The following is a 57,671-nucleotide window of genomic DNA, read 5'->3' on the forward strand; positions in this document are numbered from 1 at the left end:
AAATTGAAAGGCCTGAGTCCGGTGCAGTACCGAACTCAGGCCTTCTTGATTTAACCCGTATCTTTAACTGTCCAACTTTATGGGGTCAGTTCACTCGCGGGGCTTTTGCTTTTCTGGATTCACCGTCAATCAGTGTGTGGCGCTCACCCCTTTGGCGACATCATCGAGCAGGGCCGACCAGCTGGAGGCGAGCTCACCGACCAGCGCGTTATAACCATCGGTCGGCAAGGGGCGCTCACTCTGGAACAACTTGTCGAGCAGCACCTTGCCATCTTCGCCAATCAGGCGCCAACGCACCGTCACCAGCGCCTTGCCATCATAGCGGCCGGCAAACTGCTGCACCCGCAATGAGAGGCGCGGCCCTTTGCCGCCCTCTTCACGAATCACCCAGCCTGGCAGGCGGGCAGACAAGCCCTCCAGCGTCAGCTGCTCGAGCTGATTATCCAGCGTACCGGCCCAGCGATTCTGCTCGGCCAGTTGCAACTCGTGACCGGGCAGCTCATAAACCAAATTGACACTATCTATCTGATCCGACAGGGTGAGCGGCGCTAGTTGCAGCTCATGCTGCGGTACCACCGAGTTGTTGGCGTGGCTGCTGCTCCCTTGGCTCAGAGAGTAGAAATGGATGGCCGGCGTCGTCGCACTGCAGGCGCCGAGCGCCAGAGCAATCAGGGGGACAAGAACACGACGCTTCATTGGTCACCTCGTTTGGGCTGGGGATCGGGACGCGCACTGCGATCAAAAATCAGGGCGCTGGGCTTTTCATTGAGCGAGCGCACCAGCGGCTGCAGCTCACGCATCATCTGGTTGAGGCTCTGAATCGATTTCTGCAACTCGCGGCTGGTCCGCGAGCCGGCATCGTAATCCTGCAACGTCTGCTGCAACTGCTGCAGACTCTGGTTGAGCGAAGCCGGGATCTGCTGGGTCGCGCTCTGGCCAGTCAGCTTGTCGAGATTGTTGCTCACCGAGCGCACACTGCCGAGCGTCTTGTCGAGGGTCGCCAGCGTCCGGTTGACCTGATCCAGCGTGGCCGCGATATCCATGTCGGCAAACTTGTCGAGGATCTTGTTTACCTTGCGCTCGATCTGGTCAAGACCGGCGCTCACACTCGGGAATACCGGCTTGTTCTTGATGGTCTGGGCCACATATCTGGGCGCATCCGGTACAAAGTTCAGATCGATAATCTTGCTACCGGTCAGCAGGTTAGAGCTGCGAAGACTGGCGCGCAGCCCCTGGCGGAACTGCTGCTCGAACAGGGCCAGCCACTTCTCGTGATCGGTGTCGGCATCACGTTGACTCAGGCGCTGCACTTCAATGCGCGCCAGCACCGGCAAGGTGCGCTTGTTAAAGCGCGCCGACAGCTCGTCATCCACGATATAGGGCGCCGAGATCACGGTCCCGACCCGCACCCCGCGATACTCCACTGCGGCACCGGGATTAAGACCCGACAGGCTGTCTTCAAACAGGAAGACGTAATAGAGGAACTGGTTGAGGTTACCCTCCAATACGCTGGCCTGATCCTGGAACAGGGTGAAGCTGCTGTTGTCCTTGACGGGATCGCCAGGGGCCCAACCGGCAGGCAGACCCATGGTGATACCGCCGTTGAGCAGCGTCTCCAGTGAATCCATCTTCACTTTCATGCCCTGGCTGGTCACCGAGACCTCGAAACCGGGCGTCATCCAGAACCGGCTGTTGCTGTTCACCAGCGTGTCGTAAGGCGCCTTGATAAAGACCTTGTACTCCATCTGCGACTTCTCGGGGACAAAGTTGACCTGCTCAACCTGACCCACGGTATAACCCTGCACCTGCACCGGTGAATTAACCCCGAGCGCACGGGTTTCGCGGCTGGTCAGCACCAGATGGATGCCTTTTTGTCCGGCAGAGGCAAGCGGCGGGCTGTCCTGAATCTTGTAACTATCGCGCGCCTTGCCCTGTTTACCCTGCGCCATTTCGATATAGGTACCGGAGAGCAGGGTGCCAAGACCGGTGATCCCTTCGCGTCCAACCCGTGGCTTGACGATCCAGAACAGGCTGTCATCGCGCAGCATGTCGCTAGCCTGCTTGTCGATACGCGCCTTGAGCACTGCATGGGAGAAATCGCGGCTTAGCTCCACACTCTCGATGCGGCCGATATCCACATCGTGGGAGCGGATCGCCGTCTTGCCAGCAACGATGCCCTCGGCCCGCTCCACCGTCAGGGTGACTTGCGGACCTTGTTCATACCAGTGCTGGAACAGCATCCAGCCACCGATGACCAGTGCCACCAGCGGCACCATCCAGACGGCGGCCGCCGAGCTCAGGAAATCCGAGCCGACCTTCCACCTCTTGTTGCGCTCATTCAAGTTCGCGTTCTCCTTGATGCAGATCCCAGATGATACGGGGATCAAAACTCATGGCGGCGATCATGGTGATGATCACCACGCCAGCAAACGATACGGCGGCGGGGCCGGGATAGATGGTCATCAGGTTATCCAGACGAATCAATCCGGCCAAAATAGCCACCACAAAGACGTCGATCATCGACCAGCGTCCAACAAATTCAGTCAGGCGATAGAGCTTGAGCTTGCTGTAGGGCGCCTCTAGCTCGGCACCGCGCACTTGCCAGCAGAGCCAGAACAGGGAGAGCAGCTTGGCCATCGGCACCATCACGCTGGCGATAAAGATCACTGCGGCAATCGGATAGGAGCCGTGCTCCCACAACAGGATCACGCCGCCCATGATGGTGGAAGGGCTGTCATCGCCCAGAAACACGGTGTCCATAATGGGATAGAGGTTGGCTGGCACATAGAGCACCACCGCCGTAATCAGCAGCGCCAAGGTTCGGTGCAAACTGGCAGGTTTGCGGCTGTGCAGATGACTAGCGCAGCGTCGGCAGCGATGCTGATGACTCGTATTAAGCGCACCACACACATGGCAGCCAACCAGCGCTTGTTCGCGGGCAGAGCGATCAGCAACCAGCGGCGCCTCTAACTCGACCGGGCCAAACAGCTGCTGCCACAACCAGTGAACATCCAGACTCGATATGGTCTTTATCAGCAGCACGGTATAGCCGACAAAGGCCCAAAAACCGAGCCCCAGTGTCACGTCTGCCATCGCCATCAGCTTGACCAGTGAAATAATGACGCCGATCAGGAACACGTCGACCATCAGCCAGGGGCGGATTCGGCAAAGAATGCGGCCAAGCGAGCGCATGGCGTTCGGGTGCAGTTGCCGGTCCAGACGCCAGATAACCAGCATCATCGAGCCGACATAAACCAGCGGAAAGCCAATCAGGGTAATACTCAGCACCACCGCCAGAAACAGATAGCCGGCATCCACCAGCGCCCCGATAGCCTGCAGAAAACTCATTTCGCGGCCGAGGCCGTAACTGGAAAAGCCCATAAAGGTGAAAGAGTTACACAGCACAAACATCACCAGCGTGGCCATGCCATAGGCGAGCGGCCGGATTCTGGGCAGGCGCTGATGACGAGCCTGCACATGACCACAGCGCGGGCAGCAGAGCACCTCGCCCACCGCGAGTTCGGTCGCCGGGATAAGCAGGTCACACTCCTCGCAGGCACAGGCATCGTGCCGATAAAGCGGCGGGGCCTTCGCAGACTCGAACAAGGGCTTCTCTCAGTGGGTAGTCAATAAGGGGCAATTATCGCAGTGATGGCCGGAGCAAACCAGCCTGGCAGTGATCATGATCACACTCGCGTCAACCAGCAAGACCCAGAATGGCTTTGACAAGGCAGAGCCCATTTAGCACAATCAGACGCCACTTCTCTGTTTCCGCGGGACAATAACTTATGACAACCGAATCCCCCAGCTATGCCACCATCGAGCAGGCCTTTTCTCTTGGTAACGGGCAGGACTCCGCCCTCAACTGGCTGCGCAAGAATCGCACCCAGGTCGCCATTTTCCTGGTCAGCGGCATCAAACTGGAAGGGACCATCAGCGGTTTCGATCAGTACAGCGTCCTGTTGACCGATGCACACGGCAACCAGCAACTGGTTTATAAGGCCAAGATTTCTACCATCGCCATGCTGACCGGTCGTCCGCAAGTCAGCATTCAGCGTGCTCGCAAACCGCGTGTCTCTATGGGCTCGCGCCCTTACGGCCCGCGCAGCAACGACGATTCGGGCGAACAGCAGTAATCCTTCTTTGAAAAACACCGTTGCCGACTGTCCCGCCGGCAACGGACGTTGTTATTTCTCAAGCGCTCCCAGCTGGGGAATCCCCTCACTGACCAGCACACACGCCATACCAGCCGAGTGCGCGGCCTGCTCACCGATCCCGGTATCCTCAAACACCAGACATTCGCCAGCCTTGACGCCAAGGCGCTGCGCAGCCAGCAGGAAGGTGTCCGGATTGGGTTTGTGCAGATCCACGTCATCGGCGGTGATCACCACCGGAAAATAACGATCCAGCCCGGCATTGCGTAGCACTGCCTCGGCATTGACCCGTGGTGAGCCGGTTCCGATGGCCATCGGGACTTTGCCAAAATGCGCTTCCACCAGCGCCTTCATGGCAGGAAATGCAGTCGCCTTGTGCATGTTGGCGACATAGTGTTTGGTCTTGCAGCGGGTGACCGCCTCCACATCGATCTCGATCCCCTGGGCTTTACCCAACATCACGGCAATCTTGCGACTCGGCACGCCACCAAGGGCGTAAAGCCACTCACCGTCATAGCGAAAACCGAATTCCAGAGCAGTCTGACGCCACGCATCCAGATGGAGGGGCATCGAGTCCACCAGGGTTCCATCGAGATCGAAAATCAGCCCACTGAAGCGGGTCAACAGCATGTCGCGGTCTCCTTCACCACAATTTGTCGAATGATTGTACTCGCAGCAGGCGATGGCGCCCAGCCTCACGCCGCGCAGTTGTGCGCTGCATCGAGCTGCATAAGGCAAGACAGACAGAGGTTGTCGTTACAGAAAGGGGTGGGTACAAGCACGCCCTTGCGCTTTGGCGCGATAGAGCGCCTGATCGGCCCGGCTTATCAGCTGCGACCAATCAGTCTCCGCCGAGGGAATCATGTAGCTAAGACCGATACTGACCGTGACACTCGATGCGACCCGGGAGCCGGGATGAGCGATGGCCAGATCATCGAGGGCGCGGTGGATACGCTCTGCCAGCATCTCGGCCTCGCCGTGCTGTGGCTCGAACAGCAAAATAGCAAACTCTTCACCGCCATAGCGCGCCACCAGATTGCTGCGCCGCCGCTCGCAATCCTGCAACGTTGCCGCGATCCGGCGCAGGCAGTCATCCCCTTGCGGATGGCCCAGCTTGTCGTTGTAAGACTTGAAGTCGTCCACATCCAGCATCAGCACCGCTAGCGGCGAGCTGGCACGACGCGCCCGCTCCCAGGCGGTGGCAACAAACAGATCCCAGTGACGACGATTGGCGATGCCGGTCAAAGGATCCTCAAGGCTCATGGCTGACAGCTGACGATTGGCCTGTTCCAGCAGGTCATTGGCTCGGGCCAGCTGCTCGGTACGTTCGGTCACGCGCAGCTCCAGCTCCTGATTAAGGCGGCGCAGCGCCTCTTCAGTGCGCTGGCGCAAAAGCAGATGTGAGAGTGTGGCGGCAAATTGCTTGAAGATCTCGGCATGATAGCGCTGCCAGGGGCGGCGCAGCAGCAGGTTATCGGTTTCAATCCAGCCAAGCGGCCGGTTATCGTGCCACAGCGAAATCATGGCCAACCAGCCACGCCCCACCTGTTGACCAGATTGATAAAGCGGCACCTGCTCTTGCACCACCACCCGATCCTTGCTCGACAACACTTGGCGAATCATCGGCTTGGCGGGAAGCTCACCCGCGACATCCGACTCATCAATCAGCTCACCGCTGGCCGCCGTTCCCCAGCTGCCGCGCATGGTCCGCTGATCTTCATCCACTAAGAAAATCGCCATGCGATCCACCTCGAGCTGGCTGCGCGCCAGCGTGACCGCCTGGCGCAGTAACTCGCACTCACTTTGGCAGGTAGAGAGTAGTAACCCCACCTGATGCAAGGAGCGCAGCAGGGTAAGCAGAGAGTCCTGTACCTGAAGGCTCTGATCGAGATCGCGGCGCACCAATTGCAGCTCATCGCGCTCCACATCAATGCGGCCGGACAAGATGCGGGTCTCGAGCTCGGCAGCCAGATAGTGGGTCAGCAGTTGCAGAGGATGACGCTGGCTGGCAGCCAGCCGATCCACCCGACGGCAGGTCTCGAGATAGACCACGCCAGCCAGATGTTGACTGCGTTTAAGCGGAATGGCGGCCCGCACCTGACTAAGCGGTGGCTCGGCCTGATCCCAAGTACTCACAGGTAAGGTAAAAGGTTCACACTGGATTTGGCCACTGAGCAGGGCACTGTCGAGGAAAGCAGTAGGGAGGCGTGATTCAGCGCTCGGTGGATGGCAAGTCAGCTTGTCGGTTGCCGAGAGCCAGAGAATCTTGGAGTCGGGTTCATGAAGGACCAGACAGACAAAATGCGCATCCATCTTCTCCTTGATAGCGCCGAGCACCACTTCGCAGAGGTGCTCGACACTGTCGTAGCGCTCGGGGGCCCAGTCCTGCATACCTTCTCCTTGAAGAAACGCTGGAATTTTAGCCCCTTATGAAACCCTTCGTATGAACTGCCGGTTAAAAAAGCGATCCAATCCGCATTATTTTTCCAACAGACCCAACTCGGTCATAACAGAACGAATGCGGGTCTTGGTGGCATCAGAGAGCGGCATCACCGGCAGGCGGCACTCTTCGGTGCAAAAACCGAGCAGTGACGCGGCATACTTGGCTCCGGCCGGGCTCGGCTCGGCGAACATGGCCTGGTGCAGCGGGATCAGGCGATCCTGCAGCGCGCGTGCCTCTTCCCAGCGGCCAGCCAGCGTCAGATTCTGCACTTCAGCAACCAGTTTTGGCGCCACGTTGGCGGTGACCGAGATGCAGCCGCTGCCGCCACTGATGTTGTAAGCCACGGCTGTGCCGTCTTCACCAGAGAGCCAGGTGAAGGACTTTTTAATCAGCTGACGCTCACTCCAGGGGCGGGAGAGATCACCGGTCGCATCCTTAACCCCCACAATACGCGGCAACTCGGCCAGCCGGGCCATGGTCTGCGGCTGGATATCCACGATGGCGCGCGGCGGGATGTTGTAGAGAATGATCGGCAGCTCGGTGGCATCATGCACCGCCTTGAAGTGGTGATAGAGCCCTTCCTGATTGGGACGGTTGTAGTAACCGGCAACATGCAGGGTGGCATTCGCACCGGCGCGCTGGGCATGACGGGTGTATTCAATGGCTTCAATCGGGTTGTTAGAGCCGGCACCGGCAATCACCGGCACACGGCCAGCGGCCTGTTTGACCACCAGCTCAATCACGCGGCAGTGCTCATCATGGGTCAGGGTCGGGCTTTCACCTGTGGTGCCCACCGGAACAATTCCGTGCGTACCTTGCTCTACATGCCACTCGACCAGGCGGCAGAGAGCCTCTTCATCCAGCTGTCCGTTGCGAAAGGGGGTAATCAGGGCAACGATCGATCCTTGAAACATGAGCACTCCTCGTTCTGTCTGCATCTTTATTCAGTTGAAAGATAAACAAAAACCCCGGTTCACCATTGGCGCAACCGGGGTCGATATTGTCACAAGACTCGGGGTTTACGCGCAGACGAATACCGGCCCGGATTTTTTCAGAGCCTTGGTGGATTTTCGTTTCAGCGCGATGAGGTGCATCACCCGTTCCTGCATAAAAATTGTCTTCCTGCATCTTTTGGGAAGCGCCCGCAAATGTCAATAGTCCGACAGCATGTATAATGTGCCCCCACACCTTCGGAGATGCTTCATGAATCCACTTGGCAATGTCAGCGAGATGCTGCAACGCAACCTGAGTCTGTTTGATGGCAAGCGCCTGCTTGTTTGCGGCCTGCTGGAGGATGACCTGCCGTTGCTGCTGCGTCAGCACGTTGCATCGCTGGAGGTGTTTACCACGGATTATTGCTACTACCGCCAATATCAGGAGCGGCTGCCAGGACAACTGCAGTTTGGCCACCAGCTCAGCCCAACGACTCGCTATGATGCCGTGCTGCTGCTGCTGCCCAAGGCCAAACAAGAGGCGCAATTCCTGCTGGCCATGGTGGCGCCCACTCTCGAGACTGGCGCCGATCTGCTGGTTGCCGGTGACAACCGTGGTGGTATCAACGGCGCCGACAAACTGCTGGCCAGCTATGGCGACAAGCCCATCAAGCGCGACTCGGCACGCCGCGCATCGCTCTATCACGGACAATTGACCAAGCCGGTTGCGCCGTTTGATCTGGAACAGTGGGTGCAGCGCTACCAGTGCCAGCTTGCAGAGCTGCCGCTTGAGATCCACGCCCTGCCCGGCGTATTCAGCTCGGCCGAGCTCGACAACGGTTCACGCCTGCTGCTGGAACATCTACCCGCGCTCGGTGGCAGGGTGCTGGATTTTGGCTGCGGTGCCGGTGTGCTGGGCTGCGCCATGGGCAAGCGTTATCCGTCACTGAGTCTGGAATTGGTCGATATCAGTGCTCTGGCGCTGGAGTCGAGCCGCCGCACGCTGGCAGCAAATGGTGTCACGGGTAACGTGCATGCTTCCGATGTTTACTCCGATATCGTAGGAAAATTCCAACATATTGTCTCGAATCCACCGTTCCACGCCGGTCTGAAAACCTTCTATGCGGCCACCGAGACCTTCCTTCGCAATGCCCCTGATCACTTGTTGCAAGATGGTGAAATAACCATTGTCGCCAACGCATTTTTGCGCTATCAACCTGTATTGGAGCAAGGCTTCAATCGTATCGCGACGGTGGCAGACGACAAGCGGTTCAGGGTCTACAGCTGCGGCAAAAAGAAAAATTAATCGAAGCTGCCGATCCGTAAAAAAGTTCTGGTAGAGTCCATTAGGCGTTGATTAATTACCTCATCCACGGTAATTTTCAAACACGTCGAACAGTTACCCCCTAGGGGGTAATTTTATGGCTTCACCTGAAAACCTTTTCAATGGATTATAAGGACACGGAGATAGATATGGCCGGATTACTTGCTATGGTTCTGGCGGGGGGCGAAGGGACCCGCTTACAACCATTAACCACGACTCGTAGCAAACCCTCAGTACCGTTTGGCGGCACTTACCGTCTGATTGACTTTGTCCTGAACAACTTCGTCAACGCCGACTTCCTGCGTATCTATGTTCTCACCCAATTCAAGTCCCAGTCCCTCTATCTGCACATGAAGAAGGGCTGGAACGTTGCCGGTATCACCGACCGCTTCATTGACCCCATCCCGGCCCAGATGCGTATGGGCAAACGCTGGTATGACGGCACCGCTGACGCTATTTACCAAAACCTGCGTTTTATCGAACTCTCCGATCCTGACCACGTAGCCATCTTCGGCTCTGACCACATCTACAAGATGGATGTCAGCCAGATGGTCAGCTTCCATAAGCAAAAGCAGGCAGCCATGACCGTTGCGGCCATCCGGATGCCGCTCAGCGAAGCCAGTTCGTTTGGGGTGATTGAAGTCGATACCGAAGGGCGCATGGTCGGCTTTGAGGAAAAACCCAAGCAGCCCAAGAGCATCCCCGGCGAGCCGGAATGGGCGCTGGTCTCAATGGGTAACTATATCTTCGAAACCCAGGCGCTCTATCGTGAGCTCAAGCGTGATGCGGCCAAAGAGAACTCCAGCCACGACTTTGGTAAAGACATCATCCCGGATCTGTTCCCCCGTGCGCCAGTTTATGTCTACGACTACAGCACCAACATCATCCCGGGCGAGCCCTCCACCGTCTACTGGCGTGATGTGGGTACCCTTGATGCATACTGGCAGGCGCACATGGATCTGGTGGCAGACCAACCGCCCTTCTCCCTGTATAACCGCAAATGGTCGCTGCACACCTACTATCCGCCCTTGCCGCCAGCCACCTTCGTGGATACCGAAAACTGCAAGGTGAAGATTTCCAATGCCCTTATCTCCGTGGGCAGCCTGATCCAGGGCAGTACCATTCAGCGCAGCGTGCTGGGTTTCCGCTGCAATGTCGGCCCTTGCACCCATATCAGCGAGTCGGTGTTGCTGGGTGATGTGAAGATTGGGGAAGGCTGCTCAATCCGGCGCGCGATCATCGATAAGAATGTCGAAATTGCACCCGGCACCGTGATCGGTGAAAATCTGGACCATGACAGAGAACGGTTCACCGTCTCGGAAGGCGGTATCGTCGTGGTTCCCAAAGGAGCAAGAGTTGGCTATTGAACCCCTGAAGATCCTGTTTGTTGCTTCGGAAGTAGAAGGTTTTGCCAAGACCGGAGGGCTCGCGGACGTAGCCCGCGCCCTCCCTCTGAGTCTCGTCGAACGCGGGCATGACGTGATGATCGTCATGCCCTTTTACAAGACGCTCAAACATCGGGAAAAAGCGACGCTGCTGGCCTCAGCCGAGTTGCCGATCGCTCCGGGCATGGAGTCTGTGCCCTATCAACTGTTCAAGTTACAGCAAGATAACCTGACGCTACTGCTGGTTGACTGCCCGCGCTACTTCGAGCGCGAGCAGCTCTACGCCGAGAACAACCACGCCTACGACGACAACGGCGCCCGCTTTGCATTCTTCTGCTCGGCGGCGCTGCACAGTTGTGAGGTGCTGGGGTTCCAGCCAAACATCATTCACTGCAATGACTGGCATACCGCGCTGGTGCCGATGCTGCTGCGCACCCGCTACGGCGGCTCGCCCCTCTTTGCGGCCACCCGTAGCGTCATTAGCATTCACAATGCGGCGTTTCAGGGGATTTTTGATCGCCAGCAACTGTGGGTCGTCCCGGAAGTAGTCGGGAACTACTCGCAGTTGGGACAGCCCTACAGCGCGCCCATCAATTTCCTCAAGTGCGGTGTTTTCTACGCCGACAAGATCAATGCCGTGAGTCCCAACTATGCCGACGAGCTGCTGACCCACTTAGGTGCCCATGGCATGGCCTCTTCGTTTCAGGAACGGGCAAACGATCTGTGCGGCATCATCAATGGCTGTGACTATCGCGACTGGGATCCACAAACCGACCACTATCTGCCGGCCACCTACAGTGCCGACAACATGGCAGGTAAAGCCATCTGCAAGCAAACCCTGCAAGAAGAGCTGGGATTGCCGGTCGAGCCGGTGGCCATTTACGGCATGGTCTGTCGCCTGACAGAGCAAAAAGGGGTGCCGCTGCTGCTGCCGGCGCTGGAAAAATTCCTGCACCATCGGGTTCAGGTGGTGATTGTCGGAACCGGCGATCCGCTGCTGGCCCAACAGCTGACCCAGATGGCCAGCCAATATCCGGACAAGCTGGCGTTTCTCAATACCTATGACAATCGCTTGGCGCATCTGGTCGAGGCCGGTGCCGATCTGTTCCTGATGCCATCCCTGTTTGAACCCTGCGGTCTCAATCAGATGTACAGCCTGGCCTATGGCACCCTGCCGCTGGTCCGTGCCGTGGGCGGCCTCAAGGATACGGTGACTGATATCGAACGGGATCCGCACCACGCAACCGGCTTTAGCTTTGTTGAGCCCAATGCGGTGATGCTGCTCGATACTCTGCGCCGCAGCTTGCTGTTTTATCTGCAAGAGCCCGAGCAATTCCATCAGGTTCAGCTGCGCGCCATGCGTACCCGCTTTAACTGGAGCGACTCGGTCATCCAGTATGAAGAGATGTATCGCAACGCACTGGCCAAGCCGCATTAAGCAGCAAGACGCACAACTTTTAAGCCATTGGATGGCAAACCTGGGCGCAACACGGAGAAAGTCACTTTTTACTGTTGACGCCCTATGAAAACTCTATAGAATGCCCCTCCGCAGCGATGCGAAGGTGGCGGAATTGGTAGACGCGCTAGCTTCAGGTGTTAGTGTCCCCCGGACGTGAGGGTTCAAGTCCCTCTCTTCGCACCATGACTGCCATGCCTGGCCGAGGCATGTAAAGCTTCAACGGCAACACAATGTGCGAAGGTGGCGGAATTGGTAGACGCGCTAGCTTCAGGTGTTAGTGCCCCCCGGGCGTGAGGGTTCAAGTCCCTCTCTTCGCACCATGCTTCTCCAGAGCATGTCAATCAAACTGGAACACAATGTGCGAAGGTGGCGGAATTGGTAGACGCGCTAGCTTCAGGTGTTAGTGTCCCCCGGACGTGAGGGTTCAAGTCCCTCTCTTCGCACCATGCTTCTCCAGAGCATGTCAATCAAACTGGAACACAATGTGCGAAGGTGGCGGAATTGGTAGACGCGCTAGCTTCAGGTGTTAGTGTCCCCCGGACGTGAGGGTTCAAGTCCCTCTCTTCGCACCATGCTTCTCCAGAGCATGTCAATCAAACTGGAACACAATGTGCGAAGGTGGCGGAATTGGTAGACGCGCTAGCTTCAGGTGTTAGTGTCCCCCGGACGTGAGGGTTCAAGTCCCTCTCTTCGCACCATGCTTCTCCAGAGCATGTCAATCAAACTGGAAACACAATGTGCGAAGGTGGCGGAATTGGTAGACGCGCTAGCTTCAGGTGTTAGTGCCCCCCGGGCGTGAGGGTTCAAGTCCCTCTCTTCGCACCATAGATTTGTAAAAAAGCCCGTGACGTCATGTTACGGGCTTTTTGCTTTGGTTATGCTTCTCCTCGACACGCGACAAGGAGACTGGTCATGAAGCTGGACAGCGACATTCACAACTTTTACGAATATCTGGTACTACAAGCCTTGCGCGAAGAGGCGTTGGCACAGCGCCTGACCCCCGACCAACTCGCCGACCTCTGTTGCCTCACCCTCAACCAGCTACCCGCCCACTATATCCGCCACAACGTGGACATGATCTATTTCCTCGGCCCGGACAAGCGGCAAGAGATGGAAGAGAAGGTTCGCAAGGCGCTCAAACTGGCCATGGAAAAGCTGAGCGCCGAGCTGGCATGAGCCTGATACTAGCGATGTTGCAGCAGTAGCGTCACCGCACCGGCCAAGCCACCAATGGGTAAAATGATCAGCCCCGCCCGGCAGCGGGGCTCCAGCAGCATCCAGGCCGCCAACAAAAAGCCGGCCGAGCCTAACCAGTAAGGATGGTGCCTGCCCAGTAACAGCAACATGAGCAGGACAACCAGTAGCAGCAGCGTCCACACCGATTTCATGATTCGATCCACCAACATGATAATAGTTATCATTTGAGTGTATCTGTTTGTACGCCATACGCCACCCCTTTTATCCAGATGGGGGATGTCGGGGTGGCAGGCAATCATGAACGGCGCTGGACTGCTGCGAACTTAAAGCGCTTCCAGTGCGTCGGCCAGTTTTTTGACCGGCACCACCTCCATTCCCTCAATCGGCGATTTGGGCGCATTGGCCCAGGGCACGATGGCGCGGCGAAAACCATGCTTGGCAGCCTCTTGCAACCGCTCCTGCCCCGATGGCACCGGGCGGATCTCGCCGGATAGCCCCACTTCGCCAAATACCACCAGATCGCGCGCCAGAGGTTGATCGCGAAAGCTCGAGACCATCGCCAGCAGCAGACCGAGATCGGCACTGGTCTCTTCCACTTTGACGCCACCGACCACGTTGATAAACACATCCTGATCGGCCATCTGCAAGCCGCCGTGACGGTGCAACACCGCCAGCAGCATAGCCAGCCGGTTATGGTCCATCCCGACCGCCACCCGGCGTGGGTTGGAGAGCTGGGAGTAATCCACCAGCGCCTGCAACTCCACCAGCAGCGGCCGCGTTCCTTCCCAGATCACCATCACAATCGAGCCCGGAGCCTGCTCCTCACCACGGCTTAAGAAAATGGCGGAAGGGTTGCTCACTTCACGCATCCCCTGCCCGGTCATGGCAAACACCCCCAGCTCATTGACAGCGCCAAAGCGATTTTTGTGGGAGCGCAGGGTCCGAAAGCGAGAGTCATGGCCACCGTCGAGCAGAATTGAGCAGTCGATACAGTGCTCCAGCACCTTGGGACCGGCCAGCGTACCGTCCTTGGTGACATGGCCGACCATGAAAATAGCCACATGGTTCTGCTTGGCAAAGCGAGTGAGCAGGGCGGCGGCCTCGCGTACCTGAGAGACCGACCCCGGCGCTGACTGCACATCGGCCACATGCATCACCTGAATCGAGTCGATGACCATGATCTGCGGCTGCTCCTGCTGGGCAATCAGGCAGATCTGCTCGACGCTGGTCTCGGAGAGCATACGCAGCTTGTCGGTAGGCAATCCCAGCCGGCTGGCGCGCATGGCCACCTGCTGTAGCGACTCTTCCCCGGTGACATAGAGGGTTTTCATCCGCTCGGCCAGACCACACATGGTCTGCAATAACAGGGTCGATTTACCTGCACCGGGATTACCGCCAATCAGGATCGCCGAGCCCGGCACCACCCCACCGCCCAACACCCGGTCGAGCTCTTTGAAGCCGGAGGTAAAGCGCGGGATCTCGGTCGTGGCGATTTCGGCCAGAGTCTGCACCTTGCTGCCGGCCGTGCCGGCATAACCACTGAAGCGGGCTGCGCCACTACCACGCGGCGTCACACTGCCAAGGCGCACCTCGGTAATGGTGTTCCACTCCTTACACTCGGTGCACTGGCCCTGCCAGCGGTTGAAATCAGCCCCGCACTCGGAGCATACGTATGCAGTTTTGTTTTTAGCCATCCTGACATCTCATAAGACAGATTTTTCCGATACTTGATATACTTGTATCCACTTGTCGGAGCTCTCTCGCCGACCCTCATCGATCGACAACAGCGCGCAGGAATGCATGGAACGCGACATCGACCACTCATTGCTCGAACAGCTTATCCCGCTTTTGCGGGAGCCCGACTTTGATGAGCTGTTTGAACGTATCACCCATAACGAAAGCACCAATCAGCGCTTTCTGTTGAAAATGGAAATTAAGCGGCTCTGTACGCCGTGTCAGCGGGTTATTGACCTGCGCGATCACTTTGCCGATGACTGCGAGGTGGTGATCTATCAGGGCATTACCCACATGATGCCTGCCGATGCCAACGCCCTGTTCCGCTCCCACTGCTATCTCTATCGCGACCAGTATACCCTGGGGGTCTACGAGGCGCTGATGGCGTGGCAGAGCAAGCAACTGCGCATTCGCAATGAGGAGCGCCCCCTCACCCAGCCCGACAGTCCGCTGCGTCAGTATGACGTGCGCCGGGTACCCTTTGCCAGCTACTACGGCCGGCGCGAAGAGCGGATGCACTTCAGCTCGCCAGTGCTGCTTAAACTGGCCAGCGGCGAGCGCATCTTTGCCCGCACTTCAGATTTGTCAGTCGGTGGCATCCGGGTTCTGGTTCCTCATCTGCCCGCCTATCAGACGGGTGACGAGGTGGAGGTCCATTTTACCGGTCTCGAGCATGATTTCCCGGATCCTGTGCTCTATCGCTCCCACAGCTATCAAATTCTGGGGGAAGAGAGCCGCGATGACCGCATCTGGCTGCGTCTGGTCAAAATGGGGGAAAACACCGAGCTGGAGAGCTATCTGCACCAGTTCATCGAGAACAACAAGAGCCGCTATCGCATCAGTGTCGATTACCTGCTCTCGGCGGCGGTGGTCAAAGGTTACGAGCAGTTCTATCTGCCGCGCATGAGCGGCCTGCCGCTGTTCTTCGCCACCGGCGATGCCCCCAATCTCGAGATTGTGCTCAAAACAGAAAACAACCAGCCCATTTTGGAATACTGGCGCGACGAAAAAAACCGCGACATGTTGGCCGGGCTATTTCCGGCTCTGCGCATGCAGGCGTTGTTGCGCCAAAGTAGCCCGCTCAAAGAGACCCTGCTCTACTGCTTCACCCATACGGTGCGCAGCCACATCTACTTCTTCTCGGCCAGCCGTGAAGAGCTGCAGCAGACGGGTCTTCGCGATCTCTTCTTTCAAGTCGGCTCACGGCGGGCTAGTTGGCGGGTCTTTCGCCTGACCGTCGAGGCCTGCCATCCGGTTGAGGCCGATGCCAGCAGCCTGCTGCCCAGCGAAATATCGCCCCAGCAAGATATGCTGCTGCAACAGCGTCTGGCCCAATTCGGTTATGTCGGCCTGCTACAGCAGATCGACAATGAGCTCACCCATACCGACTATCAGGTCAGCGGCCCCAGCGACCGCAATGCCAACGACCTGCAAATCTTCGGTCATGCCGTCTCACAGCCTCTGTTCGAGGTGGAGAGTCTGCACTACATTCAGCTGCGCCGCGAACGGCGCTATAGCCACAAAACGGCGGTGGCCATTCGCCACGACGACAAGACCCACATCGGCTGGACCCGCGACATCTCGACTCACGGTCTGCAAGTTGAGCTCGAAGAGGGACTGCCGTGCAGCAAGAATGATGTGATTACCCTGTCACTGCCACGGCTGCAGGAGCTCTCCAAGAGCTTGGACCTGCGTAACCTTCCCTATCGGGTGGTAAACTGCAACGCCGCCGGCACCGTGCTGCACCTGTGCATCGAAGGGCATCCCGACCTGCACACCGGCCGCCTGTTCTTTACCAAGCTCATTGAGAGCAATCAGGACAAGCTCAAGGCGGTACGCGAAGGGCGCCGTTACCGCGGGTTGGCGCGCTGCCTGAGAAACCTGTTCACCCACCACCTGTTCAACCCGTCGTTCTACGTCAACAAGGGCCGTACCGGTGTGCGAGTGGCGGCGGTGGGTCGCTCACCCCAGCCACGAACACTCGATTCGCTGCTCGGCGCCTGTGCCGAGCGGCCCCAATTCGACAACCTGGCGCCACTGCTGCAAGGGGAGCTACAAAAGGCTCTGGTGCTGACGCCGCTGCGCCATCGCCAGCGCGAAGAGCCGCCGCTTGAGCAAGAGGTCTATGTGCACCTGTGGCATGACGATGCGGGCCTGCCGCACAGCGAAAGCCAGCCGGTTGCCGCTTTCCCGGATGCGACGGCGCGGCGCCGATTTGTGGAAGATGCGTTGATAAATGGCCAGTTTTTCTCGATCAGAGTGACTATCTCGCGCACCGGCCGGCCCGATACCAATTTCATTGCCAACGAGCTCGACTACATCGCCAAGTTTGCGATCCACAAGGCAAAACAGCTGGAAGAGGAGCTATGGAGCGTGGTGGGAGTGGGCGACCTGATCGATACCACGGCCGCCACCCTGTTTGCCTTGGGGCTCAACCCTGCGGCTGTGACAGCCAGCTGAGCAACTCGGGGAAGTGATCGTCCTGCGCCTGCGGGGCGGTCAGCATGTTGATGTGGTCATAATCGAGGCGCTGGCCGTTGCCACGGCCGAGCAGGGTAAAGCGCCCGTCAGCCTGCATCTCCTGCTGAAAACGCTGCACGTCGGTCGGGTGGCCAAGCACCCGGTCGGCCTGCGCAGCAATCATCCACAGGGGTGGCCAAGCCACCTTGCCTGCTGCCGCGTGATAGTCAAATCCGTCACGGGGATCGTGCCACGCCTCCCCCTTTACCCAGGGAATGCTCTCCTCCAGATAACCAAGCGGCTCATCATCGGCACCGACCCGATAACGACGCGCGGCAAAAAATCCGTGACGACGAGCCAGCCAGGGGGCCAACCGGTTCCAGACCAGATCAACCTTGAGCCAGCGCTCCGGCCCCTGTACCGACACGCTGCGCTTGGTACCGAAGAAGGTCAGGGTGGCCACCTGGCGGGCCAGCTCGGGAAAACGAGCCAAGGTCGAGGCCATCAACACGCCGCCCCAGGAGTGCGCCATCCAGTGCACCGGGTGGCCGGGATGACGCGCCTCAATCCAGCGCTGCAGCGCCGGAATATCTTCGGTAATCAGCTCGAACTGACCGTGATCGGCACGCTCGGCAATGGCCGGCTTGCTGCCGCCACGACCGCGCAGGTCGGCGACATACACCTCATAGCCATTGCGGGCCAGAAAACAGGCCAATCCCTTGCCTGACTCGGTATAGAAGATCCGTCCATTCTCGATGGCACCATGCACCATCAAAATAGGCTCGGCCTGCAGCGGCAGAGCGGGAGAGATGCACCGGACATGCAGGGAGTGTTCTCCCACCGGCACTTGTAAAGAGTGCTGAACCAATGTCATCGCCCCTCCCCTGTGTGGGTTGATTACCAGCGTGTTGCGGCCGCCTGACTCACCTGCAGCAGCGTCAGGACGCCATCCAGATCGTGATGCTTAATCGAGGCTGGCGCCTGTGCCTGAACGACCGGTTTGGCGTGGATAGCAATACCAAGCCCGGCCACCGCCATCATTTTGAGATCGTTGGCGCCATCGCCCACCGCCACTCGCTGGGCGTGAGGAATGGCGTATTGCTCGCCCAGCGCAGTCAACACCTCGGCTTTGACCGCTGCATCCACAATCCGACCGGCCACCCGGCCGGTCAGGTGATCGCCGTCCATCTCCAGCTCATTGGCAAAGATGGCATCCAGACCCAGCGCCCGCTGCAATTCACCGGCGAAACGGGTAAAGCCGCCCGAGGCGATCGCCACCTTCCAGCCGGCTTTGCGCAGCGCCCCCACCAGCTCGACCAAGCCCGGCATCCAGGGCATGGCCGCGGCAACCTGATCCAAAATAGTGACCTGCGCATTGGCCAGCAGCGCGACCCGGTTGCGCAGGCTGTCGGCAAACTCCAGCTTGCCCTGCATGGCGGCGGCCGTGACCGCTGCGACCTGTTCACCAACCCCGGCCAGCCGGGCAATCTCGTCGATGCACTCGATGCGAATAGCGGTCGAGTCCATGTCCATCACCAGCAGGCCCGGCTCACAGAGGGTCGGCAGCGCCGCAAGATGACACACATCGCACGGCCAGGTGCCGGTGCGCAGCCGCTCGGCTAACTCGGGGCTGAAACGCTCACAGCCGATCAGCAGAGCCGGTAGCTGCGAATCTGGCAGTGGATAGAGGCTGGCAGCCAGCCCTGCAGCCGCCAGCTCGCTGGCCAGCAGGTCGAGTAGCGCCGCATCAATGGCGCCAATGGCCACCAGCCAGGCGCTCTTATGGGGCTCGGACTGAGGTAACAGCTGGCCGGCACTGATGGCCCAGGCCGGCGAACCGGTCAAATGGGCCGCCCATTCGGCCGGATGGGAAGGAAGGGACGAAATCCGTATCACTGTGACATTTCCTGTTAACAAAGTGCGGCCAGAGTAGCGTATTGCATTTTGGGCAGGCAAGGGCCAAGATCCGGCCACTTCTGCCTTCCTGGAGTCAGTTTCTTGCGTTACATGCCCCTCAAGCGCGTGGTCAGTCTGGCCCTGGGCGCCCTGCTTTGCGGCGGGGTGGTTGTCATGTCCCTGCGCATTCAGAACGAGAATGAGCGGACCCTCAATGCCCAGGCCCGTGAGCAGGCCCAGGCACTGGTCAGTTATGCTGCCCGCAATATGAGCCGCTGGCTGCAGGAGAAAAATAAAAGCGAGCTGGCCCTGATGGCGGATAACCTTGCCAAGGATCCGCTGATCACTGACGTGACGCTTTATGACCAGCGTGGGGTGCCCATCGCCCAGTCGGGTAATGCCCTGCCGCTGGATGCCCTGCTACCGATTGGCAGCGACAATGCAACCCAGCCCGCACAGGGCAAAGGGCGTCAGCCGTTTGTAGAAGAGGTCAAAGCGGGCGAAGAGACGCTCGGTTACCTGCGCATCACCTTCGAAGAGGAGCAGCAGCTCAAGCCGATTCGTGACCGGCAGCGCCATCAAGCCGAGCAGGTGCGCCTGATGCTGATGGTGACTCTGCTGGCGGGCTTTTTCATCTCGTTTGGCGTGCGTCGTCACTACGTGCGGGTACGCAAGCACAAGAAACTCGACAAGAGCGTAACGCCCGAGGAAGAGAACAGCGGTATGGTCACCCGGCGCGCGCCAGCGCGGCGCAGAAAACCGCGGCAGGGACGCTGATCCCAAACAACAAAACGGCGGCCATCGGGCCGCCGTTTTACTTGATGGACGATTACAGATCGCCCAGCAGTACCGATTCCAGAGCCACTTCAATCATGTCGTTGAAGGTCAGTTGACGCTCTTCGGAGCTGGTCTGCTCGCCGGTGCGGATATGGTCAGAGACGGTGCAGATGGTCAGAGCCTTGGCACCAAACTCGGCGGCTACCCCGTAGATACCGGCAGCTTCCATCTCGACACCCAGGATGCCGTACTTTTCCATGACGTCGAACATGGAAGGATCCGGGGTATAAAACAGGTCGGCAGAGAACAGGTTACCAACGCGTACGGCAACACCCTTGTTCTTGGCAGCTTGCACGGCATTGGCAACCAGATCGAAGTCGGCGATAGCGGCAAAGTCGTGATCTTTAAAGCGCATGCGGTTGACCTTGGAGTCAGTGCACGCACCCATACCGATCACTACGTCACGCAGTTTCACGTCCTCACGCACGGCGCCACAGGAGCCCACACGGATCAGGGTCTTCACGCCGTAGTCGGTGATCAGCTCCTTGGCATAGATGGAGCAGGAGGGGATACCCATACCGTGGCCCATCACGGAGATGCGACGGCCCTTGTAGGTGCCGGTAAAGCCGAACATGTTGCGCACATCGCACACCTGCTCGACGTTTTCCAGGAAGGTTTCGGCAATGTATTTGGCACGCAGGGGGTCACCCGGCATCAGAACTACGTCAGCAAAGGCGCCATCTTTCGCGTTGATATGAGGAGTTGCCATTTCTTGATTCCTTCACACTAAATTGAGTTGTTGTCGTTTTCTGCCAGCCGCCGCAACGGCGGGCGGCTAAGTTACAGGAAGCTGGTGCCGTACTGCAACTTGGGCAGGCCATGATAGGCCGCAATGCTCTGGCCAATGTCGGCAAAGGTCTCACGACCGCCAACACTGCCGGCCTTGACCGGCTTGCCAAAGAAGATCACCGGAATGTGCTCGCGGGTATGGTCAGTACCACCCCAGGTCGGATCGCAGCCGTGGTCGGCGGTGATCACCACCACATCGCCCTCTTGCAGCAGGGCAAACAGCTCCGGCAGACGAGAGTCAAAATATTCCAACGCAGCGGCATAGCCACCCACATCACGGCGGTGACCGTAAGCAGAATCGAAGTCAACGAAGTTGGTAAAGACGATGGTGTTGTCACCGGCCGCCTGCACCTCTTCCAGTGTGCGATCCCACAGTTCGGTCAGACCGGTGCCTTTCACCTGCTTGGTGATGCCCTGGTGGGCATAAATATCGGCGATCTTGCCGATCGAGACCACCTGGCCACCGGCATCTTTCATGTAATCCAGCACAGTCGGGGCTGGCGGCAGCACCGAATAATCGTGACGGTTACCGGTGCGTTTGAATGCGCCGGCACGCTCGCCCACAAACGGACGCGCAATCACCCGGCCGATGTTGTAAGGCTCGAGCAGCTCACGCACCAGATGGCACAGGTCATAGAGCTTCTCAAGACCATAGGTCTCTTCATGGCAGGCAATCTGGAACACCGAGTCGGCAGAGGTATAGAAGATCGGCTTGCCGGTGCGCATGTGCTCTTCACCCAGATCATCAAGCACCTGGGTACCGGAGGCATGGCAGTTACCGAGATAACCCGGCAGGCCGGCCTTCTCAACAATCAGATCCAGCAGCTCCTGCGGGAAGCTGTTGGTGTGATCCTTGAAATAGCCCCAGTCAAACAGTACCGGTACCCCGGCGATCTCCCAGTGGCCGGACGGGGTGTCCTTGCCCGAAGAGAGCTCCTTGGCATAGCCGTAGGCCGCAATCACCTCGGCATGGCTATCCAGACCGGCCGGGAAGGTGCCGCTGGAGAGCTCGCAAGCATGCCCCAGCCCGAGCTTGCTCAGGTTGGGCAGGCTCAGCGCACCGCGCCCTGCCACCTTGCCTTCGGCGCAGGCCTTGGCAATGTGACCGAGCGTGTTGGAGCCGGTATCACCAAACTTTGCAGCATCGGCGGCAGCACCGATACCGAAAGAGTCCATCATCAGGATAAAGGTACGTTTCATGGGACTTCCCCTTGTTACAAGTCGGCCAGGCTGATGCGGCGATAGACCTCGGGCAAGGGCCCGGGCGCTTCGTCACCCACCTGGATGGCGGCACGCACCATGGCGGCGGCCTGCTCAAATTGTTCCTCGCTCTGAGCATGGATCAGGGCGAGCGGTTTGTCGGCACCGGTGGACTGTCCCAGACGAATGAAGTCGGTCAGCCCCACGGCATAATCAAGCTGGTCGGTAGGTGCGCGGCGACCGCCACCCATGGCCACCACGGCCAGACCCAGTTCGCGGGTCTCCATGGCGGTCACCATACCGCTGCGTTCGGCATAGACCGGACGCACAATGGCCGCCTTGGGCAGATAGTGATCGTAGCGTTCGACGAAATCAGCCGGGCCGCCAAGTCCTGCCACCATGCGGCCAAACACCTCGGCCGCCTTGCCACTATCCAGCACACTGTGCAATTGGCTGCGAGCAGCCGCTTCATCAGTGGCCAGACCGGAAGAGACCAGCATTTCGGCGCACAGGGCCAGGGTCACTTCGTGAATACGCGGATTGCGGTATTCACCGGTCAGATAACGCACCGCCTCACGCACTTCCACCGCATTACCGGCGCTGGATGCCAGCACCTGGTTCATGTCGGTCAACAGGGCAGTGGTGCGGCAACCAGCACCATTGGCCACGGCGACGATGCTCTTGGCCAGCTCTTCAGAGGCGGCAAAGGTCGGCATAAAGGCGCCGGAGCCTACCTTGACGTCCATCACCAGCGCCTGCAGGCCAGAGGCCAGCTTCTTGGAGAGGATCGAGCCGGTGATCATGGCAATTGACTCGACGGTCGCGGTGACATCACGTACTGCATAGATACGCTTGTCAGCCGGCGCGAGATCGCCGGTCTGGCCGATAATGGCCACGCCCGCTTCACGCACCACCTTGACGAAGGTGTCGTTATCGACCGAAGTCTGATAGCCGGGGATGGCGTCGAGCTTGTCGAGGGTGCCGCCGGTATGGCCGAGGCCACGGCCGGAGATCATCGGCACAAAGCCACCGCACGCCGCCACCATCGGGCCAAGCATCAGAGAGACCACATCACCCACGCCGCCGGTGGAGTGCTTGTCAACGATAGGGCCACCCAGATTGAGGTGGTCCCACGCCAGCACCATACCGGAGTCACGCATGGCACAGGTGAGCGCCACGCGCTCGTCCATGGTCATGTCGCGGAAATAGACCGCCATCGCCAGCGCAGCGATTTGACCATCGCCGATGGTTCCACGGGTGATGCCATCGATAAAAAAGCGAATTTCGGCGGCCGAGAGGGCCTCACCGTTACGTTTCTTGCGAATGATTTCTTGTGGCAAAAACATCTTCATTTCCTCCCTGCCCGGGGGCAGGCCTGCCAATCAATGGGGTGGACACGGGGCATGCCCCGTGTCCCGGTCACATATCAGTAGCCGCTGGAATCAGCGGGCTTGTCACCGTGTCCCAGAGTGGCCAGCAAGCTGGCCAGCAGGCTGGAGGCGCCGAAGCGGAAGGTACGGGCAGAGACCCACTCCTTACCGAGAATCGTTGCTGCCATATCGAGATATTGCGCGGCCTGTTCGGCGTTTTTCACGCCACCGGCCGGCTTGAAGCCTACGCTCGGATTTTTCGCCTTGATCACTTCCATCATGATGCGGGCAGATTCCGGGGTGGCATTGACCGGCACCTTGCCGGTAGAGGTCTTGATGAAGTCGGCACCAGCATCGATGGCGATTTCGGAAGCGCGGCGGATCAGCGCCTCTTCTTTCAGCTCACCGGTTTCGATGATCACCTTGAGCAGCACCTTGTCACCGCAAGCCGCCTTGCATGCCTTGACCAGATCGAAGCCGACCTGCTCGTTGCCAGCCATAAAGGCGCGATAGGGGAACACCACGTCCACTTCATCGGCACCGTAGGCGACGGCAGCGCGGGTTTCGGCCACGGCGATCTCGATGTCGTCGTTACCGTGCGGGAAGTTGGTGACGGTGGCGATGCGCACGTCGGCTGCGCCAATCTCGCGCAGGGTCTTGCGGGCAACCGGGATAAAGCGGGGGTAAATACAGACAGCGGCGGTCAGACCGGCCGGCGACTTGGCCTTACGGCACAGGTCGATCACCTTCTGATCGGTGTCGTCATCATTGAGAGTGGTGAGGTCCATCAGGTTGAGGGCACGTTGTGCCGCGATCTTCAGATCAGTCATGTCATTCTCCAATGTCTTGAGTCTTCCACAGCCGGAAACGGGACACCCTGGCACCCCATATACAGGCCATGTATTGAACACTTACAGCAAACTGCACAGGCAATCCGACTGCAAATTAGGCAAGAGCCCTGTCACTTTTTTACAAAAGTGCGGACTTGGTTCCATGAAGACTTGAGACGGAGACCATACCGATCCCGGACCTCAATCAATTCCATTTGACCGCCAACACCCGCACTCATTGCGGGTATTAGTCACTGTCAGCACCCTGCTGACCAGTGCCTATTTGAGCCGAGATGACCCCGCTTTGCAAGCTGGCAAGCGCGCTTTTCCGAGCCGCCTCACACACCAGCTTCGCCTGAACATCAGGAGAAAAAGCGGGCCAGCACCCAGCTGTAGGCCATACCGCCCAGATACACACCCACGATACCCATCACGCCCGACAACACAGGGGGCGCCGGGATCGGCAACTTCAAAAATGAGAACAGGATGCCGACAATAAATCCGGCCATCACCGCCAGTACTACTTCGTTCATAAAACCTCCGATTGTCTAGTATCGTTATATTTTTATTAGGAAAACGGTTGTCTGCGCCGCATATGCGAACGCCACAGCAAATGCTGTGGCGTTCGGGGTCTCTGACTCGCTGTGGCGAACTGGTGTTACATACCAGAGAGCGCCAGGAAGAAGCCGGCCAAGGTTGCCGACATCAGGTTAGAGAGCGAGCCGGCCAGTACGGCCTTGAGGCCGAAACGGGCAATATCACTACGACGGTTGGGCGCCATGGAGCCCAGACCACCGAGCAGGATCGCCACCGACGACAGGTTGGCAAATCCACACAGGGCGAACGAAATGATCGCCTTGGTGTGCTCGGACATGGCCACACCGTTAATCAGCTTGTCACCACTGATATAGGGTGCAAAGTTGAGGTACGCCACAAACTCGTTAACGACCAGCTTCTGACCGATGAACGAGCCCGCCACGGTGGCTTCACTCCAGGGTACGCCCAGCAGGAACGCCAGCGGCGAGAAGACCCAGCCCAGGATCAGCTCAAGCGACAGCTCAGGCATACCGAACCAGCCACCGACACCCGCCAGCAGGCCATTAAACATGGCAATCAAGCCGATGAAGGCCAGCAGCATGGCACCCACGTTCAGCGCCAGTTGCAGACCGGCAGAAGCACCGGCAGCCGCAGCGTCAATCACGTTGGCCGGCTTGTCATCCATCTCGGCATCATCGTCATCATCGCCATAGTTGGGGTTCTGCGTCTCCGGAACCAGCAACTTGGCGAACAGCAGCCCCCCCGGCGCCGCCATGAAGGAGGCTGCAATCAGGTACTCCATCTTGACGCCCATGGCAGCGTAACCGGCCAATACCGAACCGGCGACCGATGCCAGACCGCCACACATGACGGCAAACAGCTCGGAGTCGGTCATCTTGGCGATGTACGGACGCACCACCAAGGGTGCCTCAGTCTGACCCACAAAGATGTTGGCCGTGGCCGACAAGGACTCGGTACGGGAGGTGCCCAGCACCTTCTGTAGCCCACCGCCCAGCAGCTTGATGACCCACTGCATCACGCCGAGGTAATAAAGCACCGCAATCAGCGAGGAGAAGAAGATGATGACCGGCAGTACCCGGAAAGCGAAGATGAAACCACCACCGCCAAACACCTCAAACATTTTGCCGCTGACCAGACCGCCAAACAGGAACTCAATCCCCTTCTGGCCATAGTCAATCACACTGGAGACCGCACTCGATACGTTCACCAGAATATCTTTGCCAACCGGTACATAGAGCACAAACGCGCCCAAACCGGCCTGGATGGCAAATGCGCCGGCAACCGTGCGCACCTTGATGGCTCTGCGGTTGCTTGAAAAAAGCACCGCGATAAGGATGAGCGTCACCATCCCTACCAGCCCCATTATTAGGTTCATTTTTTTATTTTCCTCCAGTAACACCTTTCACCCGCTGACAGTTCGTGACGACAAACTCATCAGACAAGGCGGCGCATTATACAGATACGAGCCGCGCCCAGTGCAAGCCGACACCGCCAGCAAAGGGCCGAATTTACAAACCAAATCTGTTTTTTTAGACCGAAAACGATTTTTAATTACTGCCCCGTCCGCTCCCTTCGGCCGCCATTTGCGGAAACAGTCGAACGCTGTTTTGGGCAAGCTGCTCAGCCGCTTGCTGCGCGGTGACTCCTTTGAGTTCGGCTAGCGTACTCAGCACCTCGGGCAGGTGCGCGGGCGTATTGCGCTCCCCCTGATGACCCGAGAGCGGCATATCCGGTGCGTCAGTTTCCAGCAACAGCGATGCCCAGGGCATGGCCGCCACCGCCTCGCGGGTCTTGTTGGCGCGCTCATAGGTGATGGTGCCGCCGATACCAAGGCAAAATCCCAAGGCCCAGAAGCGCTCGGCCTGTACCAACGAGCCGGAAAAGGCGTGGATGATGCCGCCAGCCGGTAAACGCCTGCGTTTGAGCAAGCTGGCGACCGTGTCATTGGCACGCACGCTGTGAACAAGCAGTGGCAGGCAGCACTGTTCAGCCAGCTCAAGCTGCGCTTCAAAGAGCGCCAGCTGCCCGGTCTGCTTGACGCTACTGCGCCGATCCAGCCCGCACTCCCCGATGGCAATCACACCCTCAGGGCGTGTTGCCAACAGGTCAGCCAAGCGCTCGACAGCACCAGGAGACTGGCTGGCAGCATAAAGCGGATGAATACCGAGGGCGCCATAAAGACCGGCAGCCGGATTGGTCAGCGCCATCACCTGCGACCAGTTCTGCTCGCCCACGGCGGGAATGATAAAGCGGCCAACCGAACGCGCCCGTGCGGCAGCGAGCACCGCCGCACGGTCAGCATCAAAATCGGGAAAATCGAGGTGGCAATGGGTATCGGTCAGTAACATCAGACACCCGTTGCCCACAAAGAGAAGAGGATGGGGCGCGCGGCGCAGCAACGGTTGGCAATCCAGCCCAAGGCAGCACAGACGTGCATACTATCCTCCCTGACAGACACGGTGGTGGCCCGCCAGCAGCGATATGCGGCTCGCCTGGCCCCATCCGCGGGCTGGCTCACTGTGACATGTTGCGCGGCCTGCCTCAAGCGCGGCGCAGGCGAGCCACCACCTCCACATGGAGGGTATGCGGGAACATATCGACCGGCTGCACCCCATCCAGTGCAAATCCGTGTTGGCAGAGCCAGGCCAGATCGCGAGCCAGCGTCTGCGGGTTGCACGACACATAGACCAGACGCTGTGGCGCCATCTCCACCAGTGTGCGCAGCAGCGCCGCATCACATCCCTTGCGCGGCGGGTCCACCACCACCACATCGGCGCGTTCACCAGCAGCATACAGCTCGGGAACCACTACCTCCGCCTGCCCGATATGGAACTCGACGTTGTGAATATCGTTGCGCTCGGCATTGCGTCTGGCATCGGCAATCGCTTCTGCCACCAGCTCAATGCCAACTACCCGGGCGGCCTGCTGCGCCAAAAACAGCGAGATGGTGCCAATGCCGCAATAGAGATCAAACACGGTCTCATCACCGGTCAGGCCGGCAAATTCCAGCGCCTTGCCATACAGCACATCGGTCTGACGCGGGTTGACCTGATAAAACGACAGCGGCGAGATAACAAATTCGAGATCGTGCAGACGGTCGGTAATCACTCCGTCCCCGCACAATACCCGGTTGGTTGCACCCAGAACCCGGTTACCGGGCTCGGGGTGAATATTGTGCACGACGGTCGTCAGCGGCAGATCGGCCAGCAGCGCCAGCAGCGCGGCCTCCCCCGGCAGTGTCTCACTGCGGGTCACCAGCACCAGCATCCACTCGCCGGTCGCAAAGCCTTTACGGGTCATCACATGGCGCAGCTCACCGCTGTGCTGGGTCTCGTCATAGGCGCTCACCCCCTCACTGGCGATCCACTGGCGCAAGCGGGCCAGCAGGGTCTCATGGAAGGGGTCTTGCACTGCGCAGTCATCGCAAGCCACCAACTCGTGAGAGTGCTTGCGATAAAAACCGATGGCTGGCCCATTGCCAGTGGGGCGCACCGCAAATTGAGCCTTGTTGCGCCATGCAAAAGGGTGCTCCATTCCCAGCACCGGCAACACCTCAGCCTGCAAACCCTGTTGGTGCAGCGCCTTGACCACCAGTTGATGCTTGTACTCCAGCTGGGCCGGATAGGCGAGCGTGCGCACCTGGCAGCCACCACAGTCGGTGTGGGCGCAAAAATCAGCAACCCGGTGTTCCGAGGGCTCAAGCACCCGTTGCAAACGGCCATGCAGGTAGTTGGGTTTAACTAGCGTCAGCTCGGCTTCAATCTCTTCGCCGGGCAACGCTCCTTCCACGTAGAGAGGAATCCCGTCGATGCGGCCGACACCATCTCCTTTGTCGGTTAATTCGAGGATCTTGAGATGGCACAAGGCTCCGGCAACAGGCATGACTCACTCCAAAAACAGGCGGATTTTGACGGGGGGCAGAGTGTAGCGGAGAGCGGGGCAAATTGCAGGTACAAAAAACCGCCGGCAATCTGCCGGCGGTCATCACTATCATCCACCCGCAGCGGACGATTACAGATTGTAGGCTTTTTCGCCGTGAGTGGTGAGGTCCAGACCTTCGCGCTCTTCGTCGTCTTTGACGCGCAGGCCGCCCACTACCATGCCCACCAGCTTGTAGGCGATGGCAGCCACGATACCGGACCATACGATGGTGACCAGCACGCCGATGGCTTGCACCTTGACCTGAGCCGCGATGGAGTAACCGTCAGCAACCTGGTTGGCCACATAATCCCACACACCGGTACCACCGAGATCCGGGCTGGCAAACACACCGGTCAGCAGGGCGCCGAGGATACCGCACACGCCGTGCACACCGAATACGTCCAGGCTGTCATCAGCACCGAGCAGACGCTTGAGGCCATGTACGCCCCACAGACCGGCGACACCGCTGATAAGGCCCATCACCAAACCACCGCCGACACCGACAAAACCGGCAGCCGGAGTAATCACAACCAGACCCGCTACCGCACCGGATGCCGCACCCAGCAGGGAGGGACGACCCTTCATAGCCCACTCGGCAGCAGTCCAGGAGAGGGTGGCAGCAGCCGGAGCAGCCCAGGTGTTAACCAGTGCCAGCGCGGCAGAGCCGTTAGCTTCCAGCGCAGAGCCGGCGTTGAAACCGAACCAACCCACCCACAGCAGGGAGGCACCGATCATGGTCATGGTCAGGCTGTGCGGCGCCATCAGGTCGCGGCCGTAACCGATACGCTTGCCCACCATAAAGGCACCCACCAGACCGGCAACGGCGGCGTTGATGTGCACAACGGTACCACCGGCAAAGTCGAGCGCGCCGTGCTGGAACAAGAAGCCGGCAGTGGCGTTGGCTGCGTCAGCGGCCTCGGCACTGGTATAGGCATCCGGACCGGCCCAGTACCACACCATGTGCGCCATCGGCACATAGGCGAAGGTGAACCACAGGATGGTGAACAGCACGACGGCAGAGAACTTCATCCGCTCGGCAAACGACCCCACCACCAGGCAGCAGGTGATGGCGGCAAACGCGCCCTGGAACACCACATAGACAAATTCAGTGATCCCCACGCCCTTGCTGAAAGTGGCCGCGATGGAGTCAGGAGTCACGCCGCTTAGCAGAATCTTGCTAAACGAGCCGAACATGCTGTTACCTTCGGTAAACGCCAGCGAGTAACCGTAGACAACCCACAGTACGGTCACCAGACAGAAGAGGCTCAAGGTCTGCATCAGAATACTGAGCATGTTCTTGGTGCGCACCAAGCCACCGTAGAACAGTGCAATGCCCGGGATAGACATCAGGATGACCAGCACAGCGGCCACCATGATCCAGCCGTTGTCACCCTTATTGATAACCGGTGCTGCTGCCGCCTGAACCTGTGCAGCAGCTTCCTCTGCCCAGGCCGGGAGTGCCAGCATCCCTAGCAGACCGGATACAGTGATGGTTTTCCGCATAAACCTCTCCTTCCATGTTTTACCAGCTTGACGCCGGAATCAGTTCCTTAACTATTTCGGAGTCGATACCGGATTCAGATATCGCACTGACAGGGTTATTGCAGAAACCGTTCCAACTAGAAAATATCCCGTGGAATCATGATCTAAGAGGGGTATTAGCGATAAATTGCACCATTAGTGTGCGCGACATGCGCCAATGTGGGATGTGATGCTCGGGGTCTGTGCACCGTTCTGGTCACGCACCAAGAGTGTGCAGCTGCAGTAAAGAGGAAGAACCGTTATCGGTTCAAGCGAGTGGACAAAATGAAAGGGAAATCTCTTGAAAGAACGGTGCAGGACGCATTGAGTCACCCAGCCCCTACAATCAAGCCAAAATGATGGGGTGGAGAAGGCACCAACCTAAGCCGGTAAGCAACTGATTTGAAGATATCTAGGCTTAGAAAAACTTAAGGCCACCCGCTTGGGTGGCCTTAAGTCATTGAATTCTAAGTGGTGCCCGGGGTCGGACTCGAACCGACACGGTTTTACCCGGCGGATTTTGAATCCGCTGCGTCTACCGATTTCGCCACCCGGGCAGTGCGTGCGATTATACGAATGGGTGATCGCCAAGCAAGCAATATTTCCGCTAAGTGTGGTTGTTTGTCCATTTATTCAACACCTTGCCGACCTGCTTCCCACTCCCTACAATGCCCGCCATCGCTCAAGGAAGGATTATCATGGCCAAACGCAAATCTTCACCTCCCCGCCAAAGTGCGCCGGCGCAGGTAAAACCGACTCATCCCAGTGCCGGTTTTTTCCGGCGGTTGGGCTCCTGGGTCTATGACGCACTGATTGTCTTGTCACTGCTGATCATCGGCGGATTTATCGGTCTGGGCGTGGCCTATCTGCTGCTGGCGCTGGGGCTCACCCAACTCGAAGAGGGCAAGGATATGGCTGACCTTCTGAGCCACAGCCTGCTGTATACCGCCTGGCTGGCAGCGATCATCATCGGGTTTTACGCTTGGTTCTGGGTTCGGGCCGGCCAAACCATCGGCATGCGCGCCTGGCGACTGCGGGTGCAAAACAAAGATGGCAGCAACATTACGCTGACCCAGGCCCTGATTCGTATGGCAACGTCAGCCTTTGGCCTTGGCACCCTGATGGTGCTATTTAGCGACAAGTCCTTTCAGGATATCTGGGCCGAATGCGAGATGGTGGTGCTGACGAAGGAAGAGAATCTCGAACAGCTTAACAAGTAATAAGCAACGGGGCGCCAAGGCGCCCCGTTCTGTGTCTAGCGTTTACGACTGAGGATATAGAGCGCCCCACCGCCAAACAGCAGGCTTGGGGCAACGGCACCGATAATCGGCGGCACCGAATAAACCAGGCTGATGGGGCCAAACAGACGGTCACTGACATAGACCAGAAAACCGGTGATGATGCCCATCAGCATACGCGCGCCCATACTGACCGAGCGCAGCGGTCCGAAGATAAACGATGAAGCAAGCAGCACCATCGCCACCACCGTCAGCGGCGACAGCACTTTGCGCCACATTTCGAGCAGATAGCGACCGGCATCCTGCTCGTTGGCCTTGAGATAACCGATGTAATCAAACAGCCCGCTTACCGACAGGTTTTCCGGGTCGATACTCACCACGCCAAGCTCCTTGGGCGTCAGCTCGGATTTCCACTGCGCCGTGGCGCTGCGATCCTGGGTGATGCGGTTGGGGTCGGAGAAATGGGTGGTCACGACTGACTTGAGCTGCCAGTGATGATCCTGAAATTGGGCCTCTTGTGCGATCACCACCTCGTCGAGCTTGCGCTGGTCATTGAAACGGTAAAGGGTGATGCCGGTCAGGTTGCCATCACTGCGCACGCCGCCGATATTGACGTAATCACTGCCATCACGGGCCCACACCCCATACGCCATCAGGGTCAAACGCCCTTCCGACATGGCACCGGCACGAATATCTTCCGCCGTGCGCTTGGCGATCGGCGCCACGTATTCACCCATCATGGTAAAGACGATCATCAGCGGGATGGCGGTTTTCAGCGCAGCCAGCACGATGCTGAGCTTGGAGCGGCCAGAGGCCTGCATCACCACCAGCTCGGAGCTGGAGGCCAGCTGCCCCAGACCGATCAGACCACCAAGCAGTGCCGCCAGCGGGAAGAACAACACTGCCTCTTTGGGCATCGACAGCAGCACGTAGAAGAAGGCTTTCATCATGGTGTAATCACCATCGCCCACCGACTTGAGCTGCTCGACAAACTTGATAAGGCCAGCCAGCCCTACCAGTGTCAGCTCGGAAAGCAGGATCGACATGAAGATGATCCGGCCAATGTATCTGTCAAGAATGCCAAACATGCAAAATCTCCGGAGTCATCAGGCCTTGGCTGGCTTACGCAATGTGCGTCGGGTTCGGTTCCACCAAGCGGTATCCTGCAGGTTGAGCGGTAGCCCGATAAGCAGCAGATAACCGAGCGGGATCAGTAACATACCCGGCCAATATGGCAGCGCACCGCTGGCGATGGCCGAGCGACCGGCGCTGAGCAACAGGAAATAGGAGAGGTAGAGCAGGATCGCCGGCAGCAACTTGGCATAGCGTCCCTGACGCGGGTTAACCCGTGCCAACGGTACCACCAGATAGGTCAGCACCGGAATCGAGAGCGGCAACGAAATCCGCCACTGCAATTCCGCCATCAGATCCTTGCTCAAGCCACGTTGCAGCAGTTCGCTGGTCGGCTTGGCGGTAGACTTGCGCTTGGACTCTTCCAGATTGCGCTGCTGGATCACCACCCCGTAACTGCTGAAATCAGAGATGCGAAACGCCTTGCCGGTAAACTGCCCCTCATAACGGGTGCCGTCATTGAGGGTGAGCCACTGCAAACCATCCTTATCGATGCTGACCTTGCCGGTATCGGACACCACCAGTGACGGCGGCTTACCATTTTCTGCCTGCTGCACTATAAAGATCTTCTTGAGATCGGTGCTGCGGTTGCTCAGCTCCTGGATGTAAGCCACGGTGCGGCCCTTATCCAGCTCCATAAAACGTCCTTCCTGCAGCAGGGCAATACCGGGGTCGGCTTTGAACTGATCCATCACCTGATATTCCCGCTCCTTGGCCTCTGGCGCCACCCACAGAGTGTTCACCACCGCGACGCCTGCTGTCAGCAACGCCAGCAACATGGCCGAACCCATCACCAGACGGGGTCCGAAGCCGACCGCATGCATTACGGTCATCTCGCTTTCCGCATAGAGCCGGCCGTGGGTGAACAAAATGGCCAGAAACAGGCTGATCGGCAGCATCAGCAGCGCCATATTGGGCAAGTTCAACCACAGCAAGGTGGTGACCAGCGTGGTCGGCACATCACCCTGCGCGGCATCGGAGATGATTTTGATGAATTGTTGACTGACAAAAATCAGCAACAGCACAAACAGCACCGCCAGCTGGGTTTTCAGGGTTTCTTTGAATAAATATCGGAAAACGATCACAGTCATTCCCACGTAAACTTGTGTTTTTGGTCGAATGCCTGAAAAATAGGACTCTAGTTTAGATTTTTCCTATTTAGACGCGGTGCCAGGGGCTTGGCGCCATCAGGTCGACCCCAAGAGCGCCTCATTATTCATGAAACGGCGCCCCTTGTCTTTAGATCTAGGAGATTGCATGGAGTTCAGTGTTAAAAGTGGCAGTCCCGAGAAACAGCGCAGTGCCTGCGTTGTGGTGGGCGTCTTCGAACCTCGTCGCCTCTCACCGGTCGCCGAGCAACTGGACAAGATCAGCGATGGCTACATCAGCTCGCTGCTGCGCCGGGGTGATCTGGAAGGCAAACCGGGGCAGATGCTGCTGCTGCATCAGGTACCCGGTGTCCTGAGCGAGCGCGTCCTGCTGGTTGGTTGCGGTAAAGAGCGTGAGCTCGATGAGCGCCAATACAAGCAGATCATCAGCAAAACCATCACCACCCTGAACGAAACCGGTTCGATGGAAGCGGTCTGCTTCCTGACCGAGCTGCACGTCAAGGGACGCGATACTTACTGGAAGGTTCGCCAGGCGATCGAAGCGACCAAGGCCAGTCTCTATACCTTTGACCAGTTCAAGACCAACAAGGCGGAGCCGCGTCGTCCGCTGCGCAAGCTGGTGTTCAACGTCCCGACGCGACGTGAACTGACCATTGGCGAAAAAGCCATCACCCACGGTCTGGCCGTCGCCCTGGGCACCAAGGTGTGCCGTGACGTGGCCAACATGCCGCCCAACGTCTGCAATCCGGCTTATCTCGCCTCCCAGGCTCGCCGCCTGGCGGATGCTTATCCCAACATCACCACCAAGGTGATCGGTGAGCAGGAGATGGCAGAACTCGGCATGAACTCCTATCTGGCGGTCGCCCGTGGCTCGGAAAATGAAGCCATGATGGCGGTGGTCGAGTACAAGGGACATCCGGATGCCAAGCCGGTCGTGCTGATTGGCAAGGGATTGACCTTCGACTCCGGCGGTATCTCCATCAAGCCATCCGACGGGATGGACGAGATGAAGTACGACATGGGTGGCGCCGCTGCGGTGCTCGGTACCCTGCATGCGCTGGCCGAGCTGCAACTGCCGCTCAACGTCATTGGCGTGCTGGCAGGCTGTGAGAATATGCCGGGTGGCAACGCCTATCGCCCCGGCGACATCCTCACCTCCATGTCCGGCCAGACCATCGAAGTGCTCAACACCGATGCCGAAGGCCGTCTGGTGCTGTGCGATGCCCTGACCTATGTGGATCGTTATGACCCGGACAGCGTGATTGACGTGGCGACCCTCACCGGTGCCTGCGTCATCGCGCTGGGCCACCACACCACCGGTCTGTTGGCCAACCACAACCCGCTCGCCTCCGAGCTGGTCGGCGCCTCCGAGCAAGCCGGTGACCGCGCCTGGCGTCTGCCCCTGTTTGATGAATATCAGGAGCAGCTCGATAGCCCGTTCGCCGACATGGCCAACATTGGTGGTCGTCCGGCCGGGACCATTACTGCCGCTGCGTTCCTGTCGCGCTTTGCCAAGAAGTACAACTGGGCCCACCTGGATATCGCCGGGACCGCCTGGAAGAGTGGCAAGGATAAAGGCGCAACCGGCCGTCCGGTGCCACTGCTGACCCAGTTCCTGCTGAACCGGGCCGGAGTGGATATCGAGGTCAAGGATTAAGGGATCTCACGATTCCCCGCTTAACCAAGGAAGAGGCTCGCCTCTTCCTTGTTGTTTTAACCAGAGGCCGCGTTTAAGCCACGAGGAGATCCATGAGTCAGATCACCTTCTACCTGATGACGGATAACCAGCGCGAAACGCTGGTCTGCCAGCTGGCTGCCGAGCTATGGCAAAGCGGTCATCTGTTCTGCCTGTGCCAGAATGAAGCGCAGGCGCACCAGCTCGATGAGCTGCTGTGGCAGCTGCCGCCAGAGCGCTTTGTGCCGCACCAGCTGCAGGGCGAAGCCGGTCAGGCACCAGTCGAGATAGGCTGGCAGCCACCGCGCCGGCGTTATGCCCGCCTTATCAACCTGGCCGATGACGCACCTTTGTTTGCAGGAGAGTTCGCTCAAGTGGTAGATTTTGTCCCCACTGATGAGCGCGACAAGCAACTGGCCCGCGAGCGCTACAAGGCTTACCGCCTGGCAGGGCACCAGCTCGACACGCTCGAGCCGCCGCCCGCCACCCCGGCCACTGCACCCTGATTGCACCCCCTTTGAGATTCTTCGGAAAACAGCGATACCATGGAAAAGACCTTCAACCATAACGCCATCGAACAGGCGCTCTACCAGCACTGGGAATCCCAGGGTTACTTCAAGCCGCACGGCGACACCAGCAAAGAATCGTTCTGTATCATGATTCCGCCGCCCAACGTCACCGGCAGCCTGCACATGGGTCACGCCTTCCAGCAGACCCTGATGGATACTCTGATTCGTTACAACCGCATGCTGGGTAAAAATACCCTGTGGCAAGCGGGTACCGACCACGCCGGTATCGCCACCCAGATGGTGGTCGAACGCAAGATCGCCGCCGAAGAGAACAAGACCCGTCACGACTACGGTCGTGAGGCGTTCATCGACAAGATTTGGCAGTGGAAGGAAGAGTCCGGCGGCACCATCACCCGTCAGATGCGTCGTCTCGGTGACTCGGTAGACTGGGATCGCGAGCGTTTCACCATGGATCCGGGCCTCTCCAAGGCGGTACAAGAAGTGTTTGTCCGTCTCTATGACGATGGCCTGATGTACCGCGGCAAGCGTCTGGTGAACTGGGATCCCAAGCTCGGTACCGCCATCTCCGATCTGGAAGTGGAAAACAAGGAAGTGAAGGGCCACATGTGGCACCTGCGCTATCCGCTGGCCAATGGCGCCAAAACCGCTGAAGGGCAGGATTACCTGATCGTTGCCACCACCCGTCCGGAAACCATGCTCGGTGACACCGCCGTGGCGGTTAACCCGGAAGATCCGCGCTACAAGGCATTGATCGGCCAACACATTGTGCTGCCGCTGGTCAACCGCCTCATCCCCATCGTCGCCGACGAACACGCCGACATGGAGAAGGGCACCGGCTGCGTGAAGATCACCCCGGCCCACGACTTTAACGATAACCAGGTCGGCAAGCGCCACAGCCTGCCGATGATCAACATCTTCACCCTCGACGCCCATGTGCGCGCCGTGGCCGAAGTGTTTGACAGCGAAGGCAATGTATCGACCGCTTATGACGCGACCCTGCCGGCCGAGTTTGCCGGTCTCGAGCGCTTTGCGGCTCGTAAGGCCATCGTGGCCAAGCTGGAAGAGATGGGTCTGCTCGACTCCATCAAGGATCACATCCTGCAACAGCCGTACGGTGACCGTGGTGGCGTCCCCATCGAGCCGATGCTGACCGACCAATGGTATGTACGTGTTGCGCCGCTGGCTAAAACTGCCATCGAAGCGGTGGAAGATGGCCGTATCCAGTTTGTGCCCAAGCAGTACGAAAACATGTACTTCTCCTGGATGCGCGACATTCAGGATTGGTGTGTCTCCCGTCAACTCTGGTGGGGTCACCGCATCCCGGCCTGGTATGACGAAGCGGGCAATGTCTATGTTGGCCGCAGTGAAGACGAAGTTCGTGCCAAGCACAGCATTCCGGCCGTGACCGTACTGCGTCAGGACGACGACGTGCTCGATACCTGGTTCAGCTCCGCCCTGTGGACCTTCTCCACCTTGGGCTGGCCGGAAAACACCGACGCACTCAAGACCTTCCACCCGACTGACGTGCTGATGAGCGGCTTTGACATCATCTTCTTCTGGATCGCCCGGATGATCATGATGACCATGTACTTCATCAAGGATGACAACGGCCAGCCGCAAGTGCCGTTCAAGACCGTCTACATCACCGGCCTGATCCGCGATGAAGAGGGTCAGAAGATGTCCAAGTCCAAGGGCAACGTGCTCGATCCGCTCGACATGATCGATGGCATCAGTCTGGAAGCGCTGCTCGAGAAGCGCACCGGCAACATGATGCAGCCGCAACTGGCCGAGAAGATTGGCAAGCGTACCGCCAAGCAGTTCCCGGAAGGGATCGAAGCCCACGGCACCGATGCCCTGCGTTTCACTCTGGCCGCGCTGGCTTCGACCGGTCGCGACATCAACTGGGACATGAAGCGCCTCGATGGCTACCGCAACTTCTGCAACAAGCTGTGGAATGCCAGCCGTTATGTGCTGATGAACACGGAAGAGCAGGATTGCAGCCCGACTGCCGCCGCCGATTACAGCCTGGCGGATCGCTGGATCCAGTCCCAGCTGCAACTGGCTATCCGTGATTTCCGCTCCGCACTGGATGGCTATCGCTTCGATATCGCCGCTGGTGTGCTCTATGAGTTCATCTGGAACCAGTTCTGTGACTGGTATCTGGAGCTGACCAAGCCGGTACTGTGGAACGGTACTGCCGCCGAGCAACGTGCCACCCGCCACACCCTGGTGAGCGTGCTGGAGACCCTGCTGCGTCTGGCTCATCCGCTGATCCCGTTTATCACCGAGACCATCTGGAAGTCGGTGGCTCCGCTGGCCGGCATCACTGCCGATACCATCATGCTGCAGCCGTTCCCGGCGTTCGAGCAGGATAAGGTAGACGAGACCGCACTGGCTGACAGTGAGTGGATCAAGGAGTTCATCGTCGGTATCCGTAATATCCGCGCCGAGATGAACGTAGCGCCGAGCGTACCGCTTGAGGTGCTGCTGGCATGCAACGAGGTGGATGCCAAGCGCGCTGCCGACAACGAGACCTTCCTCAAGACCCTGGCCAAGCTCGCCTCAATCCGCGTTCTGGCTGCCGGTGAAGACGCCCCGTTGTCGGTCAAGAAGTTGGTCGGTGACACCGAGCTGATGATCCCGATGGCCGGCCTTATCGACAAGGATGCCGAGCTGGCACGTCTGGCCAAAGAGATCGCCAAGCTGGCCGGTGAGTGCGGCCGCATCGAAGGCAAACTCGGCAACGAAGGCTTCGTAGCCAAGGCGCCGGAAGCGGTGATTGTTAAGGAGCGCGAGAAGCTGGCTGACTACAAGCTTCAATTGAGCAAGCTTGAAGCCCAGCAAGCGCAAATCGCGGCCCTGTAAGCTGAACTTTAAATGAATAAAACCCCCTCTTTGCAGGGGGTTTTTACTTTTTTGTGTCCCTTATCCGGCGTTATCGCCCGATTGCGCCACAGACGCAGGTTTTGCAAGCACAACGGCGCCAAATTCATTAGAATGCCAGAGCTTTGTCTTTCAGGAACCTGCACACCTATATGGAATTGTTGATCCTTATTGGATTGATTCTGCTCAACGGCATCTTCGCCATGTCTGAAATCGCTATCGTGACCGCCCGAAAAGCCCGCCTCAGCCGCCTGGCTGATGAGGGAAGTCGTGGCGCGGCTATCGCCATGCGGCTGGCGGAAGATCCCACCAACTTTCTCTCTGCGGTCCAGATCGGGATTACCAGCATCGGACTGCTGAACGGTATTTATGGCGAAGCCGTGCTGGCCCAACCGTTTGCCCTCTGGCTGCAAGAGTGGGGCATGGGCGAGCGTGTCAGTTCGCTGGTCTCCACCATCACAGTGGTGGTGGCGGTGACCTATCTCTCCATCGTCATCGGTGAGCTGGTGCCCAAGCGACTTGGCCAGATCAGTGCCGAGCGCATCGCCTGTCTGGTTGCACGCCCGATGCTGGGCTTAGCTATGCTGACCCGCCCGTTTGTCTGGTTGCTCTCCTCGTCAACCAACGCAACGCTGCGCCTGCTGCGCATTCGTCAGGATGGCAGCAACAACGTCACCGAAGAGGAGATCCACGCCATGCTGGTCGAGGGCTCTGAAGCCGGCGTGATTGAGGATCAGGAACACGTGATGCTGCGCAACGTCTTTCGTCTTGATGAGCGTACACTGGCCTCCCTGATGGTGCCGCGCAGCGACATGCACTATGTGGATCTGGAGCTGCCGCAAGAGGAGAACCTCAAACGGATGGCCCAGCACCAGCACAGCTATTACCCGGTCTGCGAAGGTTCCCTCTCGAACGTGATCGGGATCCTGCACGCGCCCCGTGTCCTTGATGCACTGGTCGCGGGCCGCGAGCCGGACCTGCGCGCCATGGTGCAAAGCGGCTCTCTGCTGCCGGAAACCCTGAACGGACTGGAGCTGCTGAACCATTTTCGCACCCACTCCGAGCCGCTGGCACTGGTGGTGGACGAATATGGTGAGCTGCAAGGATTGGTTACCCAGCGCGATCTGCTCGAAGCGCTAGCCGGTGATTTTCTGGATGATGCCTCGGATGAAAACTGGGTGGTGACACGTGCCGACGGCAGCCTGCTGCTCGATGGCCTGATCCCGCTCCCCGAGCTGAAAGATTGTCTGTCTCTTTCCCGCCTGCCGGAAGAGGACAAGCACCACTATCATACTCTCAGTGGTCTTATCATGTTCCTGCTCGGCCGTATCCCGGCAACTGGCGACCTGCTGGTGCTTGAGCAGTGGCAGCTGGAAATCGTCGACATGGATGGCCTGCGCATCGACAAAGTGCTGGCCTCACCCAGGTCTGAATAATTAAGCGGAGCTTGTAATGCTGGAGCAGTTTTACCACTTGGCTCACGCCTTTATGAATCTGGATCTGGTCGCCCTGTCCGATCCGAAACTGTCAACCATGCTCTGCTTCATGCTGGCCTTGTTCATGATTCTGGAAAATGGTTTTCTGCCGACGGCCTTCCTGCCAGGCGACAGCTTGCTGGTGCTCACCGGCGTGCTGATTTATCAGGATGTGGTCTCGTGGGCTGTCCTGCCGATGCTGATTGCCTGCTCGTTTTTCGGCACCTGGCTTGGCTATATGCAGGGGCGATTCTTTGGTCACACCGAGCTCTACCATCGCCTGCTATCTCACATCGACAAGGCGCATCAGGAGAAGGCTTACTACTTGCTCAACAAGTACGGCATTCTGACCCTGATCACCGCGCGCTATATCGCGTTTGTACGCACCGTCTATCCGTGCATCGTGGGCGCAGCCGAAATTCCGCAGGGGCGCTTTCTTATCATCAACCTGATCAGTGCCATGATGTGGTGCACGCCGCTGGTCTTTTTCGGTTATTACATCAGCCACACCAAGTTGGCCGAAACCTACCAGAACCAGTTCCTCAGTTTTATTCTCTATCTGCCGCTGGTGCTGCTGGCGCTGGGTCTGGGGGCCATTATCTGGCGCCAAATCCGCAAACGGCGCGTAGCATCGCGCAATAAATAACCCTGTAGAGCCGGCATTTAATTAAAATAAGCCGGCTCTCTTGTTTTCCACTGTCAAAAATGAGTGAATCTAGCGCCTTTATTTGCCATACCAACAGGTATGGGTCTTCGTTGTGAATGGAGTCGTTGTATGGGGTTCTCTCTTCGAGCCTTGGGTCTGCTGGGCATGCTGGCAGGTTCACTTTTCATTGCTCCGGCCGTTGCGGCCAAACCCGCCCTGCAGGTCATGTCTTCCAGCGCACTGGTGCTGGACGTCAATTCGGGCCAAACCCTGTACCAGAAAAATCCTAATCAGGTGCGCCCGATAGCCTCACTCACCAAGCTGATGACAGCCTTGGTGGTGCTCGATGCCAAGCAAAACCTCAATGATGTGATTACGGTGGACGAGAGCGATCGCGATCTTCTCAAAGGAACCCACTCACGCATTCGCATGGGAACCAAGGTCACCCGCCGTGATGCCCTGCACCTGGCGCTGATGTCGTCGGAAAACCGGATGGCTTCGGCACTGGCGCGCCATTATCCGGGTGGCAAACCCGCATTTATTCGAGCCATGAACAACAAGGCTCGTCAGCTTGGCATGCGTAGCAGCCGCTTCTATGATTCAACCGGGCTGACCACTCGCAACGTCTCGACGGCGCGGGATCTCTCCAAGCTGGTTGCAGCCGCCTATCGTCAGCCGCTGATCCGCCAGTTCACTCAGGACACCAGCCGCGAGATGCGTTTCAACTCGCCGGCCTATACCCTGATGTTCAACAACACCAACCCTCTGGTGAAGAACTCCGACTGGGATGTGCATCTCTCGAAGACCGGCTATACCGACGAAGCTGGCCGTTGCCTGGTGATGCGGGCCAAACCGGACAACCGCGAACTGGCCATCATCCTGCTCAACGCCCAGGGGAAACGTACCCCGGTCGGGGATGCCAACCGCATCCGCCAGTGGCTGCGAAGCTAAATCTCATAAACACAAAGGGCCCGACGGGCCCTTTGTGTTGTACAGGTCAGTCGCGCCAGTGGTGACCGTGACCATGACCGTGCTTCTTGTGAAAGTAGGCAAAGTCAGGGTGGTCATCATAGTGGGAGGCTTTTGGCTTGTCGGCATCGCCATTGTGAGCACCGATGGTCGATCCGGCCGCCCCACCCAGTCCCGCACCGATCAACTGACCGGTCGAGCCACCCATGCTCTTGCCAAGCGCAGCACCACTGACAGCACCAATAGCACCGCCGATGGCTGCTTCATTCTTGTTACCCTTCTTGGCACCGACAGTGCCACCCGCTGCGCCACCGAGCGCAGCACCGATAAGGGCTCCGGTATCGCCGCCAAACTGCTTGCCAATCACGGCCCCTGCCGCGCCACCGGCACCACCGCCCAGCACGGTCCCGAGGGTATCCGATGCCATAGCCGGTGCTGCGCTAAACGCCAGCAACAGAGAGAGAGAAAGCACACGACGCATAGTGGTCTCCAAAGATGGAAGATAACTTCCTGGTCACTATACAAATCCGCCGAAATGGGCAGGTGACTCGTCGCTCCAGATCACGACACAGGCTGACGCAAATTTACGTAAAACTATGATTTATTTCTAATTAACTAAACACTTACGGTTTCTTAAAACAGACAATTCCTGTCGGATGTGACAGGGTTCCAAGCGTGTTATGACCCTGCGACCAAGTGGTCCCATTGTGTTTGTCGATTACCCCACCTAGGGTGGGTGATATCGCTTCGCACGCAACGGCGTCATCATGCCCAAAACATTACTTCTTCTCGCTACTTGTTCCTTACTGTCACTCTCCGGCTGCAGCGCGACGCCGCCGGCCCCTCACTCCAAGCAGATAGCTAACCCGGCCTCTGAATATTGCATCAGGCAAGGCGGCAAACTCGAACTGCGCAATGAAGCGGGCGGGACGACCGGTTACTGCCACTTGCCCGATGGCAGGGTTGAAGAGGAGTGGATGCTCTATCACAGCGAAGTCAGTCTTTACTAAGACCAGACAAGCTTAAGCGCGACTTTCCTTCCCTTCAGAACAAAGAGTCTTGCCCGCCTCCGGTTGCTTGGTAACATGCTGACAAACCGGAGGTTCAGCATGCTTAAGAAACTGTTTGGCGCCCTGTTTGGTGGCGCATCCGAAAGCCAACCCGCCCCCCAGGTCACCCCGACCGAATACCAGGGCTATCTCATCTATCCCGAGCCGCAGGCAGAAGGCGGTCAGTACCGTCTGGCCGGTCGTATCACCCGTGACATCGACGGTGAGCTCAAAGAGCACCGCTTTATCCGCTCCGATCTGTTCGTCAATCCCGATGACGCCCGTGATTTCATGTTGCGCAAAGCCCAAACCTTTATCGATCAGATGGGCGATCAGATGTTCGACGTGCGGCGATGACGCTCAGGCAGCAGCTTAAAGCCGCCGGTGAGCGCCGACTGATCTGGCTAGAGGGCAGCGAAACTGAGTGCATCGAGCAGGCGTTAAACTGGCTGGATGGGGTATGCCTATGGCTCGGTGATGGCCCCCCAGAGCAGCAGCCACAACCTGCAGCCAAGGGATTACAACGCCTTGGGCAGGAGTGCGACACGCTGGTCTTCAATGCCTTCAGCGGTTTCCATGCCGATGCCTTTGGCGCAGTCAGCGGCACCTTGCGCGCTGGCGGCCTGCTGCTGCTACTTACCCCGCCACGGAGCCAATGGCCTGAGTTTGCCGATCCTGACCGGCAGCGTCTGGTCAGCGAACCCACCCAGGCCGGGCGCTGCGGGCACGGTTTTTTGCGCCGGCTGGTGCGTCTGCTGCAAGACGACCCTGCGCTGCAACTACCCACACAAACAGCAGACGTCGTCTGGCAACCGATTGACTCCACACATCCCCACACCCCAGACCAGCAGCAGGCGATTGCCGCCATTACCCGCGTATTGGAAGGCCATCGCAAGCGGCCGCTGGTGATCACTGCCGACCGCGGTCGTGGCAAAAGCAGTGTGCTTGGACTGGCGGTGGCGACACTGCTGACCAAGACGCCATCACTGCGCATCGGCGTGACCGCGCCGGCCAGAAGCTGCGTGGATCCCCTGTTTGCACACGCCGGCCCGCATGCCCCCCTGCACTATTTCAGCCCGGACCGGCTGCTGGATGAACAACCCGAGTTAGATCTGTTGCTGGTCGATGAAGCTGCCGCGATCCCGACACCGCTGCTGGAAGGATTGCTGGCCCATTATCACCGCATGGTCTTTGCCACCACCGAGCATGGCTATGAGGGGACCGGGCGCGGTTTTCATCTGCGCTTTAAACGCCACCTCGATCGGCGCTGTCCCGGCTGGCAGAGCCTGCGGCTGGAGACACCCATTCGCTGGAGTCAGCGTGATCCACTGGAAGCGCTGATCAATCGCATGCTGGCACTGGCCGCCGCGGCTGATGAACCGGAGCAGCCCACGCAGATAACCTGGCGCATGGTCAGCGCCGACTGTGTGGCTGATGATGAAGCCCTGCTGATGCGACTGTTTGGCCTGCTCGTGCTGGCTCACTATCAGACTCGCCCGAGCGATCTGCGCAGCCTGCTGGAAAGCCCGGATCTGGATATCCATCTGCTCGAATCCGGTTCTGACTTACTCGGCGTGGCACTGGTGCTGCACGAAGGGCCCATCGACCCGGAAATGGCACAGGCCATCTGGCAAGGGCGACGCCGTCCACGTGGGCAGTTACTGCCGCAATCACTGCTCGCTCACGCTGGCCTTATCACGGCTGGGGAGCGCCGCTATGCCCGGGTGATGCGTATCGCCATTCATCCGACCCTGCATCGCCAAGGATTGGGCCACCAGCTCATCACACACCTTGAGCAGCACTATCGCGACAACGGGTTCGATTACCTGGGCACCGCCTTTTCGGCAGGTGAAGAGTTAATCCCCTTTTGGCGTCATGCCGGTTTTCATGCCCTGCGGATCGGCTTACAGCGCGATGCCGCCAGCGGCAGTCACTCGGTATTGATGCTCAAAGCGCTCTCACCTTCCTCCACTGATGAACTGGAGCAGTGGCAACGGCGCTTTCTGATGACCTTGCCGAGCCTGCTAGCCGGGGAGCTGCGCCAGCTCCCTGCGGGCGCGTTGGCGCTCTGTTTGCCGCCGCCACACGGCATTGCTCCACTGACAACGTGGCAGTGGCAAGACCTGCGTGGCTTTGCCTGTCATCAGCGCCCGTTTGAACTATGCCAGGGAACACTGCAGCATTGGTTGCTCACCTGCACAGACCAGATCTCCCGCTGGCCCGCACTCCACCAGCAACTCCTGATAGGTGCCATATGGCAATACCAACCTTGGGAAAAGCTGGCCCACCCTCTTCGCTTGGGGGGAAGGGCCACACTTATCAAGCAATTACGGGATTTGGTCGCTCTTTATTCAGGGTGCACAGCAGAAAAATTATAATTACCTATCATATTGTTAAATAAGTATTTTTTAAGATCTGATTCACAACTTGCCGGCCTTAAACTGGCCGATTGTCAGAATCGGTCGATAATCACGTTTAACAAGCTCCTATACTGAGACCAGTGCCCGGGAGCGAAGCCGCCAAGGTGTTGAGGGAGTAGACATGAGTGGAGTCGGGGGAGGATCGCGCAGCGCGATTCTGACAGAGAGTGGTACCAATGAACTCGAAATCATCGAGTTCCACTTGCACAAGCAACTGCCGGATGGGCGCGAGAAGGTCGCCTATTACGGCATTAACGTGGCCAAGGTACGTGAAGTGATTCGGGTACCGGAAACCACCGATTATCCCAACGCACAGCCGCACATGGTGGGGGTATTCTCCCTGCGCGACCGTCTGATCCCGCTGGTCGATCTGGCCGGTTGGCTGCGGGTAAAGACCCGCTCTGACCTTGTCGGCAAGGTGGTCATCGTCACGGATTTTAACCGCATGGCCAACGGCTTTCTGGTCGATAGCGTCAGTCGAATTCACCGCGTCTCTTGGGAAGATGTGGAGTCGCCGAGCCAATTCCTCGAAGCCGGCGAAAATGATTGCGTTGTGGCCGTGGTTCGTCGCGACGGCAACCTCATCATGATCCTCGATTTTGAACGGATCATTGCCACCATCAACCCCGAACTGAGCATGGAAAAATACGACGTCACCCAGGATCGTCGTGTGGTGCTCAGTGACCGCATGATGGCCAAACGTGACGCCAAGACCGTGCTGGTTGTGGATGACTCGGCGTTCATTCGCAAACTGATTGAAAACACCTTGAGTACCGCTGGTTATCACGTCATTACCGCCAAAGACGGTGGTGATGCGCTGGATATGCTGAGCGATATCGAGCAGCACGCTCTTGCCGAAAAACAGCCAGTCAGCGCCTACGTCAACGCCATCGTGACTGACGTTGAGATGCCGCGCATGGACGGTATGCACCTGCTAAAACGGCTGCGTGAAAACCCGATGTTTGAACAGATGCCGATCGTCATGTTCTCGTCGATCATGAGCGAAGACAACCGTGCCAAAGCGCTGCAGCTGGGTGCAAATGACACCATCACCAAGCCGGAGCTGGGTCGCATGGTGGGGATGATTGATGAATTGGCGGGGATATCCGAATGAACCCATCACTGAGCTCAGGTTATTAGAGCGACGATATCACACCCAATGTGAAATTATCAGTCTTGCCGGATGCGGTTTTCTGGCTAGACTGTCGTAAACCGGGGGCCCTGAAAAACCACCGGTTTTTTTGTGCCTGCCAACTACCATCTAGTTGAAAGGACCACACGCCATGCGTATCGAAGAAGACCTGAAGCTCGGCTTCAAGGACGTACTGTTTCGCCCCAAGCGCTCTACCCTCAAGAGCCGCTCCCAGGTCACGCTGACCCGCCAGTTTACTTTCAAGCACACCGGCACCCAGTGGCAGGGTGTGCCCATTATCGCAGCCAACATGGACACGGTCGGCACGTTCGCCATGGCTCGCACCCTGGCCAGCTTCGAGATGATGACGGCAGTCCATAAGCACTACTCCCTCGAGCAGTGGCAACAGTTTGTCGCCTCCTCTGACGAAGCCCTGTTGCGTCATGTGATGGTCTCCACCGGAACGTCGGACGGCGACTTTGCCAAGACCCGCGAGATTCTGGCGCTGTCACCAGCCCTGCGCTTTATCTGTGTGGATGTGGCCAACGGCTACTCTGAGCATTTTGTGGCCTTCGTCGCCAGAATGCGTGAAGCCTGCCCGCAGCACGTCATCATTGCCGGTAACGTCGTGACAGGCGAGATGGTTGAAGAGCTGATCATCGAAGGCGCCGATATCGTCAAGGTCGGTATCGGCCCCGGCTCGGTCTGTACCACCCGGGTAAAAACCGGCGTCGGTTATCCGCAACTGTCGGCCATCATCGAGTGTGCCGATGCCGCGCACGGGCTCGGCGGCCAGATCATCGGTGACGGTGGCTGCACCTGCCCAGGCGATGTCTCCAAGGCATTCGGTGGCGGCGCCGACTTCGTGATGCTCGGTGGCATGCTGGCCGCGCACCAAGAGTGCGGCGGCGAAGTGGTCGATGTGGATGGCTCACCCTTCATGAAGTTCTACGGCATGAGCTCTTCCAGCGCTATGGATAAACATTCCGGCGGCGTGGCTGAATACCGTGCATCGGAAGGCAAAACCGTGCTGTTGCCCTACCGCGGACCGGTCGAGGAGACGGTGCGCGATATCCTCGGCGGTGTGCGCTCTACCTGCACCTATGTCGGCGCAGCCAAGCTAAAAGAGCTGACCAAGCGCACCACCTTTATTCGGGTGCGTGAGCAGGAGAACAACGTCTACGGCAAAGAGTAAGCCGATAGAGTGACCTGCCCCGGCGTGCTACCCTGCACGCCGGTTTTTTTTCGCTATCTTGCGCGGAGTTCGCCATGCCCATCGCTTTCGACATTTTCTGCACCGTGGTCGATAACTTCGGCGACATCGGCGTGACCTGGAGGCTGGCCCGCCAGCTACACAACGAAGGTTTCGGCCCGGTTCGGCTGTGGGTGGACGATCTGGAGAGTTTTGCGCGGATCTGCCCTGGCATTGATGCAACCCAAGAACAGCAACAGCAGCAAGGGATCCTCATCCAGCATTGGCACAACGATGCCGACCTCGAGCCGGCGCGCGTGGTGATTGAAGCCTTTGCCTGTGAGCTGCCGGCCGCCTACAAGGCGCGAATGCAGACTATGACGCCGCCGCCCGCCTGGCTCAATCTGGAATACCTGTCAGCGGAAGCATGGGTTGAAGGGTGCCATGCTCTCCCTTCGCCGCAAGGACAACTGAATAAATACTTCTTTTTTCCAGGCTTTACCGCCAAAACCGGTGGACTGATTTGCGAGCAAAACCTGCTCAGTGAGCGCATGGCCTGGCAAGCAGATCAGGCCGGACTCGCGGCCTATTGGGCCCAATTTGGTTTAGCGCCCGCCGCCCCCGACGAGCTTCGTATCAGCCTGTTTGCTTATGAAAGCGCAGCCATTGCCTCACTGGTTGAAAGCTGGGCCAATGGCAGTCACCCGGTGACCCTGCTGGTACCGGTAGGGCGAGCACTGCCACAGGTGCTTAGCGCCATCAGCAAGGAGAGCGGCGCACCGGGCGAGCATATTGTGTCTGGCCAGCTCAGGGTGGTGATTCTGCCCATGACCGATCAGGCCGGCTATGACCGGTTACTCTGGTCGTGCGATGTTAACATCGTACGCGGTGAAGACTCCTTTGTGCGGGCGCAATGGGCCGCGCGCCCCTTCCTTTGGCATATCTACCCGCAGGAAGAGGATTACCATCTGGTCAAGCTGGAAGCGTTTCTCACTCGCTATCTTGCTGATCTTCCTGAACCTGCCGCTGATTACATCCGGCAGCTGATGCTGGCACTCAATGAAGGAGGCGCATGCGACGCCCTGTGGCAACAGTGGCCATACCATGCCAAAAACTGGCAGGAGCATGCCAGAATCTGGCCGCAACAGGTGCTTACTGGCGGCGATCTGCTCACTCGGTTAGTGAAATTTCTGGAAACGAAGATATAATCTGGCAGTTTTTATCCGTCCGTTTCACGAACAGGAAATTTTTTACATGAAAACCGCACAGGAAATCCGCGCTGGTAACGTGGTCATGGTCGGCACCGAGCCCATGGTGGTTCAGAAGACCGAGTTCAACAAGTCCGGCCGTAACGCCGCCGTGGTCAAGATGAAGCTGAAGGGTCTGCTGACCGGCAGCGCCGCTGAACCTGTCTTCAAAGCTGACGAGAAGATGGAAGTGGTCATGCTGGAGCGCAAGGAGTGCACCTACTCCTACTTCGCCGACCCGATGTACGTCTTCATGGATACTGACTACAACCAGTACGACGTTGAAAAGGACAACCTGGGCGACGTTCTGAACTATCTGGTAGACGGCATGGAAGATCCGTGCGAAGTGACCTTCTACAACGAGAAGGCCATCTCCGTCGAACTGCCGACCACCATCGTACGTGAAGTTGAGTACACCGAACCGGCCGCCCGTGGCGACACCTCCGGTAAGGTCACCAAGCCGGCCCGTCTGAAGGGCACCGGTTTCGAACTGTCTGTTGCTGCTTTCGTTGAAATCGGCGACAAGATTGAAATCGACACCCGTACCGGCGAGTTCAAGCGTCGCATCTCCTGATCCGCGCCTGACGTCAGTCAATGAAAAAGCGAGCCACCGGCTCGCTTTTTTATTTTCGCCTTCACCACGCGCAATTTGTCAGGCTCGGGGCAGCTCTAGCGGTCACCACCGATCTGACATCCTCTGTGCCACATCACTACAACATGGGGTAGCCAAGATGGGAAATCATCAATCCGGCAATGCTGAGCCCGTTTTTGGCAATGGCTGGCAAAGTGGATTACGGCTGGTGTTTGCTTACGCGACAACTAGTTATGATGTGACTTAAGCTCAAGAACCGGGTCAGGCTGCCGTTATCTGCAAGGTTGGAGGACTCATCATGCGTGTATTCCTGTTTCTGCTCTTTTCGCTCTTCACTCTGATGGCCAATGCGGCCGACCCGTCAGCCACATCCGCCGCTGAGCCCACAGCCATCCCTGCCGACCCAGCCGCCGGCGACCCCAGCTCAGCACCGGCAAGCGAGGGAACCCCTACCAGCACGACCGATAGTGAAGCCAGCGCCGCTAGCGCCACGGGCGATGCGGATAAAGCTTCGATGCCGGTGACGCCGGGTCAGAGCGATGAGCAACTGCTGCGCGACTGGCATACCCAGCCTTTTAGCAAAACCATCGGCAAGGAGCAGGTGCTCTATGCCGAGCACACCAGCGGCCAATATCTGGGGCTGGCTATTTTGCTGCCCGAATGGCAGGGCACCAGCAAGATCTGGTCACTCTCGGCCAGCCTCACGGCGCAAGGCTTTGATACTCTGCTGCTGTTACCACGCCAGGATCAGCATCTGATCAATCCGGCCGAAGAGAAGAAGAACCCGGCCCGCGAGGCCTTTCGTGCTGATCTGCGCGATCGCATCAAATCAGCCAGCGAGGCCAAGTTGAAGGAGGGTGGATTTCGCCTGCTGCTGGTGCAAGGCAGTGCCGCCAACTGGATTGCCTCACTATTGGGCACAGAGAGCCCGATCGCCGATGCTGCCGTGCTGCTTGATGCCGGTTTTGCCGAGCAAGGGGCGAACCAGGTACTGGCACGGGAAATCGCCCAAAGCCCGCTGCCAGTACTCGATCTTGCTATCGACCAGAGCAACGGCTGGCTGACTCAGGCCACTGAGCTGCGCAACATCGCGGGCCAACGCAGCCACAAACTCAACTACCGCAGCAGCGAACTGGTCAGTACCGATGAAATTCCCGCCACCCTGCTGGGGTGGCTGCACCACTTGGGCTGGCTCTGACGCCTCCCTGTTGGCATGATGAGGCCTCCATCCCAAGGAGGCCCCATGCACATCGTCTTTCTTGACCGCGATACCCTGGCACCCTCGGTGCAGCTCAAGCGGCCCTCACTGCCCCACCAATGGACTGAATACCCGGCTACCGCACCACAGCAAGTGGTTGAGCGACTGGAAGATGCCACTATCGCCATCGTCAACAAGGTACGGCTGGCGGCCTCGGACCTAGAACAACTGCCCAAGCTGCGCCTTATCGTGCTGGCCGCCACCGGCGCCGACAACATCGATCTGGCCGCCTGTCGCGAGCTCGGCATTCAGGTGCGCAATGTGCAGGGCTATTCCGGTCCGTCGGTGCCGGAGCACGCCCTCGCCCTGATGCTGGCGCTGTCGCGTAACCTCAAGGCCTGGCAGCAATCTCTGGAGGCCGGTCGCTGGCAAGAGAGTGGCCGCTTCTGTTTCTTTGACCATGGTTTGATGGATTTGGCCGGACGACGCCTCGGTATTATCGGCAGCGGCACCATTGGCCGGGATGTTGGGAAAATCGCTGCGGCGCTGGGTATGCAGGTGCATTACGCGGCCAGCCTGCGTCCAGAAGCCATCCCGGACCCGGAGCGGTTACCGCTGGAAAGATTGCTCGCCGAATCGGATGTGATCAGCCTGCACTGTCCGCTGACGGATCAGACTCGCAATCTGATTGGTGAGCGTGAACTGGCGTTGATGAAACCAGGAGCCTTGCTTATCAACGTAGGGCGTGGTGGGTTGGTCGATGAGCATGCCCTGCTGGCGGCGCTGCGCTCAGGTCACCTTGGCGGCGCTGGATTTGATGTGGCGACCCAAGAGCCCCCGGCGGCCGATCATCCGCTGATGCAAGCGCTGGCACTGCCCAACTTTATTCTGACGCCTCACGTGGCCTGGGCAAGTAATGACGCCATGCAGCGCTTGGCCGAGCAGGTGATCGCCAATATCGATGGGTTTGCCAACGGCAATGACCTGCGCAGATTAGTCTAACTAACACAAAGGGGCCGCGGCCCCTTTGGTTTGTCTTGTCACTGTTAGCGGATGCCGCGCACTTCGCGAATCATCTCCCAGGCGCTCTGGATCTCTTGCGCCTTCTGTTTGGCCATCTCCATCATCTCGGGTGGTAGCCCCTTGGCCGCCAGCTTGTCCGGGTGGTGCTTGGCCATCTCTTTGCGGTAAGCCTTTTTCACATCCTGATCGGAATCGCTCTCGGCCACGCCGAGCAGTTGATAGGCATCCTTGAGCCGATCCCGTGGCGGTTCACGGCTGGCCTGTTGGCCACCCCAGCCTTGCTGCTGGCCACGATACCCCCCGCCTTGCCCGGTGCGATAGAAGTTCATCTGCGCCTCGGCCATGGTCAGGATCCGCTCCAGCTCGAAGCGACTAAATCCCAACTCCTCGGCAATGGTCTCGAGAATGCGCCGCTCTTCGGGGGGAACGTGGCCATCGGCAAAGGCTGCCTGCAGCTGGACTTCCAGAAAAAAGCGCAGAATATCGCGCTGCCCCATGCAGGCTTCGCGGAACTGACTTAAGGTCTGACGCAATGGGAAATCAGCTGATTTACCCTCCCGGAACGAAGCCTGCGCGCGGTTACGCAGCTCACCGGTCAGGTTCATTCGATCCATCAGGTTGGTGGCCACCAGGATCTCGCTCTCGGTCACCTGACCACTGGCTTTGGCAATGTGCCCCATCACCGAGAAGGTGGCGTGAAAAAAGATAGCCTGCTGGGCATCACTCGGACGACGTCGAAATCCGCCCTGCAGCCCCATACCGGTATCGAAGCGATGACCAATCCACAGACCAATCAGCAACCCGGGAATATGGCCAAACAGAAATCCAAAGAAAGCGCCGAGCAGCTTGCCCCAAATGCGCATAACAGTTACCTCGCCAGGCCAGAGGCCTGGAGTTCATGATCGAGTTGGTTCAAACGCTCCGGGGTGCCGATATCGCGCCAATCCGCCTTGAGGTGGCTGCCACCGACACGGCCCGAAGCCATCCATTCGCGCAGCAAGGGCGCCAGTTTGCGTGCTCCCGGGCCATACTCGGCAAATGCCTGCGGGTGATAGAGACCGACCCCACTGAAGGTCAGGCCGGGGGTATCGAGCACCCGATCTCCGTGCAACGCGAAATCGCCGTGCGGATGTTGCGCAGGGTTATCGACCAGCCACAGATGCGCCAGATCGTCGCCCAGAGGCTGGGACGCGAAGAGACGATAATCAGCCGCAATCCAGGTATCGCCGTTAACGACCAGGAAAGGTTCGCTCCCGAGTAGCGGCAGCGCCTGAATGATGCCTCCGGCTGTTTCCAGCGCGCTCGCCTCTGCCGACCAGGCGATCTGCACTCCCAATGCGCTGCCATCGCCCAGCTGCTCAACCAGACGTTGGCCCAACCAGGCGTGGTTGATGACCAGATCTGTGATACCGGCCGCCTTGAGCCGCTCGATATGGTGAACAATCAAGGGTTTGCCACCGACAGACAGCAGCGGCTTGGGTAAATGGTCCGTCAGCGGACGCATCCGCTCGCCGCGCCCTGCGGCCAGAATCATGGCTTTCATGGGCGTGACTCCAGCGCCGGAATGATGCGCCGCTCGAGCCATTGACCAAACTCATTGAGCTCGTCATAACGGGCACACACATCGGTGACATAGCCGAGAGTGCGCGGAATATCCTTGAGGTAACCGGATTTGCCATCGCGATGGTGCAGACGGGCAAAGATACCGGCCGCCTTGAGATGACGCTGCATCCCGGTCAGATCGGCATGACGACGGAAGCTGGCGTAATCTACCCCGGTGAGCAGTCCAGCTGCAGCCAGACACTGATAGCCGGTAGCAAAGCCCTGCTCCACCACCTCATCCGGCCAGCGCACATAACAATCTTTAAGCAAAGAGACCAGATCGTAGGTCAGCGGCCCGCACACCATGTCCTGAAAATCGATCACGGCCAAGCGGGAGGTTTCCGGCGTGACGCCGTCACACACCATCAGATTGCGGCAATGGAAATCGCGGTGCATCACGCCTTGCACCTGACCAAGGTTATTCTCGGTCAGACAGGCAAAGGTGCGCACCAGCAATGCCTGCTCGTCATCGGTCAGAGCCAGCCCCAAGCGGTGACCCAGCAGCCACTCCGGGAAAATGCTGTTTTCCCGGGCCATGAAGGCTGCATCGAATGGCTCTAGAGCGAGTTCGACCCGTGACAGGTGTGGCAATAGCGCAATCGCCTTGCTATACCAAGCACTTACGCTCTGCTCATTGAGTACGGCAAACAGCGAGAGATCACCCAGATCGGTGACACACAGAAATCCTTGCTCATAGTCCACCGAGCGAACATCTGGCGCCAGCACACCGGCATGCACCAAGGCAGCGGCATTACGGACAAACTCGAGGTTTTTTTCAGTCTGCGGCGGGGCATCAACCCAGACCAGGCCGGCACCACGGTAGTAGCGGCGGAAACTGGCATCGCCAGAGATCAAATCGAGGGTCAGGGCATCGTCAGCCATCAGCTGGCGGGCCCACTGCAACAGCAGGGCGTGGCGATCAGGCATGGAAACAGCGACTCACGTAGCGGCCAACGGGAAGTTAGCCCTGGCCGGGATTATGCTTTATGATTGCCGGCTAACATAAAGCAATGACATGCAATGTCAACTGAGCCGAAGCTGGCGTAGAATGCATGCTCTGATTAGGCTGTCTCACATTCGGATTTCGAGTCTTTATTACATGACCAAACGGATCGCGGGCATTTCTGGCCCTCTCGCCCTGACGCTGGGGCTGGTACCCATGCTGACCCCGACTGCGGGGTGGGCTGCTTCCCTGCCCACGCCGCCGGCTACCGGTCTGCTTGATGGCCTCTGCTACCCTTATGTACCCAAGGTGGAAAACAACCCAGCCGGTGTGGACCCCAACAGCCTACCGGTCGAGGTCGATGCCGATCGCCTGGATGCCAAGCAAGGCGGTACGGCTGTCTATCAGGGTGACGTCAAAGTCCGCCAAGGTGTGCGCAAGTTTGATTCCGACTACGCCCAACTCGACCAAACCAGCCGCGACATGGTGGCGATTGGCAATATTTTCTACAGTGATGGCCAGATCACCGTCACCAGTGACAAGACCCTCAAATCCAACCTGAACACCAAAAACTCCGAGCTGGAAGAGGGCAAATACCAGGTTCATGGTTCACCGGTGCGTGGCTCGGCCAAGCACGTCACCATGACCAACAATAATCAGAACATCACCCTTGAGAGCGCCGAATACACCACCTGCCCACCGGGGCAAGAGGTGTGGACACTCAAGGCGGGCAGTATCGACATCGATCAGAGCGAAGTGTTTGGCCAAGCCTGGAATGCCAGCCTGTGGCTTTATGACTTCCCGGTCTTCTACTTCCCGTATATCAACTTCCCGATTAAAGACGAGCGCAAGACCGGCCTGCTCTATCCGGGTTACAAAACCTCGTCCCGTAACGGCACAGAGATCACCCAGCCGTTTTACTGGAATATCGCCCCCAACTACGACGCCACCATCACCCAGCGCTTTATGGACAAGCGCGGTCTGATGGAGCAGGTTGAGTTCCGCTATATGCCAGCGCCCAACCATGTGGGCTCCCTCTATTTCGAAAACTTAGCCAATGACAAACAATTTGGCTCGAGTAACAGTACCACCAGTAGTCTGGACGATGGGCACCGCTATCTATTCCATGTCACCCATGGCTCGAGCCTGATGGATGGCTCGTTGCGCTTTGGTGCGAACTACACCAAAGTGCGTGATCGGGATTACAACTACTACAGCGATTTCAAACCAGCTGTTGGCAGCGAAGTCGATAGCCAGTTGATGCAGTCGTTAACTGCTGGCTACTACCAGACCAACTGGAATCTCACCTCCGAGGTGCGTACCTACCAGATTCTGAGCCCAACCGCGTTACTACCACACGAGATGCTGCCGCGTCTTAATTACAACTACTACCAACAGGGCAGCTGGTACGATCTGGCTTTTAATAATGAGCTAACCAAATTTGGTTACAGTGATACTGAAGCCAGTAGCAAGCAGCAGGGTGAACGTTATACAGCAACTCGTTTGCACCTTGAGCCGACACTGACCGTACCTTTGGTAACCCGGCCAGGTTACTATCTCAACAGCCAATACAAGCTGATGATGACCTCGTACAACCAAGACGTACCCGATCATCTCGTCAGTTATGATTCTGAGCGCTTCACTCAAAATGGTGAGCTCAAACTGGAAGACGGCACCTTGACCCGCACCCTGCCCTCATTTCGTCTGATGAGCGGCATGAACTTCGACAGGCCCGTCACCTGGTATGATGGCAAGGGCACCCAGACTCTGGAGCCAGAGGTTCAGTACCTCTATACCCCCTATCGTGACCAAGATTCCATCGGTCTCTATGACACCACCGATGTACAACAGGATTACTACAGCCTGTTTAGCGATCGCCGTTATGCCGGACTAGACCGCATCAGTGATGCCAATCGCGTTACAGCCGGGCTGACCAGCCGAGTCTATGACAACGCAGGTGACGAGCGGCTGCGTCTGGCAATCGCCCAAGCGTTTGATATGACCAAGCCACGCGTATTGCTCTATCCCAGCGCTTCGGCTACAACCAACTCCCGCTCACCACTCTCGTTTGAGGGGGACTCGCGCATTACTGATCGCTGGTTTGCTCACGCTGGCGCTCAATACGATACCGAAGTGGGAGAATTCAGCTCGGCCAACAGTGCTGTTGAGTATCGCCTTGATAAACTGGTTAGCCAGGTCAATTACCGTTTCCTAAAAGATGGCAACTACAACTTCCGCAACACCAGTCAGGCAGAAGATCTGAGTCAGGCAGGTCTGGTATTGATGGCTCCTATCGATAACCAGTGGCAGGTCTACGGCGGCTATTACCGCGATGTGAAGCAAAATATCGATGTGGATCGCAAAGTGGGTGTCAAATATGACTCCTGTTGCTGGAGTGTCAATCTGAGCGTCGAGTGGAACAATAACCCCTATTGGGAGAACAGTGTCCTCAAAACCCGCTCCGAAAAGAGCATCGGTTTGCAATTCGAGATGAAAGGTCTGGGTAGTGTCGGGAGCGGCGGCAGAACGGTCTCCCTTGACACCGATCAACTGCCCTACATTCGCCCGTTTAATCTGAAAGGCCAGTAATTCTGCTGGCCCAGCCTTGAGAGATGGATATGAAGAAGACCCTGATCGCCTTGCTGACCGCAGGCATGTTTAGTGCCTTCAGCCATGCGGCCCACGCCGCCCCCGAGCTGATGGATCGCGTGCTCGCCGTCGTCAACAAGGATGTCGTGCTGTCGAGTCAGCAAGATGCCTTGGTGCAGAAGGTAAAAAACAGTGCACGCGAACAGGGGCAGTCTCTGCCCGATGATGCTACGTTGCGCCGTCAGGCGCTGGATCGTCTGATTCAGGACAGTCTGGTGCTGCAGCTGGCTGACCGCCAAGGCCTCAAGATCAGCGACACCCAACTGGAGCAGGCCATCGCCGGTATCGCCGCTGACAATCATATGACCGTTGAGCAGCTGCGCGCCCAGCTCGACAAGGAAGGCACGCCATACGCCCAGTATCGTGAAGAAGTTCGCCGCGAGATCCTGATGAGTGAGGTGCGCCGCAACCAGGTGCGCCGCCGTATCAACATCTCTGACCAAGAGGTCAAGCAGGTCGTCGATATCCTCAAAAAGCAGGGGCAGCAACAGAGCGAATATCACATCGGTCATATTCAGATTGCTCTGCCAGACAGCCCCAATGCAGCCCAGCTCGATGCCGCCAAGGCCAAGGCCCAGCGCATCCTCAAGGCCCTGTCTGAAGGCGCCGACTTCCGCAAGCTGGCCATCGCTGAAAGTAGTGGGCCCAAAGCGCTGGAAGGGGGTGACTGGGGTTGGATGAACCTGCAGGAGATGCCTACCCTGATGGCCGAAGCGGTACAAGGGGCCAGTAAGGGCGCCGTGGTCGGTCCGCTGCGCTCCGGTGCCGGTCTGCACATCATCAAGGTATTCGATACCAAGGGGCTGCAGCAGGCTAACCTTATCGAGGTAAAAGCCCGTCACATTCTGATCAAGCCTTCGATCATCCTGAGTGACGCCAAAGCCAAGGGGATGCTTGATGGCTTCCTGCATGACATCAAGACCGGCAAGGCCGAGTTTGGTCAGCTGGCCGAGAAGTA

At 58.4% G+C, this 57,671-nt stretch carries 50 protein-coding genes and 7 tRNA genes (1 of these 57 running past the window's edge); 31 read left to right on the forward strand and 26 right to left on the reverse strand.

Going from position 1 to position 57,671, the window contains the following annotated elements; genetic code table 11:
- Positions 1–129: 129 nt before the first annotated feature.
- The 3 genes from BW958_RS17225 to BW958_RS17235 are packed head-to-tail and all read right to left on the reverse strand — an operon-like array spanning position 130 to position 3,606.
- Complete coding sequence (locus tag BW958_RS17225) at positions 130–696, reverse strand: PqiC family protein (protein WP_076577152.1); 567 nt, start codon at positions 694–696, stop codon at positions 130–132.
- The gene (pqiB, locus tag BW958_RS17230; protein WP_076577153.1) at positions 693–2,342 is read right to left on the reverse strand and encodes an intermembrane transport protein PqiB; all 1,650 of its coding nucleotides are present in this window, start codon (positions 2,340–2,342) and stop codon (positions 693–695) included. Before pqiB ends, BW958_RS17225 begins: the two co-directional genes overlap by 4 nt.
- A complete protein-coding gene (locus tag BW958_RS17235; RefSeq protein ID WP_076577154.1) occupies positions 2,335–3,606 on the reverse strand; it encodes a paraquat-inducible protein A in 1,272 nt (423 codons plus the stop codon). The genes pqiB and BW958_RS17235 overlap by 8 nt, the downstream gene beginning before the upstream one ends.
- A 182-nt stretch (positions 3,607–3,788) precedes the next feature.
- Between BW958_RS17235 and hfq the strand changes: the two genes are divergently transcribed.
- Positions 3,789–4,136, forward strand: a complete 348-nt coding sequence (hfq, locus tag BW958_RS17240; protein ID WP_076577155.1) for an RNA chaperone Hfq — start codon at positions 3,789–3,791, stop codon at positions 4,134–4,136.
- Positions 4,137–4,187: 51 nt separating this feature from the next.
- Here the strand turns inward: hfq and BW958_RS17245 are convergent, their stop codons facing one another.
- The 3 genes from BW958_RS17245 to dapA form a co-directional block, all read right to left on the reverse strand.
- Positions 4,188–4,784, reverse strand: a complete 597-nt coding sequence (locus BW958_RS17245; RefSeq protein ID WP_076577156.1) for an HAD family hydrolase — start codon at positions 4,782–4,784, stop codon at positions 4,188–4,190.
- A gap of 126 nt (positions 4,785–4,910) precedes the next feature.
- Positions 4,911–6,545, reverse strand: coding sequence for a diguanylate cyclase domain-containing protein (locus tag BW958_RS17250; protein ID WP_076577157.1), 1,635 nt, complete (start codon positions 6,543–6,545; stop codon positions 4,911–4,913).
- An 87-nt stretch (positions 6,546–6,632) separates the two neighbouring features.
- Positions 6,633–7,511, reverse strand: a complete 879-nt coding sequence (gene dapA, locus BW958_RS17255) for a 4-hydroxy-tetrahydrodipicolinate synthase (protein WP_076577158.1) — start codon at positions 7,509–7,511, stop codon at positions 6,633–6,635.
- Positions 7,512–7,800: 289 nt separating this feature from the next.
- Here dapA and rsmC point away from each other — a divergent pair, with 289 nt between their 5' ends.
- The 10 genes from rsmC to BW958_RS17305 all read left to right on the forward strand — a co-directional run bounded on the left by rsmC (position 7,801) and on the right by BW958_RS17305 (position 12,873).
- Complete coding sequence (gene rsmC, locus BW958_RS17260) at positions 7,801–8,835, forward strand: 16S rRNA (guanine(1207)-N(2))-methyltransferase RsmC (protein WP_076577159.1); 1,035 nt, start codon at positions 7,801–7,803, stop codon at positions 8,833–8,835.
- Positions 8,836–9,002: 167 nt separating this feature from the next.
- Positions 9,003–10,220 carry a glucose-1-phosphate adenylyltransferase gene (gene glgC / locus BW958_RS17265; protein WP_076577160.1) on the forward strand — a complete coding sequence of 406 codons (1,218 nt, stop codon included), beginning with the start codon at positions 9,003–9,005 and terminating at the stop codon, positions 10,218–10,220.
- Positions 10,210–11,676 (forward strand): glycogen synthase GlgA, encoded by a 1,467-nt coding sequence (gene glgA, locus BW958_RS17270; protein WP_076577161.1) that lies wholly within the window; start codon positions 10,210–10,212, stop codon positions 11,674–11,676. Before glgC ends, glgA begins: the two co-directional genes overlap by 11 nt.
- 118 nt (positions 11,677–11,794) lie before the next feature.
- Positions 11,795–11,880, forward strand: a tRNA-Leu gene (locus BW958_RS17275).
- Positions 11,881–11,931: 51 nt separating this feature from the next.
- Positions 11,932–12,017, forward strand: a tRNA-Leu gene (locus BW958_RS17280).
- Between the two features lie 40 nt (positions 12,018–12,057).
- A tRNA-Leu gene (locus BW958_RS17285) sits at positions 12,058–12,143 on the forward strand.
- 40 nt (positions 12,144–12,183) lie between these two features.
- Positions 12,184–12,269, forward strand: a tRNA-Leu gene (locus tag BW958_RS17290).
- Positions 12,270–12,309: 40 nt separating this feature from the next.
- Positions 12,310–12,395, forward strand: a tRNA-Leu gene (locus BW958_RS17295).
- A 41-nt stretch (positions 12,396–12,436) separates the two neighbouring features.
- Positions 12,437–12,522: transfer RNA gene (locus BW958_RS17300), tRNA-Leu, on the forward strand.
- A gap of 87 nt (positions 12,523–12,609) precedes the next feature.
- The gene (locus tag BW958_RS17305; RefSeq protein ID WP_076577162.1) at positions 12,610–12,873 is read left to right on the forward strand and encodes a late competence development ComFB family protein; all 264 of its coding nucleotides are present in this window, start codon (positions 12,610–12,612) and stop codon (positions 12,871–12,873) included.
- Between the two features lie 8 nt (positions 12,874–12,881).
- On the opposite strand, the gene BW958_RS17310 is transcribed toward BW958_RS17305, so the two are convergent.
- Together BW958_RS17310 and radA are read right to left on the reverse strand one after the other, a co-directional pair.
- Positions 12,882–13,085, reverse strand: coding sequence for a hypothetical protein (locus BW958_RS17310; protein WP_076577251.1), 204 nt, complete (start codon positions 13,083–13,085; stop codon positions 12,882–12,884).
- A 132-nt stretch (positions 13,086–13,217) separates the two neighbouring features.
- Positions 13,218–14,588, reverse strand: a complete 1,371-nt coding sequence (gene radA / locus BW958_RS17315; RefSeq protein WP_076577163.1) for a DNA repair protein RadA — start codon at positions 14,586–14,588, stop codon at positions 13,218–13,220.
- Between the two features lie 106 nt (positions 14,589–14,694).
- On the opposite strand from radA, the gene BW958_RS17320 reads away from it, so the two are divergent.
- Positions 14,695–17,088, forward strand: a complete 2,394-nt coding sequence (locus BW958_RS17320) for a PilZ domain-containing protein (protein ID WP_076577164.1) — start codon at positions 14,695–14,697, stop codon at positions 17,086–17,088.
- Here BW958_RS17320 and BW958_RS17325 read toward each other — a convergent pair.
- Together BW958_RS17325 and serB are read right to left on the reverse strand one after the other, a co-directional pair.
- On the reverse strand, positions 17,060–17,962 hold the full coding sequence (locus BW958_RS17325) for an alpha/beta fold hydrolase (RefSeq protein ID WP_076577165.1): 903 nt from the start codon (positions 17,960–17,962) through the stop codon (positions 17,060–17,062). The genes BW958_RS17320 and BW958_RS17325 overlap by 29 nt on opposite strands.
- A gap of 23 nt (positions 17,963–17,985) precedes the next feature.
- Entirely contained in the window at positions 17,986–18,981 is a 996-nt protein-coding gene (serB, locus tag BW958_RS17330; RefSeq protein WP_076577252.1) for a phosphoserine phosphatase SerB, read from the reverse strand.
- A gap of 105 nt (positions 18,982–19,086) precedes the next feature.
- Between serB and BW958_RS17335 the strand changes: the two genes are divergently transcribed.
- Positions 19,087–19,761, forward strand: coding sequence for a YtjB family periplasmic protein (locus BW958_RS17335; RefSeq protein ID WP_083687390.1), 675 nt, complete (start codon positions 19,087–19,089; stop codon positions 19,759–19,761).
- Positions 19,762–19,813: 52 nt separating this feature from the next.
- Here BW958_RS17335 and deoD read toward each other — a convergent pair whose 3' ends face one another.
- The 10 genes from deoD to BW958_RS17385 form a co-directional block, all read right to left on the reverse strand.
- Entirely contained in the window at positions 19,814–20,530 is a 717-nt protein-coding gene (deoD, locus tag BW958_RS17340) for a purine-nucleoside phosphorylase (RefSeq protein ID WP_076577167.1), read from the reverse strand.
- A gap of 71 nt (positions 20,531–20,601) precedes the next feature.
- Positions 20,602–21,810: a phosphopentomutase gene (locus BW958_RS17345; protein WP_076577168.1), complete on the reverse strand. Its 1,209-nt coding sequence runs from the start codon at positions 21,808–21,810 to the stop codon at positions 20,602–20,604.
- Positions 21,811–21,824: 14 nt separating this feature from the next.
- Positions 21,825–23,156, reverse strand: coding sequence for a thymidine phosphorylase (gene deoA / locus BW958_RS17350; RefSeq protein WP_076577253.1), 1,332 nt, complete (start codon positions 23,154–23,156; stop codon positions 21,825–21,827).
- 80 nt (positions 23,157–23,236) lie between these two features.
- Complete coding sequence (gene deoC, locus BW958_RS17355) at positions 23,237–24,010, reverse strand: deoxyribose-phosphate aldolase (protein ID WP_076577169.1); 774 nt, start codon at positions 24,008–24,010, stop codon at positions 23,237–23,239.
- A 362-nt stretch (positions 24,011–24,372) separates the two neighbouring features.
- The gene (locus BW958_RS17360) at positions 24,373–24,543 is read right to left on the reverse strand and encodes a XapX domain-containing protein (RefSeq protein WP_076577170.1); all 171 of its coding nucleotides are present in this window, start codon (positions 24,541–24,543) and stop codon (positions 24,373–24,375) included.
- A 125-nt stretch (positions 24,544–24,668) separates the two neighbouring features.
- A complete protein-coding gene (locus BW958_RS17365; RefSeq protein ID WP_076577171.1) occupies positions 24,669–25,943 on the reverse strand; it encodes a NupC/NupG family nucleoside CNT transporter in 1,275 nt (424 codons plus the stop codon).
- A 172-nt stretch (positions 25,944–26,115) separates the two neighbouring features.
- Positions 26,116–26,916 (reverse strand): TatD family hydrolase, encoded by an 801-nt coding sequence (locus tag BW958_RS17370; protein ID WP_076577254.1) that lies wholly within the window; start codon positions 26,914–26,916, stop codon positions 26,116–26,118.
- Between the two features lie 193 nt (positions 26,917–27,109).
- Positions 27,110–28,450 (reverse strand): 23S rRNA (uracil(1939)-C(5))-methyltransferase RlmD, encoded by a 1,341-nt coding sequence (gene rlmD / locus BW958_RS17375; protein ID WP_076577172.1) that lies wholly within the window; start codon positions 28,448–28,450, stop codon positions 27,110–27,112.
- Positions 28,451–28,579: 129 nt separating this feature from the next.
- Entirely contained in the window at positions 28,580–29,992 is a 1,413-nt protein-coding gene (gene amt / locus BW958_RS17380) for an ammonium transporter (protein WP_076577173.1), read from the reverse strand.
- 490 nt (positions 29,993–30,482) lie between these two features.
- Positions 30,483–30,567: transfer RNA gene (locus tag BW958_RS17385), tRNA-Leu, on the reverse strand.
- A gap of 141 nt (positions 30,568–30,708) precedes the next feature.
- On the opposite strand from BW958_RS17385, the gene BW958_RS17390 reads away from it, so the two are divergent.
- A complete protein-coding gene (locus BW958_RS17390) occupies positions 30,709–31,230 on the forward strand; it encodes an RDD family protein (protein WP_076577174.1) in 522 nt (173 codons plus the stop codon).
- A 35-nt stretch (positions 31,231–31,265) separates the two neighbouring features.
- On the opposite strand, the gene lptG is transcribed toward BW958_RS17390, so the two are convergent.
- The gene (gene lptG, locus BW958_RS17395) at positions 31,266–32,336 is read right to left on the reverse strand and encodes an LPS export ABC transporter permease LptG (RefSeq protein ID WP_076577175.1); all 1,071 of its coding nucleotides are present in this window, start codon (positions 32,334–32,336) and stop codon (positions 31,266–31,268) included.
- Between the two features lie 18 nt (positions 32,337–32,354).
- Positions 32,355–33,470, reverse strand: coding sequence for an LPS export ABC transporter permease LptF (gene lptF / locus BW958_RS17400; RefSeq protein WP_076577176.1), 1,116 nt, complete (start codon positions 33,468–33,470; stop codon positions 32,355–32,357).
- Between the two features lie 166 nt (positions 33,471–33,636).
- On the opposite strand from lptF, the gene pepA reads away from it, so the two are divergent.
- From pepA to pbpG, 6 genes are all read left to right on the forward strand, one after another.
- A complete protein-coding gene (gene pepA / locus BW958_RS17405) occupies positions 33,637–35,145 on the forward strand; it encodes a leucyl aminopeptidase (RefSeq protein ID WP_076577177.1) in 1,509 nt (502 codons plus the stop codon).
- Between the two features lie 92 nt (positions 35,146–35,237).
- The gene (locus BW958_RS17410; protein ID WP_076577178.1) at positions 35,238–35,669 is read left to right on the forward strand and encodes a DNA polymerase III subunit chi; all 432 of its coding nucleotides are present in this window, start codon (positions 35,238–35,240) and stop codon (positions 35,667–35,669) included.
- A gap of 39 nt (positions 35,670–35,708) precedes the next feature.
- On the forward strand, positions 35,709–38,558 hold the full coding sequence (locus BW958_RS17415) for a valine--tRNA ligase (protein WP_076577179.1): 2,850 nt from the start codon (positions 35,709–35,711) through the stop codon (positions 38,556–38,558).
- A gap of 170 nt (positions 38,559–38,728) precedes the next feature.
- The gene (locus BW958_RS17420) at positions 38,729–40,012 is read left to right on the forward strand and encodes a hemolysin family protein (RefSeq protein WP_076577180.1); all 1,284 of its coding nucleotides are present in this window, start codon (positions 38,729–38,731) and stop codon (positions 40,010–40,012) included.
- Positions 40,013–40,031: 19 nt separating this feature from the next.
- Positions 40,032–40,697, forward strand: coding sequence for a DedA family protein (locus tag BW958_RS17425; RefSeq protein ID WP_076577255.1), 666 nt, complete (start codon positions 40,032–40,034; stop codon positions 40,695–40,697).
- A gap of 165 nt (positions 40,698–40,862) precedes the next feature.
- Positions 40,863–41,648 carry a D-alanyl-D-alanine endopeptidase gene (gene pbpG / locus BW958_RS17430; protein ID WP_372630041.1) on the forward strand — a complete coding sequence of 262 codons (786 nt, stop codon included), beginning with the start codon at positions 40,863–40,865 and terminating at the stop codon, positions 41,646–41,648.
- A 46-nt stretch (positions 41,649–41,694) separates the two neighbouring features.
- Here the strand turns inward: pbpG and BW958_RS17435 are convergent, their stop codons facing one another.
- Positions 41,695–42,159 carry a glycine zipper domain-containing protein gene (locus BW958_RS17435; RefSeq protein WP_076577182.1) on the reverse strand — a complete coding sequence of 155 codons (465 nt, stop codon included), beginning with the start codon at positions 42,157–42,159 and terminating at the stop codon, positions 41,695–41,697.
- A 274-nt stretch (positions 42,160–42,433) separates the two neighbouring features.
- Between BW958_RS17435 and BW958_RS17440 the strand changes: the two genes are divergently transcribed.
- From BW958_RS17440 to BW958_RS17480, 9 genes are all read left to right on the forward strand, one after another.
- Positions 42,434–42,676 carry a putative hemolysin gene (locus BW958_RS17440; RefSeq protein WP_076577183.1) on the forward strand — a complete coding sequence of 81 codons (243 nt, stop codon included), beginning with the start codon at positions 42,434–42,436 and terminating at the stop codon, positions 42,674–42,676.
- Between the two features lie 99 nt (positions 42,677–42,775).
- Positions 42,776–43,072, forward strand: coding sequence for an HlyU family transcriptional regulator (locus BW958_RS17445; protein ID WP_076577184.1), 297 nt, complete (start codon positions 42,776–42,778; stop codon positions 43,070–43,072).
- Positions 43,069–45,093: a tRNA(Met) cytidine acetyltransferase TmcA gene (locus tag BW958_RS17450; protein WP_076577185.1), complete on the forward strand. Its 2,025-nt coding sequence runs from the start codon at positions 43,069–43,071 to the stop codon at positions 45,091–45,093. Before BW958_RS17445 ends, BW958_RS17450 begins: the two co-directional genes overlap by 4 nt.
- Before the next feature lie 163 nt (positions 45,094–45,256).
- Positions 45,257–46,249 carry a chemotaxis protein gene (locus tag BW958_RS17455; RefSeq protein WP_076577186.1) on the forward strand — a complete coding sequence of 331 codons (993 nt, stop codon included), beginning with the start codon at positions 45,257–45,259 and terminating at the stop codon, positions 46,247–46,249.
- A gap of 169 nt (positions 46,250–46,418) precedes the next feature.
- Positions 46,419–47,462 carry a GMP reductase gene (locus tag BW958_RS17460; RefSeq protein WP_076577187.1) on the forward strand — a complete coding sequence of 348 codons (1,044 nt, stop codon included), beginning with the start codon at positions 46,419–46,421 and terminating at the stop codon, positions 47,460–47,462.
- A gap of 74 nt (positions 47,463–47,536) precedes the next feature.
- On the forward strand, positions 47,537–48,667 hold the full coding sequence (gene earP / locus BW958_RS17465) for an elongation factor P maturation arginine rhamnosyltransferase EarP (RefSeq protein WP_076577188.1): 1,131 nt from the start codon (positions 47,537–47,539) through the stop codon (positions 48,665–48,667).
- Between the two features lie 46 nt (positions 48,668–48,713).
- Positions 48,714–49,280 (forward strand): elongation factor P, encoded by a 567-nt coding sequence (gene efp / locus BW958_RS17470; protein WP_076577189.1) that lies wholly within the window; start codon positions 48,714–48,716, stop codon positions 49,278–49,280.
- A 316-nt stretch (positions 49,281–49,596) separates the two neighbouring features.
- Positions 49,597–50,496 carry a DUF3530 family protein gene (locus BW958_RS17475; RefSeq protein ID WP_076577190.1) on the forward strand — a complete coding sequence of 300 codons (900 nt, stop codon included), beginning with the start codon at positions 49,597–49,599 and terminating at the stop codon, positions 50,494–50,496.
- A gap of 45 nt (positions 50,497–50,541) precedes the next feature.
- Complete coding sequence (locus BW958_RS17480; protein WP_076577191.1) at positions 50,542–51,498, forward strand: D-2-hydroxyacid dehydrogenase; 957 nt, start codon at positions 50,542–50,544, stop codon at positions 51,496–51,498.
- Positions 51,499–51,542: 44 nt separating this feature from the next.
- Here BW958_RS17480 and djlA read toward each other — a convergent pair whose 3' ends face one another.
- From djlA to BW958_RS17495, 3 genes are read right to left on the reverse strand one after another with little or no spacing between them, the layout of a single operon-like run.
- Complete coding sequence (gene djlA / locus BW958_RS17485) at positions 51,543–52,382, reverse strand: co-chaperone DjlA (RefSeq protein ID WP_076577192.1); 840 nt, start codon at positions 52,380–52,382, stop codon at positions 51,543–51,545.
- Positions 52,383–52,387: 5 nt separating this feature from the next.
- Positions 52,388–53,062 (reverse strand): N-acetylmuramate alpha-1-phosphate uridylyltransferase MurU, encoded by a 675-nt coding sequence (gene murU / locus BW958_RS17490; protein ID WP_076577193.1) that lies wholly within the window; start codon positions 53,060–53,062, stop codon positions 52,388–52,390.
- Positions 53,059–54,048 (reverse strand): aminoglycoside phosphotransferase family protein, encoded by a 990-nt coding sequence (locus BW958_RS17495; RefSeq protein WP_076577194.1) that lies wholly within the window; start codon positions 54,046–54,048, stop codon positions 53,059–53,061. Before BW958_RS17495 ends, murU begins: the two co-directional genes overlap by 4 nt.
- A gap of 172 nt (positions 54,049–54,220) precedes the next feature.
- Here BW958_RS17495 and lptD point away from each other — a divergent pair, with 172 nt between their 5' ends.
- Positions 54,221–56,653 carry an LPS assembly protein LptD gene (lptD, locus tag BW958_RS17500; RefSeq protein ID WP_076577195.1) on the forward strand — a complete coding sequence of 811 codons (2,433 nt, stop codon included), beginning with the start codon at positions 54,221–54,223 and terminating at the stop codon, positions 56,651–56,653.
- Positions 56,654–56,682: 29 nt separating this feature from the next.
- Positions 56,683–57,671, forward strand: the 5' portion of a protein-coding gene (surA, locus tag BW958_RS17505; protein ID WP_076577196.1) for a peptidylprolyl isomerase SurA. It continues 310 nt past the right edge of the window; only the first 989 of its 1,299 coding nucleotides appear in the window; its start codon is at positions 56,683–56,685; the stop codon falls past the right edge of the window.

It is taken from the genome of Aeromonas sp. RU39B, assembly GCF_900156095.1.
In the GTDB taxonomy this organism is placed as follows: Bacteria; Pseudomonadota; Gammaproteobacteria; order Enterobacterales; family Aeromonadaceae; genus Aeromonas.

Bases quoted from the DNA above. Each gene is read 5' to 3' on its own strand.
- pbpG (WP_372630041.1), top strand. From the start codon at position 40,863: ATGCTGGCAGGTTCACTTTTCATTGCTCCGGCCGTTGCGGCCAAACCC.
- BW958_RS17460 (WP_076577187.1), top strand. From the start codon at position 46,419: ATGCGTATCGAAGAAGACCTGAAGCTCGGCTTCAAGGACGTACTGTTT.
- rlmD (WP_076577172.1), bottom strand. From the start codon at position 28,450: ATGCCTGTTGCCGGAGCCTTGTGCCATCTCAAGATCCTCGAATTAACC.
- BW958_RS17410 (WP_076577178.1), top strand. From the start codon at position 35,238: ATGAGTCAGATCACCTTCTACCTGATGACGGATAACCAGCGCGAAACG.
- deoC (WP_076577169.1), bottom strand. From the start codon at position 24,010: ATGACTGATCTGAAGATCGCGGCACAACGTGCCCTCAACCTGATGGAC.
- deoD (WP_076577167.1), bottom strand. From the start codon at position 20,530: ATGGCAACTCCTCATATCAACGCGAAAGATGGCGCCTTTGCTGACGTA.
- lptD (WP_076577195.1), top strand. From the start codon at position 54,221: ATGACCAAACGGATCGCGGGCATTTCTGGCCCTCTCGCCCTGACGCTG.
- BW958_RS17325 (WP_076577165.1), bottom strand. From the start codon at position 17,962: ATGACATTGGTTCAGCACTCTTTACAAGTGCCGGTGGGAGAACACTCC.
- earP (WP_076577188.1), top strand. From the start codon at position 47,537: ATGCCCATCGCTTTCGACATTTTCTGCACCGTGGTCGATAACTTCGGC.
- BW958_RS17370 (WP_076577254.1), bottom strand. From the start codon at position 26,916: ATGTTACTGACCGATACCCATTGCCACCTCGATTTTCCCGATTTTGAT.
- BW958_RS17480 (WP_076577191.1), top strand. From the start codon at position 50,542: ATGCACATCGTCTTTCTTGACCGCGATACCCTGGCACCCTCGGTGCAG.
- BW958_RS17420 (WP_076577180.1), top strand. From the start codon at position 38,729: ATGGAATTGTTGATCCTTATTGGATTGATTCTGCTCAACGGCATCTTC.
- pepA (WP_076577177.1), top strand. From the start codon at position 33,637: ATGGAGTTCAGTGTTAAAAGTGGCAGTCCCGAGAAACAGCGCAGTGCC.
- hfq (WP_076577155.1), top strand. From the start codon at position 3,789: ATGACAACCGAATCCCCCAGCTATGCCACCATCGAGCAGGCCTTTTCT.
- BW958_RS17455 (WP_076577186.1), top strand. From the start codon at position 45,257: ATGAGTGGAGTCGGGGGAGGATCGCGCAGCGCGATTCTGACAGAGAGT.
- murU (WP_076577193.1), bottom strand. From the start codon at position 53,062: ATGAAAGCCATGATTCTGGCCGCAGGGCGCGGCGAGCGGATGCGTCCG.
- BW958_RS17225 (WP_076577152.1), bottom strand. From the start codon at position 696: ATGAAGCGTCGTGTTCTTGTCCCCCTGATTGCTCTGGCGCTCGGCGCC.
- BW958_RS17320 (WP_076577164.1), top strand. From the start codon at position 14,695: ATGGAACGCGACATCGACCACTCATTGCTCGAACAGCTTATCCCGCTT.
- BW958_RS17445 (WP_076577184.1), top strand. From the start codon at position 42,776: ATGCTTAAGAAACTGTTTGGCGCCCTGTTTGGTGGCGCATCCGAAAGC.
- BW958_RS17250 (WP_076577157.1), bottom strand. From the start codon at position 6,545: ATGCAGGACTGGGCCCCCGAGCGCTACGACAGTGTCGAGCACCTCTGC.
- rsmC (WP_076577159.1), top strand. From the start codon at position 7,801: ATGAATCCACTTGGCAATGTCAGCGAGATGCTGCAACGCAACCTGAGT.
- BW958_RS17450 (WP_076577185.1), top strand. From the start codon at position 43,069: ATGACGCTCAGGCAGCAGCTTAAAGCCGCCGGTGAGCGCCGACTGATC.
- radA (WP_076577163.1), bottom strand. From the start codon at position 14,588: ATGGCTAAAAACAAAACTGCATACGTATGCTCCGAGTGCGGGGCTGAT.
- BW958_RS17310 (WP_076577251.1), bottom strand. From the start codon at position 13,085: ATGAAATCGGTGTGGACGCTGCTGCTACTGGTTGTCCTGCTCATGTTG.
- BW958_RS17475 (WP_076577190.1), top strand. From the start codon at position 49,597: ATGCGTGTATTCCTGTTTCTGCTCTTTTCGCTCTTCACTCTGATGGCC.
- lptG (WP_076577175.1), bottom strand. From the start codon at position 32,336: ATGTTTGGCATTCTTGACAGATACATTGGCCGGATCATCTTCATGTCG.
- BW958_RS17495 (WP_076577194.1), bottom strand. From the start codon at position 54,048: ATGCCTGATCGCCACGCCCTGCTGTTGCAGTGGGCCCGCCAGCTGATG.
- BW958_RS17415 (WP_076577179.1), top strand. From the start codon at position 35,709: ATGGAAAAGACCTTCAACCATAACGCCATCGAACAGGCGCTCTACCAG.
- deoA (WP_076577253.1), bottom strand. From the start codon at position 23,156: ATGTTTTTGCCACAAGAAATCATTCGCAAGAAACGTAACGGTGAGGCC.
- BW958_RS17345 (WP_076577168.1), bottom strand. From the start codon at position 21,810: ATGAAACGTACCTTTATCCTGATGATGGACTCTTTCGGTATCGGTGCT.
- BW958_RS17365 (WP_076577171.1), bottom strand. From the start codon at position 25,943: ATGAACCTAATAATGGGGCTGGTAGGGATGGTGACGCTCATCCTTATC.
- djlA (WP_076577192.1), bottom strand. From the start codon at position 52,382: ATGCGCATTTGGGGCAAGCTGCTCGGCGCTTTCTTTGGATTTCTGTTT.
- amt (WP_076577173.1), bottom strand. From the start codon at position 29,992: ATGCGGAAAACCATCACTGTATCCGGTCTGCTAGGGATGCTGGCACTC.
- dapA (WP_076577158.1), bottom strand. From the start codon at position 7,511: ATGTTTCAAGGATCGATCGTTGCCCTGATTACCCCCTTTCGCAACGGA.
- efp (WP_076577189.1), top strand. From the start codon at position 48,714: ATGAAAACCGCACAGGAAATCCGCGCTGGTAACGTGGTCATGGTCGGC.
- BW958_RS17305 (WP_076577162.1), top strand. From the start codon at position 12,610: ATGAAGCTGGACAGCGACATTCACAACTTTTACGAATATCTGGTACTA.
- BW958_RS17390 (WP_076577174.1), top strand. From the start codon at position 30,709: ATGGCCAAACGCAAATCTTCACCTCCCCGCCAAAGTGCGCCGGCGCAG.
- BW958_RS17440 (WP_076577183.1), top strand. From the start codon at position 42,434: ATGCCCAAAACATTACTTCTTCTCGCTACTTGTTCCTTACTGTCACTC.
- lptF (WP_076577176.1), bottom strand. From the start codon at position 33,470: ATGACTGTGATCGTTTTCCGATATTTATTCAAAGAAACCCTGAAAACC.
- BW958_RS17245 (WP_076577156.1), bottom strand. From the start codon at position 4,784: ATGCTGTTGACCCGCTTCAGTGGGCTGATTTTCGATCTCGATGGAACC.
- BW958_RS17360 (WP_076577170.1), bottom strand. From the start codon at position 24,543: ATGAACGAAGTAGTACTGGCGGTGATGGCCGGATTTATTGTCGGCATC.
- glgC (WP_076577160.1), top strand. From the start codon at position 9,003: ATGGCCGGATTACTTGCTATGGTTCTGGCGGGGGGCGAAGGGACCCGC.